General features: G+C 46.7%; 47 protein-coding genes (2 of these 47 cut by a window edge). 14 read left to right on the top strand and 33 right to left on the bottom strand.

Features of this window, described 5'->3' with window-relative positions:
• Positions 1 to 894, bottom strand: partial view of a TonB-dependent receptor gene (locus JT717_RS15205; RefSeq protein WP_205511348.1) — the start only. 1,599 nt of this gene lie to the left of the window's left edge; only the first 894 of its 2,493 coding nucleotides appear in the window; the start codon lies at positions 892 to 894; its stop codon lies beyond the left edge, outside the window.
• Between the two features lie 800 nt (positions 895 to 1,694).
• Complete coding sequence (locus tag JT717_RS15200) at positions 1,695 to 4,154, bottom strand: TonB-dependent receptor domain-containing protein (protein WP_205511347.1); 2,460 nt, start codon at positions 4,152 to 4,154, stop codon at positions 1,695 to 1,697.
• Positions 4,155 to 4,527: 373 nt separating this feature from the next.
• Between JT717_RS15200 and JT717_RS15195 the strand changes: the two genes are divergently transcribed.
• Entirely contained in the window at positions 4,528 to 5,019 is a 492-nt protein-coding gene (locus JT717_RS15195; protein WP_205511346.1) for a hypothetical protein, read from the top strand.
• A gap of 208 nt (positions 5,020 to 5,227) precedes the next feature.
• On the opposite strand, the gene JT717_RS15190 is transcribed toward JT717_RS15195, so the two are convergent.
• Both JT717_RS15190 and JT717_RS15185 read right to left on the bottom strand, forming a co-directional pair.
• Positions 5,228 to 6,538 (bottom strand): prolipoprotein diacylglyceryl transferase, encoded by a 1,311-nt coding sequence (locus JT717_RS15190; RefSeq protein ID WP_205511345.1) that lies wholly within the window; start codon positions 6,536 to 6,538, stop codon positions 5,228 to 5,230.
• Between the two features lie 227 nt (positions 6,539 to 6,765).
• A complete protein-coding gene (locus tag JT717_RS15185) occupies positions 6,766 to 7,179 on the bottom strand; it encodes a BrxA/BrxB family bacilliredoxin (RefSeq protein WP_205511344.1) in 414 nt (137 codons plus the stop codon).
• Between the two features lie 222 nt (positions 7,180 to 7,401).
• On the opposite strand from JT717_RS15185, the gene JT717_RS15180 reads away from it, so the two are divergent.
• The gene (locus JT717_RS15180; RefSeq protein ID WP_205511343.1) at positions 7,402 to 7,833 is read left to right on the top strand and encodes an Hsp20/alpha crystallin family protein; all 432 of its coding nucleotides are present in this window, start codon (positions 7,402 to 7,404) and stop codon (positions 7,831 to 7,833) included.
• A 115-nt stretch (positions 7,834 to 7,948) separates the two neighbouring features.
• Positions 7,949 to 9,259, top strand: coding sequence for a hypothetical protein (locus JT717_RS15175; RefSeq protein WP_205511342.1), 1,311 nt, complete (start codon positions 7,949 to 7,951; stop codon positions 9,257 to 9,259).
• A gap of 189 nt (positions 9,260 to 9,448) precedes the next feature.
• Here JT717_RS15175 and JT717_RS15170 read toward each other — a convergent pair whose 3' ends face one another.
• The 6 genes from JT717_RS15170 to thrS form a co-directional block, all read right to left on the bottom strand.
• Complete coding sequence (locus tag JT717_RS15170; RefSeq protein ID WP_205511341.1) at positions 9,449 to 9,907, bottom strand: nuclear transport factor 2 family protein; 459 nt, start codon at positions 9,905 to 9,907, stop codon at positions 9,449 to 9,451.
• Positions 9,908 to 9,935: 28 nt separating this feature from the next.
• Complete coding sequence (locus JT717_RS15165; protein ID WP_205511340.1) at positions 9,936 to 11,330, bottom strand: type III PLP-dependent enzyme domain-containing protein; 1,395 nt, start codon at positions 11,328 to 11,330, stop codon at positions 9,936 to 9,938.
• Between the two features lie 411 nt (positions 11,331 to 11,741).
• Positions 11,742 to 12,086: a 50S ribosomal protein L20 gene (gene rplT, locus JT717_RS15160; RefSeq protein ID WP_205511339.1), complete on the bottom strand. Its 345-nt coding sequence runs from the start codon at positions 12,084 to 12,086 to the stop codon at positions 11,742 to 11,744.
• A 58-nt stretch (positions 12,087 to 12,144) separates the two neighbouring features.
• A complete protein-coding gene (rpmI, locus tag JT717_RS15155; RefSeq protein WP_014218451.1) occupies positions 12,145 to 12,342 on the bottom strand; it encodes a 50S ribosomal protein L35 in 198 nt (65 codons plus the stop codon).
• A 608-nt stretch (positions 12,343 to 12,950) separates the two neighbouring features.
• Positions 12,951 to 13,538, bottom strand: a complete 588-nt coding sequence (infC, locus tag JT717_RS15150) for a translation initiation factor IF-3 (protein WP_205511338.1) — start codon at positions 13,536 to 13,538, stop codon at positions 12,951 to 12,953.
• Between the two features lie 165 nt (positions 13,539 to 13,703).
• Positions 13,704 to 15,650, bottom strand: a complete 1,947-nt coding sequence (gene thrS, locus JT717_RS15145) for a threonine--tRNA ligase (protein ID WP_205511337.1) — start codon at positions 15,648 to 15,650, stop codon at positions 13,704 to 13,706.
• A 246-nt stretch (positions 15,651 to 15,896) separates the two neighbouring features.
• Here thrS and JT717_RS15140 point away from each other — a divergent pair, with 246 nt between their 5' ends.
• Positions 15,897 to 17,039: a hypothetical protein gene (locus JT717_RS15140; protein ID WP_205511336.1), complete on the top strand. Its 1,143-nt coding sequence runs from the start codon at positions 15,897 to 15,899 to the stop codon at positions 17,037 to 17,039.
• 212 nt (positions 17,040 to 17,251) lie between these two features.
• On the top strand, positions 17,252 to 18,103 hold the full coding sequence (locus JT717_RS15135) for a hypothetical protein (RefSeq protein WP_205511335.1): 852 nt from the start codon (positions 17,252 to 17,254) through the stop codon (positions 18,101 to 18,103).
• A 145-nt stretch (positions 18,104 to 18,248) separates the two neighbouring features.
• Here the strand turns inward: JT717_RS15135 and JT717_RS15130 are convergent, their stop codons facing one another.
• The gene (locus JT717_RS15130) at positions 18,249 to 19,817 is read right to left on the bottom strand and encodes a M20/M25/M40 family metallo-hydrolase (RefSeq protein WP_205511334.1); all 1,569 of its coding nucleotides are present in this window, start codon (positions 19,815 to 19,817) and stop codon (positions 18,249 to 18,251) included.
• Between the two features lie 188 nt (positions 19,818 to 20,005).
• Between JT717_RS15130 and JT717_RS15125 the strand changes: the two genes are divergently transcribed.
• Positions 20,006 to 20,935: a phytanoyl-CoA dioxygenase family protein gene (locus JT717_RS15125; RefSeq protein ID WP_205511333.1), complete on the top strand. Its 930-nt coding sequence runs from the start codon at positions 20,006 to 20,008 to the stop codon at positions 20,933 to 20,935.
• A 30-nt stretch (positions 20,936 to 20,965) separates the two neighbouring features.
• Here the strand turns inward: JT717_RS15125 and JT717_RS15120 are convergent, their stop codons facing one another.
• A complete protein-coding gene (locus JT717_RS15120; protein WP_205511332.1) occupies positions 20,966 to 23,317 on the bottom strand; it encodes a TonB-dependent receptor in 2,352 nt (783 codons plus the stop codon).
• Positions 23,318 to 23,360: 43 nt separating this feature from the next.
• Complete coding sequence (locus tag JT717_RS15115) at positions 23,361 to 23,966, bottom strand: DUF3347 domain-containing protein (protein WP_205511331.1); 606 nt, start codon at positions 23,964 to 23,966, stop codon at positions 23,361 to 23,363.
• A 264-nt stretch (positions 23,967 to 24,230) separates the two neighbouring features.
• On the opposite strand from JT717_RS15115, the gene JT717_RS15110 reads away from it, so the two are divergent.
• The 3 genes from JT717_RS15110 to JT717_RS15100 all read left to right on the top strand — a co-directional run bounded on the left by JT717_RS15110 (position 24,231) and on the right by JT717_RS15100 (position 29,248).
• Entirely contained in the window at positions 24,231 to 26,285 is a 2,055-nt protein-coding gene (locus tag JT717_RS15110) for an ABC-F family ATP-binding cassette domain-containing protein (protein ID WP_205511330.1), read from the top strand.
• Positions 26,286 to 26,417: 132 nt separating this feature from the next.
• Entirely contained in the window at positions 26,418 to 26,861 is a 444-nt protein-coding gene (locus JT717_RS15105) for a GNAT family N-acetyltransferase (RefSeq protein WP_205511329.1), read from the top strand.
• 137 nt (positions 26,862 to 26,998) lie between these two features.
• Positions 26,999 to 29,248 carry a patatin-like phospholipase family protein gene (locus JT717_RS15100; RefSeq protein ID WP_205511328.1) on the top strand — a complete coding sequence of 750 codons (2,250 nt, stop codon included), beginning with the start codon at positions 26,999 to 27,001 and terminating at the stop codon, positions 29,246 to 29,248.
• Positions 29,249 to 29,347: 99 nt separating this feature from the next.
• On the opposite strand, the gene JT717_RS15095 is transcribed toward JT717_RS15100, so the two are convergent.
• The 8 genes from JT717_RS15095 to JT717_RS15060 all read right to left on the bottom strand — a co-directional run bounded on the left by JT717_RS15095 (position 29,348) and on the right by JT717_RS15060 (position 40,995).
• Positions 29,348 to 30,406 carry a formimidoylglutamase gene (locus JT717_RS15095; protein WP_205511327.1) on the bottom strand — a complete coding sequence of 353 codons (1,059 nt, stop codon included), beginning with the start codon at positions 30,404 to 30,406 and terminating at the stop codon, positions 29,348 to 29,350.
• A gap of 73 nt (positions 30,407 to 30,479) precedes the next feature.
• The gene (locus tag JT717_RS15090; RefSeq protein WP_205511326.1) at positions 30,480 to 32,510 is read right to left on the bottom strand and encodes a site-specific recombinase; all 2,031 of its coding nucleotides are present in this window, start codon (positions 32,508 to 32,510) and stop codon (positions 30,480 to 30,482) included.
• Between the two features lie 57 nt (positions 32,511 to 32,567).
• Entirely contained in the window at positions 32,568 to 33,824 is a 1,257-nt protein-coding gene (gene hutI / locus JT717_RS15085; protein WP_205511325.1) for an imidazolonepropionase, read from the bottom strand.
• Positions 33,825 to 33,943: 119 nt separating this feature from the next.
• Positions 33,944 to 36,175: a bifunctional alpha,alpha-trehalose-phosphate synthase (UDP-forming)/trehalose-phosphatase gene (locus JT717_RS15080; RefSeq protein ID WP_205511324.1), complete on the bottom strand. Its 2,232-nt coding sequence runs from the start codon at positions 36,173 to 36,175 to the stop codon at positions 33,944 to 33,946.
• A 331-nt stretch (positions 36,176 to 36,506) separates the two neighbouring features.
• Positions 36,507 to 37,085, bottom strand: a complete 579-nt coding sequence (locus JT717_RS15075) for a hypothetical protein (RefSeq protein ID WP_205511323.1) — start codon at positions 37,083 to 37,085, stop codon at positions 36,507 to 36,509.
• Positions 37,086 to 37,218: 133 nt separating this feature from the next.
• A complete protein-coding gene (gene hutU, locus JT717_RS15070; RefSeq protein WP_205511322.1) occupies positions 37,219 to 38,889 on the bottom strand; it encodes a urocanate hydratase in 1,671 nt (556 codons plus the stop codon).
• Between the two features lie 49 nt (positions 38,890 to 38,938).
• Positions 38,939 to 40,510, bottom strand: a complete 1,572-nt coding sequence (hutH, locus tag JT717_RS15065) for a histidine ammonia-lyase (protein ID WP_240348125.1) — start codon at positions 40,508 to 40,510, stop codon at positions 38,939 to 38,941.
• On the bottom strand, positions 40,507 to 40,995 hold the full coding sequence (locus JT717_RS15060; RefSeq protein ID WP_205511321.1) for a MarR family winged helix-turn-helix transcriptional regulator: 489 nt from the start codon (positions 40,993 to 40,995) through the stop codon (positions 40,507 to 40,509). Before JT717_RS15060 ends, hutH begins: the two co-directional genes overlap by 4 nt.
• A 219-nt stretch (positions 40,996 to 41,214) precedes the next feature.
• Here JT717_RS15060 and JT717_RS15055 point away from each other — a divergent pair, with 219 nt between their 5' ends.
• The 3 genes from JT717_RS15055 (at position 41,215) to JT717_RS15045 (ending at position 44,697) form a co-directional block, all read left to right on the top strand.
• Positions 41,215 to 42,447 carry a nucleoside permease gene (locus JT717_RS15055; RefSeq protein ID WP_205511320.1) on the top strand — a complete coding sequence of 411 codons (1,233 nt, stop codon included), beginning with the start codon at positions 41,215 to 41,217 and terminating at the stop codon, positions 42,445 to 42,447.
• A gap of 428 nt (positions 42,448 to 42,875) precedes the next feature.
• Positions 42,876 to 44,069 carry a Gfo/Idh/MocA family protein gene (locus JT717_RS15050; protein WP_205511319.1) on the top strand — a complete coding sequence of 398 codons (1,194 nt, stop codon included), beginning with the start codon at positions 42,876 to 42,878 and terminating at the stop codon, positions 44,067 to 44,069.
• A gap of 82 nt (positions 44,070 to 44,151) precedes the next feature.
• Positions 44,152 to 44,697, top strand: a complete 546-nt coding sequence (locus JT717_RS15045) for an OmpH/Skp family outer membrane protein (RefSeq protein WP_205511318.1) — start codon at positions 44,152 to 44,154, stop codon at positions 44,695 to 44,697.
• Between the two features lie 164 nt (positions 44,698 to 44,861).
• Here JT717_RS15045 and JT717_RS15040 read toward each other — a convergent pair whose 3' ends face one another.
• Together JT717_RS15040 and JT717_RS15035 are read right to left on the bottom strand one after the other, a co-directional pair.
• A complete protein-coding gene (locus JT717_RS15040) occupies positions 44,862 to 46,595 on the bottom strand; it encodes a phospho-sugar mutase (RefSeq protein WP_205511317.1) in 1,734 nt (577 codons plus the stop codon).
• Between the two features lie 230 nt (positions 46,596 to 46,825).
• Positions 46,826 to 47,323, bottom strand: coding sequence for a phosphoribosyltransferase family protein (locus JT717_RS15035; RefSeq protein ID WP_205511316.1), 498 nt, complete (start codon positions 47,321 to 47,323; stop codon positions 46,826 to 46,828).
• 121 nt (positions 47,324 to 47,444) lie between these two features.
• Between JT717_RS15035 and JT717_RS15030 the strand changes: the two genes are divergently transcribed.
• Both JT717_RS15030 and JT717_RS15025 read left to right on the top strand, forming a co-directional pair.
• Positions 47,445 to 48,449: a bestrophin family protein gene (locus JT717_RS15030; protein ID WP_205511315.1), complete on the top strand. Its 1,005-nt coding sequence runs from the start codon at positions 47,445 to 47,447 to the stop codon at positions 48,447 to 48,449.
• 209 nt (positions 48,450 to 48,658) lie between these two features.
• Entirely contained in the window at positions 48,659 to 49,978 is a 1,320-nt protein-coding gene (locus JT717_RS15025; RefSeq protein ID WP_205511314.1) for a 4Fe-4S dicluster domain-containing protein, read from the top strand.
• 160 nt (positions 49,979 to 50,138) lie between these two features.
• On the opposite strand, the gene JT717_RS15020 is transcribed toward JT717_RS15025, so the two are convergent.
• From JT717_RS15020 to JT717_RS14975, 10 genes are all read right to left on the bottom strand, one after another.
• Entirely contained in the window at positions 50,139 to 50,999 is an 861-nt protein-coding gene (locus tag JT717_RS15020; protein WP_205511313.1) for a hypothetical protein, read from the bottom strand.
• 346 nt (positions 51,000 to 51,345) lie between these two features.
• Positions 51,346 to 51,951, bottom strand: coding sequence for a LysE family translocator (locus JT717_RS15015; protein ID WP_205511312.1), 606 nt, complete (start codon positions 51,949 to 51,951; stop codon positions 51,346 to 51,348).
• A 193-nt stretch (positions 51,952 to 52,144) separates the two neighbouring features.
• A complete protein-coding gene (locus tag JT717_RS15010) occupies positions 52,145 to 53,209 on the bottom strand; it encodes a hypothetical protein (protein WP_205511311.1) in 1,065 nt (354 codons plus the stop codon).
• A complete protein-coding gene (locus JT717_RS15005) occupies positions 53,209 to 53,937 on the bottom strand; it encodes an NRDE family protein (RefSeq protein WP_205511310.1) in 729 nt (242 codons plus the stop codon). The genes JT717_RS15010 and JT717_RS15005 overlap by 1 nt, the downstream gene beginning before the upstream one ends.
• Positions 53,925 to 54,425: a hypothetical protein gene (locus JT717_RS15000; RefSeq protein ID WP_205511309.1), complete on the bottom strand. Its 501-nt coding sequence runs from the start codon at positions 54,423 to 54,425 to the stop codon at positions 53,925 to 53,927. The genes JT717_RS15005 and JT717_RS15000 overlap by 13 nt, the downstream gene beginning before the upstream one ends.
• 61 nt (positions 54,426 to 54,486) lie before the next feature.
• Entirely contained in the window at positions 54,487 to 55,044 is a 558-nt protein-coding gene (locus JT717_RS14995; protein ID WP_205511308.1) for a YceI family protein, read from the bottom strand.
• Positions 55,045 to 55,303: 259 nt separating this feature from the next.
• Positions 55,304 to 55,690: a DoxX family protein gene (locus tag JT717_RS14990; RefSeq protein WP_205511307.1), complete on the bottom strand. Its 387-nt coding sequence runs from the start codon at positions 55,688 to 55,690 to the stop codon at positions 55,304 to 55,306.
• Positions 55,691 to 55,767: 77 nt separating this feature from the next.
• Positions 55,768 to 56,241 (bottom strand): YHS domain-containing (seleno)protein, encoded by a 474-nt coding sequence (locus JT717_RS14985; RefSeq protein WP_205511306.1) that lies wholly within the window; start codon positions 56,239 to 56,241, stop codon positions 55,768 to 55,770.
• Positions 56,242 to 56,312: 71 nt separating this feature from the next.
• On the bottom strand, positions 56,313 to 57,011 hold the full coding sequence (locus tag JT717_RS14980; protein WP_205511305.1) for a Crp/Fnr family transcriptional regulator: 699 nt from the start codon (positions 57,009 to 57,011) through the stop codon (positions 56,313 to 56,315).
• Positions 57,012 to 57,217: 206 nt separating this feature from the next.
• Positions 57,218 to 57,671, bottom strand: the 3' portion of a protein-coding gene (locus JT717_RS14975) for an SBBP repeat-containing protein (protein WP_205511304.1). Its footprint extends 2,501 nt past the window's final position; the window shows 454 of its 2,955 coding nt (coding positions 2,502-2,955); its start codon lies off the right edge, out of view — the gene reads right to left on this strand; it ends in the stop codon at positions 57,218 to 57,220.

Genomic DNA, 57,671 nt, shown 5'->3' with positions numbered 1-57,671 from the left:
GTCCAGTTCCAGCGAACCCCGGCCCTCACGGTAATTGTAATTGTAATTTGCAAAGAGGTTCCATTTGCCTTTCCGGTAATTGAGGTTGATGCTGCTGGTACCGCGTACCGGATACTCCCAGGAATTACTACGGTATTTCCAATTGCTCACGGTGCCACCGATTGAGATACTACCATTCAATCCTTCCGTAAGGCTCTTTTTGGTTTTGATATTGATAATGCCTGAATTGCCGCTGGCGTCATAGCGGGCCGGTGGGTTGGTCATGATCTCGATCTGATCCAGGGCTGATGCCGGCAGGTTCTTTAACAGATTGGCCAGATCGGCCGGCGACAAATAGGTTGGTTTACCATCCAGCATCACCCGCACCCCCTGTTTGCCTTTCAGGCTGATCTCTCCTTCATTGCTTACCGTAACGCCGGGCGATTTTTCCAGCACTTCCAGGGCCGATGCGCCGGCATTGGTTGGTGCGGCCTCTACATTCACTACCATTCGATCGATCTTGTTCTCGATCAGGGGTCTTTTAGCAGAGACGGTAACTTCACCCAGGGTCTTTGCGTCGGCTTTTTGTAATTGAAAGGATGGTATTTTATACGTCGATGCAACCGGAACTGTAAAACGTTTGCTGCTGATCTTTTTGTAACCAACAGCTGTAACGGTGACAAAATAATCTCCCTGTAAAATGTTATCAAACTCAAAAAGTCCGTATTTGTCGGTAACCGCTACCTTAACCAGCGATGAATCTTTTGCCCTTTGCAAGGAAGCGCTGGCCGATTCTACTGGTTGAGCATCTGCATCGGTGATAACGCCACTTACTTTACCCGACCTATTTTGTGCAGTAACAACAATGGAAAGAAAACATAATATGCCCGTTAACCAGGTAGACGTATTTTTCATGTGCTATTATTGAAGGGTTCTAACGGTGGAATCTCTTAGCTAAGTTGCGATGTATTCACGGTATTAAAAAACGATTAATGATAATCAGTATTAATCGCCTACAAGGGGGCCATATTCGGTATCAATACACCAGCGGAAAAAAATAAGGAAGAAAGGTGCCGAAGGGAAATCCCTGTGAACCGTTATAAAATTTGTGGTGGATGATCTACAATTGCGGCCGCAGTTTGCCAGAGAGGATCTGCTGTAAAAAATAAAGGCCCCATAGAAATGGGGCCTCGTTAACCAAAACTAACTGCTTATGAGAAAAACTGTATGACTGCTATTTATGAAGAAAGTTTATTGTCTTAATTATTCGCATTTTACATATAAGAAATTCCACATCCTACCAGGTAAACAAGTGCTATTGCTATAAGTATGATCTTTCTCATTGTCCATGCTGTTTTGTTATTGCCTTTGTATATATAAGACGTTTAAATGGTAAATTGGTTTCATCGTCCACTGTTAAAAAAATCTAAATACTCCGAAATGTTCAACGCTTACCCTTCACGCACGTTTCGCCCACCCTGTTCACTCGTAGCGCATCCCACATTCTTTTCAAACAGCTATCATTACCTATTCAGAAATTGTGCCAGTACCAATTTCATTTTCTTAAAATTCCATCTTCCTCATTTCTTTTCCCAATCTGTTGCCCTGCATTTATTCTGACCGCTGCCGGCGCTGATGGTTTAACGAATTTACTGCTGGAATTTGTTAACTGCCTGTTATCATATACGAGTGAGACCTTTCACCCGGCCACCTCGTTAATTTCCTATATTAACGCGGTTTTGTTCGTCGTTGGCGCCGCCTTTTTTACGCTGGCCGTTGGTGCTCTTAACGGGTTTTCCAAAGCGGTAAGAAAATGTAAGATTAACTACCCGGGTGTCACGGGTATTCCGGAACCAGGCCTCGGTATTCTTGAAGTTGATATCGCCATTCGGTTTCTGGGTATATAAGATGTCACGCACGTTCACCTTCACCGACCCCTGGCCTTTTAACACCTGTTTTGAGATGCCGGCAGCCAGTTGTCCCATGGGCATGAGCAGGATCTGTCCTTCCACGCCTTTGCTTCTGTACCAGCCACTCAGTTCGGCGCCCCAGCCTTTTTTGAAGGTGAACTGGTTGTTCAGGCTAATGAGCAGGTTACCGGCTTCCACTTTCAATTCCTCGCCATATAACTGCCCTGAGTAACGGGTATAGTTATAATTGGTGTATAAAATGCTGGTAAGCCACCTGGTCAGCGGTACGTTCGCGTTCACTGAGATGCCGGCATTTTTACGGCGGCCGATATTGCCCTGCCTTACCACGGTGGCATAACCCAATTGATCGAATGTTTCATTGAACAGATTCTCAGTTACACTGTAATTAAGGGTTGTTGTCAATTTACCCTTATAGATATGGGTTAGCTCAAAATTGTTAGAATACTGGGGTCTTAAATAGGGATTTCCGGCTACATAGGTGTATTTGTCAATGAAGAACATGAACGGGTTCAGGTTTTGATATCCCGGACGGTCGATCCGGCGGCCGTAGTTTATGCCGAACTGGTTATGTTCATTGGCGGCATAACTGATATACACAGTCGGGAACCAGCTGTTATACGTGCGTTTGAATGAGGAATCGCCTTTGGCCGGGTTCCCGAACTGATGCCCTTTGTAGTTCGTATTCTCAAAACGCAGTCCGCTCTGCAGGCCCCATTTTTTCGTGAGCTGTTTGTTAAGGCTTATATAGGCGGCATTGATATTTTCGGTATAATCGAAGTAGTTTGTTTTCTCAAGGTCCGTCATCCATTCGCTGCCATCGTACAGGTAGTAATTGGCCTTGTTCTCCGTTTGCACGTAGCTGCTTTTCCAGCCTGCTTCAATTTTGCCGTTCTTTTTCAAGGGGTGGGTATAATCCATTTTTGCAGAATAGATATTGACGGTCACCGGCAACACACCCTGTAATTGTTCTTCATAGCGTTTTATCCAGTTGGGTTCGTACGTGGTGTTTAAAAACTGCTGGTTGTTCTCGTTGTCATAGACGATATAATCGAGGTCCGCCGTCAATTCGCGACCGGTTGAATCGAACTGGTGACGCAGGTTCAGGTTTACGCTGGCATTTTTCCAGGTGCCTTTAATATGAGAGCCGGCGGTAGCAATCGAATCAAGTACATTGTTGGGATCCTGCAGGTAGCTGGTGTTATTGTTGTTGCTGCTTTCAGGATTGTAAAAGCCGCTTACTACCACGCCCAGGGTTGTTTTTTCGGTGATGGAATAATCCATACCCATTTTCAGGTTATTGTTCATGTTCCGCCGTTTCATGTAAGCCACCTGTTCAAAAATAGCGTTGGTAGATCCATCGTCGTTCTTATACCGGCGGAAGATCTCCAATTGCTGGAAATTGTTATTAAGGTTAAAGCTGTAATTACTGAAAAGGTTCAGCTTGCCGTTGCGGTAGTTCAGGCTCAGACTTTCATTGGTTTTGAAATATACGCCCTGGCTTACACCGGCGCTTACATTTCCGTTAAACCCTTTTACTTTATTCTTTTTTGTTTTGATATTAATGACACCGGCATTACCCGCTGCATCGAACCTGGCCGGTGGATTGGTCATGATCTCAATTTGTTCCAGCTGAGAAGCCTGCATGCCTTTTAACATATTGGCCAGATCGGCGCCGCTGAGATAGGCCGGGCGGCCATCGATAAGCACCACCACGTTCTGTTTTCCTTTCAGACTGATATTCCCGTCCTTATCCACCTGGATGCCGGGCGATTTTTCCAGGGCTTCCAGCGCATTGGCGCCGGTATTACTGATGAACGCGTCCACATTTACGACGGTACGGTCGATCTTTTGTTCAACCAGTGGTTTCCGGGCGCTTACCGTTACGGCTTTCAGGTCTTTCGTGCGTTGCGCAAGCATTACCGGTGGAAATGTTACCTCAGCGCTATCGGCAGATATGTTGAATGGAGCAGAATACTGTTTATCGTAACCAACGGCAGAAACGACTATAAGATACCGGCCCTGGGGCGGCTTAGCGAACGAATACCTGCCCTCCTGGTCTGATACCGATGTCTTTACTGCACTCGAGTCTTTGGCTTTTAAAAGCGTTATGGTGGCGGCTGATACAGCTGTCTGGTTGGTGGCGCCTACTTTGCCGGTAAGCTTTACACTCGTTTTGTTTTGCGCCCTGCTTACAACTGATACTGTTAACAGCATGATCATAAACAGGTTGGGAAGCGTTCTCATGTTTCTTTTATTGGTTGTTGAATACTTTGCTTAATCGATTACAGTTCAAAATTAGGTACTGTGTAATGCAAAGTACATTGTTTTGTGTTCAACTGTGGTTTAACGGGATATCCGGAAAAATGCGGTCGCAGATAGGACGTACAGGCTGCGGGCATGTTACAGGCAGCTGGTGGTTTGGGATAAGTGGCATGGAAGCGGTTTGAGCGGATACCCCTGCCCTGCCGGTGGCAGTTAGGCCGGGTGCCAGGGCAATACCCGGGTACCCAATCACCGGAGAATCCCGGCCAATGGTCGATCGTATGGCGCCAATTAGCTGATACTCTTCGTTGTAAATAAGTATGACCTGTAATTTTGGCCCAGAATTCAGAATCTTATGAAACATCGAATCTTAACTATTTGCCTCGGTGTGCTCGTCACCACTGCGTTCGGGCAAAACATCAATTATGACAAGGAAAAGCAGCTTGTATTGGAACGCAACAAGATCGGTAAGACCTATATTTTTGACCGTTCGAAAAAAGGGCATTATAACCGGAACGAGCTTAAGTATCTCGGAAAGGTAAAAACAGATGATGGCCGCACTTTCAAGGTCATGACCTCCATAATGTTCTGGGGACGGTCGCCGGGAGCTACAGGCCGGGTGCTTTTGTACAATACGAAAAATCAGTACGTAGGTAAGTACTTTGTGGGCGGCATCGATTGTTTGCCTGGCAGAATAGAGAACAATGCGCTGGTTTTTGATAATAAAGAACGGGTTGATTGTGATCCCGAACTGGAGACCAGGATCCCATTCGACAAGGGTATGCCCCAGGAGATCTTTTTACCATGCAGAAATACTAAAGGCGAATCCTATGCTTTCAGCAAGTAAGTGGGAAGTATAACCAGGACCTTACTACACCCAAACCGTAAGACGTAATTAAAAGAGAGCCTCCGCTATCCCGAACGCTGTCGGGGGCAGAGGCTCTCTTCTTTATACTGTCCTAGACTTTTATTTCATTATCACAACTTGTCCCGCTCTGCGGGATCATCACATTATCAAATTATCACTTATCAAATTATCACATTTCATTTGGCCGTTACGCTTTAAGCGGATCGATCTTAGCAGCATACTTTCTTTTCATATACAAATATAAAGCGGCGCCCGCGAGCACCAGGGCCACTGCAATGATCTCGGCCTGTGTAGGATGAAAACCAAAAATGGAATACTTGGTATTCACCCGGATCTGCTCTACAAAAAAGCGTTCAATACCGTTTACTATAAGATATATCCCGAAGAGGGTTCCGGGTACTTTCATTTTTTTGCGCAAAGACCATAAGAACAGGAAGAGGAAAAAGCTGATCACGGTTTCATAAAAAGGCGTTGGGAACACCGGAATGGGCAGATGGTTACAGAATTGCTCTTCTTCACAGCCGGGAATACGTACCCCTTCGTTCACTACATTGTGCGGATAGCTGTAAGCGAACAACCAGTCGGGCAGCCAGCCCGGTGCTTTTACGCTGGCATGCGGTATCTCTGCAACATTGTTGACCTGAAAAGTGCGAACATAAAAACTGCTGTGTGCCTGCAGCGTGCTTTGAAAACGGGCGGTATCGGCCAACTGTACTTTGGAATCGGGACCAGGCTCGGTCACATAGGCGCTGTTCAAAATACCCCAGTCCCCATCACCGGCCACCTGACAGCCAATGCGGCCGATGGAATAAGCCAGAATAAGGGCCGGAGCAATGGCATCGCACAAATGGCGGAAATCAATTTTATGTTTGCGGGTGTAAAAGTAAATGGCTACGGCTGCACAGATCAAACCGCCATAGAAGGTCAATCCGCTGAACGACAATAAGGCCTCGATGGGATTTGTCTTAAAGTCCTGCCAGTTCTCAAGGTTGTGAAAGATCTTTGCGCCCAGGAAACCAAACAAGGCGGCATAGATCACCAGGTCGCCTACCCTGTCGTGCGGCCAGATACGAATGGTACGCTCCTCTGGTTTATCGAGTTTTTGCTTATGCTTTTCCCACCATTTCAATCCGGCAAACAGAACACCGAGTGCCAAACCAATGGGTAAGTTCCCTTCTGATGAAAAGATATATTGTTGCGGATCGGCGGTTGTTTCACTGCCAGACATAAATAAACCGATGATCTTATAGCCTAATAAAAAACCCAGGAAGAAATTCAATAACAATTCCCCGGCACTGGCCTGTTTACCCACGATCATTTTAACATCCTGACCAGTTAACAAACCAGCTCTCTCTTTGCGCTTCAATTCCAGGGTCAAAATATAAGCGGCTGCTAAAAAAGACAGGGCTACAAAAAAACCGAAGGAATTAATAAAACGAAGTCCGTTCCAGTTAACACCAAAAAGATCCTTAAAAGCGTAATATAGGTTTGGATACATGTATCAGGAATAGATTTTTGTAACTACCAATGATTTAATAAAGTTGCAATGATAAGCAAACCAATTGGCAATTTGCAATTGGCAATTGCCAAAAATATGCGTAACGCCCGACAATCGGCATATATTGCCTATTGCTTATTGTCAATTGCTTAATGAATTAAAAAACCCTCCCAGGAATGAGAGGGTTCATCACTATGAACAAAGCTGAATTAATCAGCTAAGAAATTTTAGCAATATTCTTCAAATGCTGCCATCAGGTTATGAGCGATCAGTTGCGCCGGACGCCCTTCAATCATATGTCTTTCGATGAAGTGTACCAGCTGGCCATCTTTGAACAGGGCAATCGCCGGGGAAGATGGCGGATAAGGCAATAAATGCTCACGTAATTTCTTAACAGCATCAATATCATATCCTGCAAAACTGGTAGTCAAATGATCTGGCTTTTTTGCTGCATTGGTTACAGCCATTAATACGCCGGGACGGGCAGAACCTGCAGAGCATCCACAAACCGAATTGATCATCACCAGTGTTGTTCCTTTTGCTTTTAGTTGATTATCAACATCTTCAGGGGTTAACAGCTCCTGGAAGCCATTGTCTGTCAACTCCTCTTTCATTGGTAGTACTATTTCTGTTGGATACATTCTACTATTTTTTAATTGAAACGCAAAACTACGTAAAAAGTTTATTTCTACCCGAAATCGGTATTTATGTCAGCATTAATAACATTGATCTGTCTTAATGTCCGTTTGTTTTCCTGGTTTTCTGTCAATTCATCCCTGTAATCCCTGCTTTTTGGCAATGGTACACTGTTTGAAAAAATGTAAGCGTACTCAACATTTAAAAAACAATAAAAATAATAAGTTATGACAGTCAGACTGCACCATCCCGCCCGTAAATCATTCGATTCTGTAGTTGATGATTTCTTCAATTCTATTCCTGGTTTATGGAATGACGGTTACAGCGGCATTAACCTGGCACCGGTAAACATTTATGAAGCAGCCGGTGGCTTTCACCTCGAAGTAAGCGTACCCGGTATCAATAAAGAAGACATCAAAGTGAATGTTGACAAAGGGTTGCTCACCATCAGCTACGAGAAGAAAGAAGAGGGCAGATCGGAAGACATTAAAACCGTTCGCCGCGAATTCAGCCAGCGCAGCTTCAAGCGCAGCTTTACAGTAGCTGACCAGATCGATGCTGATGCTATCCAGGCGAAATACGAGAACGGTATTTTGAAACTGTTCCTGCCTAAGAAAGAAGTGGTTAAAGACACACCCAAACAGGTTGTTGTACAGTAATATAGCAAAAGAAATATTAAATTTTTAGTTTCATAAGCAGTTGGTTTTGGTTTAGATGACCATCCGCCGTTCGGCGGATGGTTTTTTTTAATGTTTTGTCCTAACTTCGGCCCCCATGAGAGAACTTACCTTCTGTATCCGAAAGACGTTGGGATTGATCGTACTTTGTATGCTATCAGGCGTATGGTCTATTGCTCAGGATCGGCAGCCGGTAGATAGTGCATTTCACGGTCGCAAACATATCGACACTTTGCCTTTCATTGTTGACTCGGCGGAGGTTGCCCTGCGCATCAAGAATCTCAATCCTTATTTTACCCTGCATGTGGATTCTTCCCTGGCCTACAAACTGGAGATCAACAAGGATCAATCCAGGTATTACTGGTTCCTGCGCAACCCGCCCATTGGCCTGCGCATTAATAAAGACAATGGCTTACTGACCTTCAAAGCGGAAAAATCCTATTTCCTGTCGGGCAAGCTCAAGTACGATTATCAATACCGGGTAAGCGTGGGCGTACAGAACCTGGAAACGCCCAGCGACCATGTGGATACCTCTTTTTATATCACCTTTTATAACACTGATATTATTCAATCCCGGGTTAAACCAACCGTTGGCGGAACCCTTACCGTGGATGAAGGCGATACCGTAGCCTTTAAGGTGCAATGCGAGAACGGTAGTTTTCCCATCGAGACCATCACTTATTTTGCCAATATGCCGCTGAAAGGCGCTACCCTGGTAAAAAAATGCGATGATGATTTTATCTGGTCGCCGGGATTCGATTTTGTGAAAGAGGCTGACCCCGGTAAGGAAAGGACCGTGGTGGTAAGTTTTGTAGGCGCCAACCGGTTTATGGTTCGCGACACTGCGCAGGTTAGAATTGTAGTAAAGGATGCCCTGAACTATCCTTTAACGCTCGAGGACTATAAACTCACCGTAAACGTCATCAACGGTTATATTCTGCGGTTGAAATATACCTTCCTGCAGTTGGATAAGGGGGTGAAAAGAACCAAGTCGACCCGCACCACTTTTGATATCACCGGTTCTGCCACTGCATTGACCGGAAGCATTATGTCTTCGTCAACGAGCGAAAGTTCGCAAAAAGTAGGTAAGGTAATGCCGAGTGTGGGCGTTTCGCTGGTGCCTGTTAAAGAAGCCATTTCCCCGCAAAAAGTAACGGAGCAGAACCAGGCCTCCGGGATCCGCACCGCTATTAAACGGTTGGAATATATGATCAGCGACAATGCCCTGGTGGGTGAGCGCGATCCGGATATTGCCCGGAAAACCGGCAAACTGAAAGAAGAATTAAAGCAGATCCAGGTGCAGCTGGTTGATATTCCCATCGAGATCACCAGCAATATGAGTGAAAAGGAACTGAACCAGTATTTTAATAGTCCCAAAGTGAACAAGAAATATCGCACGAAGAGATGATGAGCTGATTTGCTGATGTGCTGATTTGCTGATGTGCTGATTTGCTGATACTTCCCGGGCGTTCTCACTGTAAATAAAAAACCCGCGCTGTTCAACCTTTGTTTTAAATGGTTCAATAGCGCGGGTTTTTTTCATTAGCTCATAGCTCATTAGCACAACTTGTCCCGCTCTGCGGGATCAGCAAATCAGCTAATTATTGCTGCAATCTTTCCGCCTGGTATCTATCAGGTACTGGATCTTCCAGCCGTCTTCAAGGCGAACCAGTTGAAAAGAATTGACGCCGCAATGCCTGAATTTGCCTTTGTAGTAGAACTGATAGGGCGTCCAGGCCATGGCGAGCGGACCGTCAATGCGAATGGTCTCGAATTCTATCCGCTCATCGGCCTCCCCTACTTTCTGCTGACCGATAAATTTTACGAAGTCCTTATACTTGTCGCTTTTGATGTGAACCTGCTTCTTTTTGTTGGTAGCAATGGTTTGCAATATGGGATCATCTGTAAAGGCCGATTTCAAAAGGTTGGTATCGGCGTTTTTCATGCCTTCGAACATCCGGTTGATGGTGGCTTTCACCGAATCTTCGGTTGTTTGCCCCTGTACAGAACAGGTTATGGCTAAAACTACGGTTAAAAAGATCGCAAATCGTTTCATGTGGTAAATTGTCAGATAGATCGCTAATCTAATATCCTAATATCTTCAACATGCTTTGGGCGGTCTGCTCCTTGGCATACACCCAGTCTACCAGTTTACCATTTTTATCGTGCCCTACGATCACGTGTTTGGGTGACGGTATCAGGCAGTGTTTAATGCCGCCGTAGCCGCTGATCTGGTCCTGGTAGGCGCCTGTATGGAAAAAGCCTACATACAGGGGTTCGCCATTATTGATCTTGGGGAGGAACACTTCATTGATATGTTCTTCAGAGTCGTAATAGTCGTGACTGTCGCAGGTTATGCCGCCCAGCACTACACGCTGGTATTCCTGGTCCCACTTATTCACCGGCAGCATCAGGAATTTTTCACCAATGCCCCAGGTATCGGGTAAAGTGGTAATGAAGGAAGAATCGATCATGTACCAGATCTCCCGGTCATTCTGTACTTTTTGGCCGATCACGCTGTAGATATGCGCCATGCTCTCCCCTACGGTATAACTGCCGAATTCGGTGAAAATATGGGGCATGGGCACATTATTCTTTTTGCAGGCTTTCTTGATATTGCCTACAATTTCATTGATCATGAACTGGTAGTCGTATTCGAAGCCCAGTGAGTGTTTGATGGGAAAGCCGCCGCCGATATTGATTGAATCCAGTTCGGGGCAGATCTTCTTCAACTGGCAGTACAGGTTGATCACCTTGTTCAGCTCACTCCAGTAATAAATATCGTCTTTAATACCTTTATTCAGGAAGATGTGGAGCATCTTCAACTGGAAGCGGTCTTCATTCCCTTCGATCTTATCTACATAGAACTCCAGTACATCCCTGGCCCTGAAACCCAGGCGGGAGGTATAAAAGGGGAAGGTGGGTTCTTCTTCCGCTGCTACCCGGATGCCGAGTTTGAAGGGTACTTTTACTGATTTTTTATAATGTTGTAATTCTTCCCTGTTGTCCAGGATGGGTACCACGTTTTTGAAACCGGTATTCAGCAAATTGGCAATACGGCTGGTATAGGTCTTTTGCTTGTACCCGTTGCAAATAATGAAGGTCTCCTTGTTGATCTTTTTTCGCTGATATAACTTTTTAATGATCTCGATATCGTAGGCATAGGATGTTTCCAGGTGAATATCATGTTTCAATGCCTCTTCCACAACAAACGAAAAGTGAGAGCTCTTGGTGCAGTAGCAATAGTTATACTCGCCTTCATACCGGTGCTTTTTAATGGCATTGGCGAACATCTTCTTGGCTTTTTTGATCTGCATCCCGATCTTCGGCAGGTAGGTAAGTTTCATGGGAGTGCCATACTTGGCAATAAGCGCTTTCAGATCCAGCCCGTTAAAATGCAGGTAACTGTCTTTTACATCGAACCCTTCCTGGGGAAAGTTAAAGGTTTGGTTCACCAGGTCGGTGTACGAGTTGTTCATGTACTGGTTCAGGTTGCTGATGGTCGTGAATTTTAATGGTCAAAAAAAAATTACCCAAACTGAAAAAAAAATTACTGCAAAAGTAATAGTTTGAACAATTCTTCAAATAAAAAAACATGCCTGGATCAAAATAGTTGGCAGGTACCGGGCATTGGTTACAAAAGTTTCAGGTTACTGGTTTCAGGGTACGGGCTGGTAAGTTGAGCGTTCTCTGGATATCGTAATCAGTTGCCAGTTGCCGGTTACCAGTCGCCGGGAAATGCAAGCTGCATGTTGCAGGTTTCAGTTGACAAGTTTTAGATTACAGGGTGCAACTGTGGAGGCAGCCTGACTTTAAGCGAATGTTGCGAAAAAAGAAAACCGGATGTTCTGATGAACACCCGGTTTCGATATATTCTTTGCTCTGCCAGATTACTTTACAGAAGCGATCAGTTGTTTGAAAGTCTCAGGCTCATTCATGGCCAGGTCAGCCAGGATCTTACGATCCAGACCAATACCTTTCAGATTCAGTTTATGGATGAACTCAGAGTAAGTTAAACCTTCAGCACGTACTGCTGCGTTGATACGCGCAATCCACAGCGCACGGTATTCTCTCTTCTTCAGTTTGCGGCCTACATATTTGTATTGCAGACCTTTTTCCATTACGTTCTTCGCAACGGTATATACATTTTTACGTTTGCCATAATAGCCTTTGGCAGCTTTCAGGATCCTCTTGCGGCGTGCCCGGGATGCTACGGCGTTTACTGAACGTGGCATATCTTATTAATTTGAATCCCTCGAAAAGGGAATAAGTTTTAAAATTGGTTAGAAAAGTTTACTTCAATCTCAGCAATCGCTTTACAAAGTCAACGTTCGACTTGTGTACAACACCGTCTTTGTTGAGGTTCCGTTTGCGGCGATTAGACTTTTTAGTAAGAATGTGACGTTTGAAGGACTTTTGGTGTGTGATCTTGCCCGTGCCGGTTACTTTAAATCTTTTTTTGGCACTGGAGTTCGTTTTAACCTTTGGCATAGTTAAATACCTTTTGCTGTGATACCCTGCTGGCGCTCCCGAACTGACGGGAAACTTTTTGGGCCATGTGGGCAATGGTTGTTTTAAGGCTTATGACCATAAAACGTAAAATGGAGCGCAAAGGTAGGGAAATTGTGACAATAAGTCAAAAGACTTTCGTAGAATTTGGTTTTCCTATAAGGTGCTTGTTTAGAGGGTGTTAAGAGTTGCCGGGTACCAGTTGCCGGGTACCAGTTACCGGTTGCCGGTTACCGGGTACCAGTTGCCGGTTACCGGGTACCAGTTACCGGGTACCAGTTACCAGGTACCAGTTACCGGGTACCAGTTACCGGTTACCGGTTACCGGTTACCGGTCGCCGGTCGACGGTTATGAGTTCCGGTTACTGCGACCTACAAACCTGCAACATGCAACTTGAAACCTGCAACGTGTGGACCCAGCAACTGTATTCCCCTGCAACATGCACCTCGCAACCTGCAACCTGAAACCTGTAACCTGAAACCTATACCCTGCAACCTGTAACTTGGAACTTGCAACGTGTACCCAGCAACCAACAAAAAAAGCACCCCTCTTTTCAGAAGAATGCTTTAAAGCTCAATCTATATCTTCCCTAGGCCCCTTCTTTCTTCTTTTTCTGGCTTTTGGGCGAAATGATCATCAACATGCGTTTGCCTTCCAGTTTCGGTAAGCCTTCCGGCTGCCCTACTTCGGCCAGGCGCTCTGCAAATTTCAATAATACCAGCTCACCACGTTCTTTAAACATGATGGCGCGGCCTTTAAACTGCACGTATGCCTTTACTTTATTGCCTTCCTTCAAAAAGCTTTCGGCATGACGGGCTTTAAAATCAAAATCATGATCGTCTGTACCAGGTGTAAAACGGATCTCTTTTACTTCGGCCGTTTTACTTTTAGCCTTCATCTCCTTTTCCTTCTTCTTCTTCTCGTACAGGAATTTATTATAATCGATGATCTTACAAACGGGCGGGTCAGCCTGCGGTGAAATTTCAACCAGGTCGAGTTGTTGCTCCTGCGCCATTTTCAGCGCTTCCTGGATAGAATATACTCCTACTTCTACATTATCGCCCACCAGGCGTACCTGCGGCACGCGTATCATATTATTGGTGCGATGTTCCTGTTGTTGTTCTTTTCTGAATCGGGGATTGAAATTACCTCTCGGTTGTCGCGGTGGAAATGCCATTTAAATCTTTTAATTAAACAATTTTTTTTGTGTTGGTAACCAGGCTACTACTGAATTACCGGTTTTGAATGTTGATTTTGTTTTCGAATTATGTTACGGATGACTGATGATAACAAAGTTCTTCATTCTAAGTTATGAAAACTAAATGAACTCACAACTACAAACTTATTCGCCTCGCCGTTCCCTGATCTCTGCCCTGGCTTCATTGATGAACTCATCCAGGCCTTTGGTTATATTGCCTGCATCACCCTTACCCTGCCGGCGTACGGCCACCTTGCCCTCATTCATTTCTTTTTCACCAACGATCAGCATGTAAGGCACTTTCATCAATTCGGTATCGCGGATCTTTTTGCCTATTTTTTCATTCCGGTCGTCCACTTCTCCACGAATATCTGCATTTTTCAGCGATTCCAAAACACTATTTGCATATGGCAGGAACTTGTCACTGATAGGCAGGATCTTTACCTGAACCGGTGCCAGCCACAAGGGGAACTTGCCTGCATAATGTTCCAGCAAAAAGCCAATGAACCGCTCATGGGTACCCAGCGGTGCCCGGTGAATGATCAAGGGGGTTTCTGCTGCATTCTCTTTGTTGGTGAATTCCAGTTTAAAGCGGCGGCCCTGCGCAAAATCAACCTGGTTGGTCGCCAGCGTGAACTCGCGGCCGATCACACTCCAGATCTGCACATCGATCTTCGGACCATAGAAAGCACCCTCATCGGGGATCTCTACATAAGGGATATTCGATTCTATCAATACCTGGCGAACCATTTCCTCGGTTTCCTTCCACAATTCCGGTTCATTAATATATTTCTGGCCCAGTTTCGACGGCTCATGCAATGAGAGCCGCATCACATATTTGTCGATACCGAAGATCTTAAAATACTTCAGGTACATTTCGTTCACCGCCCTGAACTCGTTGGCAAACTGCTCCCGGGTGCAATAGATATGCGCATCGTTCATATGTAAACAACGTACACGCATAAGTCCGAACAACTCCCCACTCTGCTCGTAACGGTAACAGGTACCATACTCTGCCAGCCGCAGGGGCAGGTCTCGGTAACTCCTGGGTTCTGCCCCGAATATTTTGTGGTGGTGCGGACAGTTCATCGCCTTCAGGTAGTACTTCTGCCCTTCCAGTTCCATCGGCGGATACATACTGTCCTGGTAATACGGCAGGTGACCGCTGGTGAGGTACATGCTTTCTTTCGCAATATGCGGTGTTACTACCCTTTTATAACCTGCTGCCTGCTCGGTTTCCTTGGCCAGTTTTTCCAGCTCTTCAATAATGATGGTCCCGTTCGGCATCCATAAAGGCAGGCCGGGACCAACATCATCGTCCATGGTAAAAATACCCAGTTCCTTACCCAGCTTGCGATGGTCGCGTTTCTTTGCTTCTTCCAGCAATTGCAGGTATTCATCCAGTTCTTTCTGGGAGGGAAAGGTTACGCCGTATACGCGGGTAAGCTGCCTGTTATTGGAATCGTTCTTCCAGTAAGCACCGGCAATATTGGTAAGTTTGATGGCTTTGATGGGTGCTGTTGACGGAATATGCGGTCCACGGCAGAGATCGGTAAAATTGCCCTGGGTATAAAAAGTGATCTCGCCATCTGCCAGGTTGCCCAGCAGATCGAGTTTATATTCGTCGCCTTTTTCAGTGAAATATTTAACAGCCTCGGCCTTGGGCATTTCTTTACGAACATAGCTGTTGTTCTGTTTGGCCAGTTCATTCATCTTCTTTTCCAGCTTGCCCAGATCTTCTTCCGTCAGCTTGCGGTCGCCCAGATCCATATCATAGTAAAAGCCGGCCTGGCTTTCCAGGGCCGGACCTACCCAGAATTTTACACCGGGGAACAGGCTTTCTACCGCTTCGGCCATGAGGTGAGCAGAAGAATGCCAGAAGGTCAATTTTCCTTCCTTATCGTCCCACGTTAACAAATTGAGGGTAGCATCGGTGTAAATGGGGCGCGTGGCGTCCCATACTTCGCCATTTACTTTTGCGGCCAATACTTTTCTGGCCAATCCTTCGCTGATTGACTTCGCTATTTCCAAACCAGTGGTTCCTTCATTGTACTCCCGTACATTTCCATCCGGGAAAGTAATTTTAATCATTTTGTCACTACCTTTTTTGGTGACCGGTTATGCTTAAAAGCTGTGCCATCCGTTTGTTAACGATGCATTAAGTAAGTGTGGCAGCCCTATAGCATATTCCGGAAGAACGGCAAATTTAACGAACAATTTGCAGACCACCATTTACGATATGTGTCGTAAGAAACTAATTATTAAGTAATTTGCCGGGTGATGTAACAGAAAACGACTGCAAAAAGTGATAAAACCAGGAAAAATCAGCAATTACAGATGAAATCAGTTCTACTTTTTGTGCTATTGGGTTTGGGCTTTTGCGTACAGGCGCAGGACCTCACGGGCATCTGGCGGGGAAATTTCAAAAGAACGCCCGTTGGCTCCCAGGGACGGATGATGGAATTATTGGGTGGTGATGAGCGTTATAAATTTGAAGTACAGATAGATCAAAAGGATAAAAATTTTAAAGGTGTTACCTATTCGTATCTCACCACCGTATTTTATGGGAAGGCCACCTGCCAGGGAGCTGTGAATGCCGCCACCAAGCTGGTGCGGCTGGAAGAATTGAAGATCGTAGAAGTGCGGATGGCCGGCGGCAGCGATGCCTGTGTAATGACCCTGAATTTGAAATATTCGAAAGAAGGCGATGAAGAATTCCTGGAAGGCACTTACACCAGTTTTAATACAAGGGATTCTACAAATTGCGGCCGAGGTACTGTTTTTCTGCGCAAGGTAACCACCTCCGATTTTTACGAAGAACCTTTCCTGGTAAAACGCCAGAAAGAAAAGGAGAAAGCGGCAGAAACGAAGATCACGCCCAAAAAACCGGATACCACTTCCAGAACGGCGATCGTGAAAACAACGCCTAAAACGACGCCTAAGGCTACCCCGAAAACCACGCCACCGGCCACTACTAAAAAACCGGTGACAACGACCACCCCAAAACCGGATAATAAGGCTGTGACCAAGGCGCCTGAAACAAAGCCCAATGTGAAGATCGTACCTGTAGATTCGGCGAAAAAGGCAGATGTAAAAGTGCCGGCGCTGGCAAATATTCCAACCCCCAAAGTGCTGGCCAGCCGCGAAAACGAACTGGTTAAGACCATCACTACCAATTCGAATGAAGTGGAAGTGAATATTTACGACAACGGTACGGTTGATAACGACACCATCTCTGTGTACGTTGATAAAAAGCTGGTATTATCAAAGAAACGCCTTACCGAAAAAGCATTGACCCTCAAGGTAAACCTCGACGACGATGCAAACTATCACGAGCTGGTGATGGTGGCCGAGAACCTGGGTGAAATTCCACCCAATACATCGCTGATGGTGGTAAAAGCCGGAAAGCAACAATACGAAGTGCGCATCACCTCTACGGAACAGAAGAATGCGGTAATTGTATTCAAGTATCAGCCCTGAATTGCCGATGTGCTGATTTGCTGATGTGCTGATTAAATACAGGCAGGCATTGGGATCAGGAACTGCTCGCATATAGCCATTAGCAAATTAGCACATTAGCAAATTAGCACCTTAGCACATTAGCTAATTATCACATTGCGTTTTTGCTACCGCTTACATAAATTATTCTTATCATTTGCCTATTGCATGGTAATTTCCATTAAAAGAAAAGCATGCGTTTTTTGCTGTTGCCCCTGCTGCTGGGATGGTCTGTTCTTACCCATGCGCAATTATTGACGGGGGTATGGGGAGGCATCAGAACCCAGAATGCGGGTGGCTGTTTTCCCACCTATTCCACCGAACTGCATATCATTTATATGCAAAACAATTCCTTCATGGGCAATGTGTATAGCTTTGATAACGATAAGTATACCAAGATAAATTTCACCGGTAAATACAATCCGCTCACCAACCGTATTGTGATCATTGAAAATGCCGTGCTTCAATATAATGTGCCCGACAGCTGTGTGCCCTGTATAAAAACCTATGAGCTTATTTTATCCAGGAACGGACAGGCCGAATCGCTGCAGGGCGAATGGCATGGCCATGAAATGGGCAATAACCATGATTGCCAGCCCGGCAAAATTTCGCTGTCGCGCCTGGGCAAATCGAATTTTCCCGTAGATGTTTATCAGAACGATACACTGGCCCGCATGCAGAAGGAACTGAAATTGCAGAACCGGCAAAAGGAAGTGGTGCAATCGATCCCCATCGATACCGCCTTCATAAAAATTGAATTGTACGATAATGCCGAGATCGATGATGATACAGTCTCTGTTTTCCTCAACAACACCCTGCTCTTATACAGGAAACGGTTGACCGGCAAACCGCTTGTGCTCGATGTGAATGTTTTTCCCAATACAGATTATGAGCTGATGATGTATGCCGAGAACCTTGGCCGTATTCCGCCCAATACCTCGCTTATGGTCATTACTGCCGGCCGTAAACGATATCAATTGCATCTTTCGTCGACTGAGCAAAAGAGTGCGGTGGTGAAGTTTAAGTACGAGCGGGGAAATAAGTGAGTAGGCCATTGTGAATGTGAAAACCGCTCTTTACAAGGAACTGTTACAGGTTGCAGGTTACAAGTTTCATGGGTACTCGTAAAAAATCGACCAACAGACCGGAAGATCCCTGTAACCTGAAACATGAAACCTGTAACGGCCGGAGCTACTTCCTCGGTATCCTCTCATTCCGTTGTGCCGCCTGGTACACCAATGAAGCAATCACGACCGCCGCCTGCTTCAGATCGGCGGCCTGTAAATGATCGTACGAATCCATATTGCTGTGATGCGTTCGTGACACGTATTCAATATCGTCCTGGATGAACTGAAAGCCCGGCAATCCAATAGCATCAAATGATAAATGATCGGTACCACCGGTTCTTTGCAGGGTAATGGTGGATGCACCCAGGTCTTTGAACGGCGCCAGCCATTGGCTGAAAATGGGCAAGGCGGCTTTGTTTTCCTGCAGGTATATTCCTCTTATTTTACCCGTGCCGTTGTCGAGATTGAAATAAACCGAAACCCTGTCACCCATCTTATTGTAGCGTTGCGTCAGCGTATCGGTAAAATGCCGGCGGACATAATTCTTCGAACCGATCAGTCCCTGCTCTTCCCCACCCCATAAGGCTAAACGGATGGTTCGCCGGGGATGAACATTCAATGTTTTAAGAATGCGGATCACTTCCATCATGACGGCGCATCCCGCCGCATTATCTGTAGCGCCCACCGATGCATGCCATGAATCGAGATGCGCCCCGATCATGACCAGCTCCTCTTTCAATACAGGATCGGTGCCATTTATCTCTGCGATCACATTATATCCCTGCAGGTCGTTGGTATGGAACTGCGTTTTCACGTCCATTTCCAGCTTAACTGCAATATGGTGTAGGGCCAGGCGCTGTAACATCATATAATCTTCATAGGCCAGCGTAAGGTCAGGAAAGTTCTCCGCCGCACCGGCTGCCCAGGGGCCCCCGCCCTGCACAAAGAGGGTGCCATCCCTGCCGTTGGGATGGGCGCTCAGGATCGCCAATGCCCCTTCCTGCCGCGCAAATTGTTTGAGCTGCTTATAGCTTAAGCCGCCCCGTTCGCCGGTTTCCGCTTTGCCGTGGTGGCCGGCTACAGGCGTATAGCCCTTGCCGGGTGTATTGGCCGAAAAACCGGTGTTGGTTTGCTTTTCGCTTTTCCAGTTAGCCAGTTCTTTCAATTCCTCATCGCTGTAGCGGGTCGCATCGGCTACGTATGCCGGTTCCAGTGAGTCGCGGCGCTGCAGCAGGATCACCTTGCCCTGCAGCTGCCCTTTATACAGGTCCAGGTCCCCGGCATTGCTGAGCGACAGTAACACGATCTCCGTTGTTTGCAGGCCATTGGTGCCAGCCGTCCAGCTTTTGGGAAAAGCAATAAGCGGTTTATAATAGGGCGCCGACATGGCCACATAACAACGCTTCAACTCCCAGCCCTTGCCCCATTCGCCCCAGGGTTCCAGCCGGGCATTACTTAATCCCCATTCACTCAGTTTGTTCCTGGTATAATGGGCAGCCCTGCGAAACCCGGGTGAATTATTCAGCCGGGGTCCGCTTACTTCCGTAAGAAAAAAAGCAAGATCCATTACCTGGGAGTGGTTGAAACCTTCCTGCCTGATCTTTTTGATCATGGCGAGGTCTGGTTCATCGTTTTGGGCAGCTACGTTCAGCAATGGTAAACAGGCCAGTGAGACAAGGACGAGTTTTTTCATAGTCGAACAATTTCAAGGGACCGGACGGCTGGTAATACCATTTTCGTGCCGGTCGGTCCACGGAACGTGCAGGTACAGTCGACATTGGCTTCCATCACTTTGACCTGAAAGGGTTTATCAAATACGCATTGTTTATAAATAGCTATCTTTAAGACCAAATTCGGCATAACGCTAATATTCTGTCATAAATGAGTTTAAAGCATTTTAAACCCGCACACTGGTTATATAACCTCCTTCATTATAAACAACTACTGCATAATAAAAAAGCATATAAGAAATACAAGCTGCATAAATCCCTGATCGCTTCGGTTTCCAGCAAAGATTTTCCCGATAAGGAATCCCGTGCCTGGCTCGATGTGGGCGATTCGGCCATCCTGGCCCCGGCCAAAGAAGGCTTTCATCAGTTTTCCCCGGCCGTTCAACAAAAGATCCTGCAATGGAGCAGCAAGGGATACATGGTTTTGGAAAATCATTTTTCACCAGCCGCCTGCGATGCCATTAATGCCGAAATAGATAAACTGCTGAAAAAAGGCAGGCTGCAATTCAAGTGGGGCAATAAGCTGATGTTTGCGAATAAAAGGTCTGCGCTCATCAAACAAGTAACACAGGATACCCTGATCGGCAAACTGCTCAACTTCTTACTCGATAAGGAAATGGTGCCATTTCAAACCATCAACTTCATCAGCGGCAGCGGACAGCGTGCGCATTCCGACAGTGTGCATATGACCACCTACCCACTGGGATACCTGGCCGCCATCTGGATCGCCCTGGAAGATGTTCATCCCGACAGCGGGCCCCTGTTCTACTATCCGGGCAGCCATAAACTGCCATACCTGCTCAATAACGACTGGAACGCGGGCAGTTCCTTCCTGACACTCGGAAAACATGAGTATCCCGACTACGAAGACATGGTAGAGGAACTGATCGGAAAGCACCGGTTCCAGCGGGAAGAACTGATCGCAAAAAAAGGCGATGTATTGATCTGGCACGCCAACCTGGTGCATGGCGGTGCGCCTATACGTAACCCGGCGCTTACCCGTAAAAGTATGGTGGTGCATTATTATGCCAGCGACGTGATCAAATACCACGAAATAACCGAACGGCCCTCATTAATGTAAGGCAAATGCAAGTGTAGCACACTAAGATACTTAAAACTTGAAGTTCCAGGTAACAGAGGGTATGATGGGGAACAGGGACACCTGCCGCGTATTCATCGTCAATGAACCGTCGTATGGACTACCATCCTGGCTGAAGTAAATGAAATACGGATTCAACCGGCTATATACATTGTAAATGCTGAAGACCCAGCTCTGCTGCCATTTCTGACCCGGTTTCGAACGGGGTGTCAGCGTAGCGGAAAGATCCATCCGGTGATAAGGCGCCAGCCGGTATTGATTGATCTGGCTGTATTCCTGGGTAAGCACCCGGCCAACCACATAGAACCGCTCAGGCAATGAAACGGCATTCCCGCTTCCATAAACAAACAACCCGGAGAGCTTCCATTTTTTGTTCAACTGGTAGGTGGCCACTACCGACAGGTCGTGCCGCCGGTCATATTTGGAAGGATATTTAATACCATCGTTCAGCGTATCGAACTGACGCCAGGTCCACGAAAGCGTATAACCGATCCAGCCGGTGAGCTTTCCCCGGGTTTTATTTATAAACAGCTCCGTACCGTAGCTCCAGCCCTTGCCGAACACAAAATCCTCCTCGGGGTCTTTCAGCGATGGCGTGTATCCTTCGCGGTATTCTATCTGGTTGTCCATTCTCTTGTAATACACTTCCAGCGAGGTTTCAAGCATATTATTGTTGAAGTTTCTGAACAGGCCTGCGGCATACTGCCAGCTGATCTGCGGTTTCACGCGGTAGGTGCTGGGAACCCAAAGGTCAGTAGGCAGGGTTGAACCTGCATTGCTAACGAGGTGGATGTATTGAAGGTTCCTGGTGACGGCCGCTTTTACAGACGTTTGTTCATCGATGGCATAGCGGGCCGTTAAGCGCGGTTCAAACCCGTCATAGGTTTTTACCGGTTTGTTCCTGCCATATGAAATACTGTCTGTTTTATCGCCATTGATCGTTTTTGAAAAGATCTTGTAGGGGCCCAGCTGTACAAAACGGCTGTAACGGATCCCCGCATTCAGTTTGATCCTTTTGCTGATCTCCCAGTCATCCTGCAGATAAATGCCCGTTTCCCCGGCATATTTTTTCATCTCATTATCGGGGTAGAACTGGTTATCACCCTGGTTGCCGCTGAGGATATTCGGCGTAAATGTATGATAGGTATAGGCTGCCCCAAAGCGAAGCTTGTGACTGGGCGAAGCATAGAAATCGAAATCGGTTTTGGCGCTCCAGTCGTGAATGCCGGATGATAATTTGATATTGAAATCATTCTGGGTGGCGCCGAATGAGAATGCATAATCATTGTACACCACCGTGGTATTGGCGAAAAGTTTCCGGTTGAACACATGGTTCCAGCGCAGGGTGGCGGTGGAATTGCCCCAGGGAATATCTGCCTTGAAGGCCCGGCGGGCATTGCGGTAAGTGAATACATCCCTTCCAAAATAACCACTGAGGTAGAGGCGGTCTTTTTCAGAAAAGATATAGTTCACCTTGGCGTTAAAGTCGTAGAAATAATATCCTGATCCGTAAAAATCACTTTTCTCTGAGATAAATGGCTTCACCAGCAGGTCTACATAGGTGCGCCGGCCGGAGACGATAAAAGAGGATTTATTCTTTTTGATAGGTCCCTGTACCGATACCCGCGAAGCGATCGCCCCGATGCCACCTTCTACTTCAAATTTGTTCAGGTTACCTTCTTTCATCGCCACATCCAGCACCGAAGACAGGCGGCCGCCGTATTGTGCCGACATGCCTCCTTTTACCAGCGAGATGTTCTTGATGGCGTCAGAGTTGAAAATGGAGAAAAATCCAAAGAGGTGACCGGTATTGTACACGATGGCGTCATCGAGCAATATCAGGTTTTGATCGGGACCACCACCCCGCACATATAAGCCGGTATTCCCTTCCCCGGCATTACGCACGCCGGGCAGCAGCTGCAGCGTTTTCAGGATGTCGGTCTCTCCCAGTAATACCGGCACCGCTTTAACCTGGTTCATGGTAAGATCGATCTTGCCCATTTGGGCATTGGTCACATTCCCATCTCGCTTGCGGGCCGATACAATTACTTCCTGTAAAACCGGTTTGGTAGATAAGTAGAAATTCTGTTGAATATTGTGATCGAGCGAAATTACGAGTTGCTGCCCTTCATAACCGGCGAATGAAACGATCACGGAATAAATACCGCTTGGAAGCGTAATGGAATAGAAGCCGAACTGGTTGCTTACGATGCCCTTGCCCTGGCCGTTCACCGCCACCGTGGCGCCTATAAGCGTTTCGCCCGACAGGGAATCCCGCACAAATCCACTTAACGTAAATTTCTCCTGCGCGGTTGCGCACAGAACACTAAACACCCCAAATACTATCGCAACCAGTTTGGTCATTTGCCGTTATCTTTTTGAACCGGTCATCCGGCAGATAGCGTAATTACTTCGAATAGTCGAGCGAGTCTTCCACACTGCCGCAGTTCAGCATTTCACTACCGAAGTAAGGGTTTTTGATTTCTCGCTCATAACTCATCCAGTAGGCGCCTTTATTGTCAAAAGCCATCGGGCAATACTGCCAGTATAACTTTTGCCCTGTATACCGCACGGTGCGGGTAAGGCTCCACATGGCGTCGGCTATCATCTCAAATTCCTTACGCTTGTTTTTTAAATCCCTTTCTGCTACCAAAGCCTGTGCCGAACCGGAGATGGTGCCGCTGAAGGCCTGGGCAGTTTCTTTTATTACAGCTGAAGTATCACCCTTTATTTCGTTTACTTTAAGGCTGTCGGCTGCCGCTTTTAATGCCAGCCCTGCAGCGGATGCTTTTCCGGTATCACTGGCCACGAGGGCGTCTTTTAAACTATTGTAAGCATTAAGTAACTGGGTAAACGATTGATTGAATGCATCGGTATTGGCTGAGATCGATATGGGCTGTTGTTTGACGTCTTCTGCTGCCTGATCGTCTTTTTTGTCACTGTTGCAAAAAAAGGGCCGGGCAACTAAAATAATAACGGCAAGCACAATTACTACGATTAACGTTTTTTTCATCCTGTGATAATTTTAAAATTCGTTTCAGATCGGGGGTATTGGGTCTCTTTACCGAAATAATCCTGCCGGTTTTCCGGCTGCAGCTGGTTACTGACGTAATTACCGGCCAAAGATAAAAGAATAACCTTACATTAAAGGCTCATATACAGGTGTTTTGGTATTTATGAACCCCCTGTAAAATTCTGGCAGTCAAGTTTTCCGGATAACTTTCGAAACGCCCCGATTTATTATATTTTTGCAGATCATTTTGATGTAAATACTATTATGCTGGCAGGATTAACGAACGTAACTTTTGAATTTGGAGCCCGGGCAATTGTAGAAGATGCAACCTGGCATATTCAACCCAATGAACGCATTGGATTAATTGGCTATAACGGAACCGGAAAATCAACCCTCTTAAAACTTTTGGTGGGTCAATACCAGGCTTCGGCCGGTACGGTGGAAAGAAGCCGTGGAACTACCATTGGCTATTTGCACCAGGACCTGCTCAGTTTTGATACCTCAGATTCCATTTTACAGGTGGCATTGGGCGCTTTCGAGCGGGTGATGCAACTGGAGAAGGAGATCGAAGAGCTGGGCAAACAGCTGGAGAATTCACCAACCAGCGGCATCTCTGAGGCCGAAACGGAAGTGCTGTTGCACAAATATTCCGATAAACTGCATGAACTGGAAACCCTGGGTGGGTACAATATCCATCACAAAACGGAAGAAGTGCTGCAGGGGCTTGGTTTTTCGAATGCCGATCTGCAACGTCCTTACCGCGAATTCAGCGGAGGCTGGCGCATGCGGGTGCTGCTGGCCAAAATGATCCTCCAGGCGCCTGATCTGCTGTTGCTCGACGAGCCTACCAACCACCTTGACCTGCCCTCTATCGAATGGCTGGAGAAATACCTCATCCATTACCAGGGCTCTGTGGTGATCGTGAGCCACGATAAATATTTCCTCGACCGTATGGTGACGAAGATCGTAGAATTATACCAGCGGCAACTGCATATCTATAATGGCAATTATTCCTATTACGAAGAAGAAAAAGTGCAGCGCATAGAACTGCAGCAACGGGCCTTCGAAAATCAGCAGGACTATATTCGCCAGCAGGAGCGCTTTATTGAACGGTTCAAAGCCAAAGCATCGAAAGCAGCAGCGGCCCAGAGTGCCATGAAACGACTCGAAAAGCTTGACCGGATCGAAGATGTAGCCATTGAAAGACCCAACATCCGCATCAACTTCCAGGTAGATAAAGTACCCGGTAAAGTCTTATGCGAATTGAAACATATCACAAAGAAATTTGGTGATAATATCATTGTTGAAGACACGCATGCAGAGATCAACCGCGGCGATAAGATCGCGTTGATCGGCGCCAACGGAAAGGGTAAATCCACCCTCCTGCGCATCATTGCGGGGACTGAATCGTTCAGCGGTGAACGCAAATGGGGACATAATGTCGAAGAAAGCTTTTATGCCCAGCACCAGCTCGAAGCGCTGGATGTGAACAATACCCTGCTCGAGGAAATGAAAGCGGCAGGCAGCCAGAAAACCGAACAGGAACTGCGCAACCTGCTGGGATGTTTCTTATTCGGGGGCGATGACATCGATAAAAAGATCAAGGTATTAAGCGGTGGTGAAAAAGCGCGGGTGGCCCTGGCCAAGACCATCATCAGCAAAGCCAATTTCCTGATGCTCGACGAGCCTACCAACCACCTGGATATTCATTCCGTAGAACTCCTGATCGAGGCGTTGAGCAAATATGAAGGCAGCCTCATCCTGGTTAGCCACGACCGCTATTTTGTATCGAAGGTGGCCAATACGATCTGGGAGATCGACGATCACAAGATCAAAACCTTTGCCGGCGGTTACGAAGAATGGGGCGAGTGGAAAGAAAGACAAAAACAGCGGTTGGAAGCCGGGGGTCAGAAGTCAGAATCCAGAGCGCAGAAGCCGGACAACAGAAACCAGAAGCAAGAAGGCGGAAGTCAGAAAGCTGAGATCAGGAACCAGAAACCGGAGAGCGAATTGCAGGCCCCGGAGCTCAGGCCTCAGCCTGCAGACCTTAAACCCCAGGGGCCTATCAATAAAGAATTGAAGAAGGAATTGCAGAAACAGCAGAAGGCCTTTCAACAACTGGAAGAAAAGATCGCCCAGCTGAATCAGCAAAAAGCAAAGCTGGAAGTACAGTTGACAGCGCCGGACACCTATGCCGACAGGAACAAATTTGTGCAAACAGAAACTGATTATAAGAAAGTGAGTGACGAATTGCAGCGCATGAACAAGCAGTACGAAGAAGTGTTTGAAAAAATAATGGAGCTGGAAGCGAAACAGTAAACCAGTCAAATCAGTCAATTCAGTCATATCAGTCACATCAGTCAATTAGTCATATAGGTCATATAAGTTCATCCGTTTCGACTTTTTGTCCCATTTGACACCTTTGACCGATATGACTCTTAAAACTATCCCATGAATATCACGATCCGTAAAGGAACAGAGGCTGATTACCCGGCCATTATCGACCTGATGCATCAATTCGCGCTTTATCAAAAAACACCGGAAAGGGTAACAAATACCGTGGAACAGATGAAAGCCGACAACAATTTGTTCCAGTGTTTTGTTGCTGTAGATGAACATAATAAGATCGTTGGTTATGCTGCCTGGTTCTTCGCTTATTTTTGCTGGACGGGCAAAACGATGTATCTCGATGATCTCTATTTGGTAGAATCGGCCCGGGGGCATTCAGTAGGAACAAGGCTGTTGCAGACCGTAATCGATCATGCGAGAGCAACGAACTGCGTAAAACTACGCTGGCAGGTGTCTAACTGGAATAAACCGGCCATTGCCTTTTACCGGAAAATGGGCGCATTCATAGACGATGTGGATATGAACTGCCATTTAGAAATACATTGAGCACCAGCTAGAGGATCCAATTTGTGATTTGTTTAGGACTTTACGATCAGTATTCACAATCCAATCACCTATTTTGACCAGGCCATTTTTAACGACTTATAATACGTACATCCCGAAAATAATCGTGGGACTAACAGATGGTTATATTCAAAAGCTACAAACCACTACTGGTTGGGCTGATCTTTCTGGTTCAATCTGCCTTGGCACAAGTGCCTGCCCAGCGCCCTAAAATAGGGGTCACGCTGAGCGGTGGCGGTGCCAAAGGACTGGCGCATATTGGTATTTTAAAAGCTATTGATAGTGCCGGCCTGAACGTTGATTATATAACCGGAACCAGTATGGGCAGTATCATCGGCAGTTTGTATGCCATCGGTTACACCGCTGATAGTATTGAGAAAATTGCCCGGTCCATCGATTGGGACCTGCTGCTGAGCAACCAGTCCTCGCTGCGCAGCATCTTCATGGAAGAAAAGAACGAATACTCAAAATATGTAGTGGAACTTCCCTGGCAGAATCACCGCTTCCGCCTTCCAAGCGGGCTGTTGCAGGGACAGGAACTCTGGCTTAAATTTTCCGAATTATATTTTCCGGTGCACCAGGAAAAAGATTTTTCCCGCTTCAGCATTCCCTTTCGTTGCATCGGCACCGATGTAGGTAATGGAGAAGCTATTGTCATGAAGGAAGGCGAGATCATTTCGGCCATCCGCTCCAGTATGGCCATTCCCTCTGTATTTACAGCGGTTGATTACAATGGCAAACGAATGGTAGATGGTGGTATCGTACGCAATTTCCCGGTGCGCGATGTAAAGGAAATGGGCGCCAATATTGTCATTGGCAGTAATGTGGCCAGCGGCTTGCTGCCATCCGAAAAAGTACGCAACGCCTTGCAGATCCTGTTACAGATCGCTTTTTTCCGCGAGGCAGAAGATGCCAGGACCGAAGTGCCGCAATGCGATATTTATATTCCATTTAAAATGGAAAAGTATAATATGGGCAGCTTCAGTGACGGCAATGATATCCTGAACCTGGGCATTGAAGAAGGCCGGAAATTGTACCCCAAGTTCAAACGGCTGGCCGATTCCCTCAATGCGATCTATGGCCCGGTTGCATTCAGAAAGAACCGTTTGCCCAAAGTGCAGGCGGTGACCATCTCGTCTTTTGAAGTACATGGCGTGGAAAAAACCTCCAGCGAATTCTTTGCACACACCATGGACCTCCAGTTGAACAGGTCATATACTGCGCACAAACTGTCGAACATGGTGCGCCAGGCTTATGGCACCCGTTATTACAGCCGCATCATCTACTCGCTGCAACCGCAGTCCGATGGAACCTGTAAGATCATTTTCGATGTAACGGAGAATCCACTCACATTTGCCAAACTGGGCATACATTATAATCGTTTCACCGGTGTGGGTATTATTGCCAATATCACGGCCAGGAATTTTTTCATTACCAATTCCCGCAGCCTGGTTACCATTAATATCGGAGAAAGCTTTCGCATCAGGGGGGAGCACCTGCAATACCTTGGCCGGTTAAAGAACTTCGCCCTGATCGCAGAAACCCAGTTCGACCGGTTCGATGTGAATACCTATGAGCAGTACAAGCAGGATGGTTTATACAAGCAGAACTTTTTCAAAATAGGGGAACGTTTTCAGTTCTCCCCTACCCGTAATTTTTCCCTGGGCGCTGGTCACCGGTTCGAATGGGTGCATTACTCACCCAAGATCGCCAAGGGGCTTGAGTTGAAAGGAACCAACAACTATAATACCCTGTACGGCTATGTTTCACATAATTCGCTTGACCGCAGCATCTATGCGCGCCGGGGCGTAAAACTATATGCGGAGGCCGGACGGGTCTTTGAACAACATCCCAATCTGAACTTTTTGTCGAACGGCGTGCCCCTGGAAGACCCTGATTCCATCCAGATCAGTGCTTATCCCTATTTGCGTACAACCCTCGATGTGGAAAGTTATATTCCGTTGGGCGGCCGCACGACTTTGTTGCTGAACGGACAGGGTGGCATCAACTTCAACTATACGCGGAATGTATTGAATGAATTTGCCATTGGGGGATTGACGAAGGTATTCCGTAACCAGATCACCTTTGCCGGTTTGCACGAAGGCACTTTATATACTCCTTCTGTGGCTATGTTACAGGGCGGACTGCGGGTGCAACTCTTCAACAATAACTATGTCACCGGCAAGGCCAATGTCCTGTTCACCAATTTTATCAGCCGCAGCGAATTCTTCCAGAACCCCGACCTACTCTCGGGTTACTCACTCACCTACTCGTATAACTTTGCCCTGGGGCCGCTTGAGATCAGCACGATGTACAGCGATCAAACCAGGAAACTGCAATGGTATATCAATTTAGGGATCCCGTTTTAGAAAACCAGTTATTCAGTTCCTGAATTATTCAGTTCATAGGTTATTAAGTTAAATACAGTCGGGAGTATGAATAACTGAATCACTGTAGGGCGTTTGGTTTTATTCACCCGTATCTTCATGCGCTTTAACGAAATCGCTTACCAGGTAACTGATAAGTTTGCCGGTGGTCTCATTCGTACGGCCATCGCTTAAGCGGGTGGCGCCTTCACAAATGTGTAAATAGGCAACCTGGCTTTCCCGCGCCGTAAGCACCATATATTGCCGGGCATGTAAGGGCGAAATACCCGAAGGGGTCATGGCGCTGGATAAAGTGTTTTCAATACAATCGAGGTCCAGCTCGATACCGGTATAATTCTCTTCGGTAAAACTGGTGGCATGAGCAATGGCCTGAATGAAATTCCTTTTTTCCAGGATGAAGATGTCTTCGTAGGTAATGAAATCAAGGAAGGGATTATTCACAATATCGAGCCATACATTTTGCGGCAGGTAGTTCTCATGCAGTCCCACCACACAGTATTTCTGTAAATAGCCGTCTTCTTCAGCATACCGGAAACCATTGCCACTATGCCTTCCCTCCGATGGGCGAAAATCGGCATGTGCGTCGAGATTGATGCAATTGATCTGGGCAAGCGGTAAAATGCCGGCTTTATGCAACCCTTTGGCAGCGCCTTTGATCAGGGGATAAGCGTTGTTATGTCCACCCCCGATCGCAATGGGTATTTTGTTGTATGAGGTTATGATCTTGGTGAGCTCTTCTACCTCTTCATCGATGGTCATAACGGCGTGGCGGTAAGCATCGATCTTCTCTTCATAGCCGTAAGCATTCTGTTCTATGAGTTCACTGGCATCGCTAAAATTGAAATGCCCCAGCACGATGAGCTCTTCTCCATTTAAAAAGTCATTGCTTTGCAGGTTTAAAAAAGCCGACAAAAACGACGACCAGGCCGAATCGGCGCCCCCGGTGCCATGATTGGCCCTTATGCCAATATCTTCCGGTATTCCAAATACTACATACCTGGCAGGTGACTGCTGCAGGGCAGTTTCCCAGGCGTTTTTATCGGGCAGGATGTGTACACTTTCACCCAGCTTGGTCTCGAAGCGGCGGATCCTGGTAAGGTTCAGTACATCGTGCTTATGGTAGAATTTGAAATGTTTCATACAGCTGATTTAATTGATCGTTGATGAATGATTATACGGCCAGGTGTGGCACAATGTCAAACGGTGCCACACCTTAAATAGTTGTTTCTTTTTCTGATCGCCGCTTCCGGGGCCTGATGAAATCAAGCGGATGGCTGCGGAAATATTTCCAGAGTATCTTTAAAAAACCCGGGTAATCCTTCAGGCGGATACCTCTTGAACGCACCGCTACAAAAAAAGCCAGGGAAAAGCTCACCAGGAAGTTCAGAAAGCCGATACCCAATACACCGGCCACTACATTCGCCAGGTACCGGTAATTAATATGCTCCCACCCTACTCCGTATGCGCCTATGGAGGTGTTGGCCGCTGAAATGGTAATATGCCTGATATCAAAGGGGATTCCAAAGATCTTACCCACAATGCCGGCCATACCCAGGAAAAATCCCAAAGCGATATTGCCCGCCAGGCTGCCTCCATGTTCATTGAGGTAGGTAGCTATTTTTTGCAGCCGGTTGGCCGGGAGCGATAATCGCAATACCGGATGTTCGGTAAGCCGTTTATCTATACGCCCGTAATTGATCTTGTTTTGCACATAACCGGCAATGATGCCGCTTAAAAAAAGAAAGAAACCGGTATTGCAGGCATATAATAAAGAAAGGCTTTGCCAGGGATGCTGGTCCTGCAATAAATGAACTGCTTTTTCACCCTGCACCAGGGGATGGCCGGTTGCCCAATCGTATAACCACACCAGCAGGTAGGTGACCGGGAACACCACGATCAGGTTCCCGATAAAGGAGGCGATCTGACTGCGGCTTACTTTCGATACCGTTACTGCCAGGTTGTATAAATTAGGACGATCGTCTGATTTACGGGCATCTAACGAACTGGCTACAGCGCTGGCAGTAAAGGCCGGTTGTTTGGTGGCCAGCGTCGACTTTGTTTCCTCTATGGCCACAAAACCCAGGCTGTAATTGATGCTGTATACAAAGCCATGCCAGAAAGGCGCCATCTGCAGCAGGCCCAACAGATTCTTAAAGATGGCTACAAAGCAAATGATCAATCCACCCCACATCGCGCTGCCGATCATTTGAAAATATTCCAATGGTGAAGAGGTAATGTATTTGCTTCCTTTTTTTCCCTTATGTTCTGCGATCTGGTAAGCCAGGTAATTGGTAGTTTGTGATAAGAATTCCCTGATACTGTTCTTCCGGTTCTCATTGCGAACGACGGTCATGAACAGGTTGGCAAAACGGGCCAGGTTGAGCTTTTCATCGGCATCGGCGATGTCGAGCAACAGAACCATCCGGTTCAGCTTCTGTTCGATCTGGTACAGGATAAAGGTCTGTGACAGGCTGGTGCCTTTTTCGGCGGTTTCGTTGCGGATATGCTGTACCAGCGTAAAACATTCCGTCAATACCGCGTTTAATGCTTTGGCCAGCGACTGCACGGTTTCCTGGCCCTGGTTAAACCGCACTACCTGCTCTTTGATCTGGTACACCAGGTATTGTTGTATGGCAAAGGGATTGTTCGGCGGCTGCCAATGTGCGGGCGTGTTACGGGTGATCTCATTTTCCCAGCCCAGCTGGGCCACCCTTGCGCTGAGGATCTGTAATGATACGATCACCTGTTTTATAATGACCGGGTTATTTTCCGAAAAATGCAGGCCTATCAGTTCGAACAGATGGATCCATTTTTCCTGCCCGATCTTTTCTACCCATTCATAATCATTATGCCTGAAAAAGATGCGGTTCAGCAGGTACAGAAAATCGTTCGGGTCCTGCGCCGGGGGTAAAAGTTTATGTTTTAAGCGGGCATATAATTCGCGGCCCGCGCCCCGTGAAACGGTAATGCCGCTTTCCGTAAGCAAAGGCACCAGGTTGCTGTTGATCAGCTGCGCCATAATAGCTACCCGCAGGTTGTTCACAACGCTGTCATGCTGGTGTAAGTACTGCAGGGTCTCTGCAAACTTTTTATTGGCGCTTTCAAATTCCGATAAACGCGGACGGATCATTGCTACGAAAGCCACCAGGTAGTTCAATGCCTCTTCCCGGTCCTTGATGGAAACAGCGCGTCCCTTTTCAAGGAATTCTTTTACCAGGTTAACTTTTTTCTTTTTCCTAATCATCTTAATCGTCAATGGTGAATGCCCGCCCGGCTGAACGCCGTTCGGGCGGGTCTATGGTCAATGGTTACTGCCTGTCCGCTCTCCGCCGATAAAAACCATGTCTATCAGGTTCGACCCAAATGAATAAGGTATATAGGCCAGCGACGGTACCGGTTTGGTAAGAATGAGGTTGGCTTTTTTGCCAATGGAAATGCTGCCCAGGGTGCCGGCACATTCCATGGCCCAGGCGCCGTTGAGCGTAGCCGCGTTGATCGCTTCTTCAGGCAACATTTTCATTTGAATGCAGCTGATATTTACCACCAGGTTCATATTCCCACTGGGCGAAGAGCCGGGGTTGAAGTCTGAGGCCAGTGCAATGGCGCAGCCTGCATCTATTAATGCGCGCGCCGGTTGAAAGGGCATTCTTAAAAAGAAAGCGGCGGTAGGTAATAGCGTTCCTATAGTTTGCGAACCGGCCAGAGACCGGATCGCATGCTCATCCATGGTCTCGAGGTGATCGACGCTGATAGCGCCTAATGCGACACCGGTTTGCACCCCACCCGACAAATTGAGCTGGTTGGCATGGATCTTTGGTTTTAATCCATACTGTTTACCTGCTTTGCAGATCGTGGCTGTTTCTTCCGGCGAAAAGAACCCTGTTTCGCAGAAAACATCAATATAATCGGCCAGCGCTTCCTGCGCAATTACCGGCAACATCTCCCCGATGATCTGATCGATATAGGCCTGGTGATCGTTTTTATATTCGAGCGGATAAGTATGTGCGCCCAGGAAGGTGGCTTTAATGGTAAGTTTCGAACGTTGCTTCAATTTTTTAATGACCCGCAGCATTTTCAATTCGCCGGATACAGTTAATCCATAGCCGCTTTTAATTTCAATAGCACCGGTACCCAGTCGAGCCAGTTCTTCCAACCGTTTCCACGCCAGGTTGAACAGTTCATCCTCCGATGCTTCATTCAGCTTACGGGCCGAATGCAGGATGCCCCCGCCCCTGGCGGCTATTTCAGCATAGCTGAGCCCTTTTAATTTATCAATGAATTCATTTTCCCGGCTGGCGGCAAATACCAGGTGTGTATGACTGTCGCACCAGGCCGGCAATAGCAGTCTGCCGCTTGCGTCAATGACCTCAGCGGGCATCAACCGCGTGGCGGAAGACAGTTCCTCCATCTTGCCATAGGCAGCGATGGTATCGTCTTCAATAAGTAAATATGCGTTGCTTATACATGGGAGTTCTGCCAACTCTTTTCCCCGCAGCACTGGCCATTCTTCCCGCACATTAACGAGTTGTTTGATATTGGTAATTAGTGTGGCCGCCATAGGGTGAAGATAGTGTAATTTGAAAAGCCGCAGATGATGAACATAAATAAAAGTCCGGAAGAAAGTGCACCGCTGGTGTACATCTTCCGGACTTTCCCGTCGGAAATTCAGTAATTATTTTATGTTCCTGCGTATTGTTTGTTCACGATCGGTAACATGAGTCTTTTCAGTAATTGCAATACTTTTTGTTGCGAGAAGACCGTGTACTGGGCGGCCGTGGGGCCATTGCTTACCTTAATGCTGTATGCACGTTCTCCCAGCGCTTTGAACATATCCTCATCAGTGGTATCATCACCCATACATAATACAAAATCGGGTTGCAGGTCATTCACGATCTTCAGGGCCATGATGCCTTTATCAAAACCCGACATGCGCACTTCCACTACTTTGTTGCCATCCACTACCTGCAGCATCGTGTTCTGCAACAACTGTGTAAGGTTATTGATCAGTTCCCTCGACCGGGTAAAGCCCAGGTCGGGGTGCGTATTGCGGTAATGCCAGGCCAGTGTATTTGTTTTTTCTTCTATAAATGAACCCACGCAATGCGTTACGAATAATTGCATAATGGGCCTGATCTCGTTCTTCCACTGATCAGGGATTGAAACGGTCTGCTGCCACTGCTCGCCTTTCGGTTTAAAGCTGGCGCCATGTTCCGCTACCAGCATTAACGGAAGATCACCCAGCCAGTTCTCCAGCGTTTCAGCTTCCCGCCCGCTGATGATCACTACCAGGTTCCTGGGATCGTTAGACAGATCGGTCAGTAAAGTGCGCAGGTCCTCATTAGGCCTGGCGTCTTTAGGCTGCTTGGCATAAGGCACCAGGGTGCCATCATAGTCAAGTAAGAGGCAACGGGTTTTAGCGATCTGGTAATGCAAATGGATCTGCGAACTGGTGCGGTCGTCGAGATGTTTTACCTGTTGCTTTTGCTGTTCCTGTTTAACATTCGACAACTGATCGAGGAAATCACTTACCCATTTGATCACATCATAATCCGACAAGCGTTGTTGCATCAGGATCATCCGTTGCTGTTGTTCATCTACAGGCATGGTCAATGCCCGGTTGATCGCATTCGATACTTCAATAACGTCGGTAGGATTTACCAGTAATGCTTCATTCAGTTCATTGGCGGCGCCGGCCAGTTCACTCAGGATCAAAACACCTTTACGCGCCGAACAGCTGGCCACATATTCTTTGGCCACCAGGTTCATGCCATCGCGCAACGGCGTTATCAATGCTACATCGGCCGCTTTGTACAGGGCCGCCAGCTCATTGAATGGTAAATGCGTATATCTGTAAATGATCGGCTGCCAGGTGATGGTAGATACTTTACCATTGATGGTTCCGATCTTTTGTTCTATTTGTTGCTTCCGCTCCGTATAGGCCTGAATGTCGTCACGGGATGGCACGATATTCAGGATAAATACTACTTTTTCCCGCCAGTCAGGATACTGATCCAGGAAATAATCAAAAGCACTGAGGCGGTCCATTAAGCCCTTGGTGTAATCGAGCCTGTCTACAGAGAAAATGATCTTCTTGCCTTCAAAGTTGTTTTTGATCTCATTGTAATATTGTTTGGTCTCCGGATCATCGCAGGCTTTATTGAATTTTTTGTAGTCGATACTGATGGGAAACAGATCCGCTTTGATCATGCGGTCCTGGTACTGGATGGTGTGAAAATAACTGTCAACACCCAGGATCATTTTTACCGACTGTAAGAAGTGCTGCGCATAATCGTGGGTGTGAAAGCCTACCAGGTCACTGCCCAGTATACCCCGTAGTAAACCTGTTTTCCACTCAGCCGGTAAGGTCCTGAACAGTTCATACGACGGGAACGGGATATGCAGGAAGAAGCCGATGGTAGCCTCCGGTTTTTCCGCGCGGATCATTTCCGGCAACAGCATCAGCTGATAATCGTGGATCCATATGGTATCGTCGGGCTGGATGAGCGGAATTAATTTATCAGCAAATGCCCGGTTCACTTTTACATACGCATCGTAGTAGTGTGCCTGGTAGTCGACCAGGCTGGGAAAATAATGGAACAAGGGCCATAATACAGAATTGGAAAAACCGTTATAATAGTCCTTGTAAAGTATTTTATTTAAGAATAAAGGATTGATCTGAAAGTCAACACTTGTTAACTGTTCGGAGACCACGCTCCATTCATTTTGGGGAAAATCTGCCACACCTACCCACAACTTATCCGTAAACGCACGGTTTTTAGAACTTTCGCTTTCAATATAACTTTTAATAGCCGAAACAAGTCCCCCGGAGCTTTGCCGAAGCGAAAGCTGATCTCCTTCATGGTCAATAGAAAAAGGTAGCCTGTTAGATATAATAATCAATCGTCCCATAGAATAAACAGTAAACCAATGAATAATAACAGGGCTTGCCAGTTTTTAAACTTTCAGGCCCGGTTCCGTTGGTGGATTATTAAAGAAATTATAATGCCAATGAGGGAGAAAAGTTGAGCGAACCGATTGATTTTAAGAGATTGTAATGTGCTTTTAATGTTGCTCTTAAGAGGGAAGACTGTGAAGTTGGAACTAAGACCCGGGAAGCGCGTGTATTTCGTATTTCCTGCTTTGTACTTCGGGCACCTGATCTCAGCATGGCATATTGAAAAAAGAAAAGGAGATAAAGAGCGACGCTCTATCTCCCTTTAATGTTGTATGTTCCTTTGCCTTATTTGAAATTCAGTTTCATTTTCTGACGGTATAACTCTCTAACCACGCCGCGTTGGTTATAAGGGTTGGTAACCAGGAAAAATAAATACAGGGGTTCGGTGAGCTCAGCAATTTTCAATGTTTTTTCTTTCACAGGAAAATAAACCTGTTCAATGGTTCTGGTAGCTGTTACCGTATTGGCATCTACCGTTTTGATATCTCTGTCGAACCGGTATTCGTTGGTAGCTTTATTGTAATACCAGAATGACCAGTTGTCAGCCGCAACAGCAATTTGTTTGTTGGTGTTGAAGTTTTCTTCCTTTACAACTTTGTAGGGAATGTCTTGCAGGTCGGGTAAAGAGGCTTTGTCGGCTGTTTTGTAAACTGCGTCGGTAAAATCGGCATTTACGAACAGGCCATCGTAGGCATTAACATCAAAAGTGAATTCAACGGCAAAGGGGGCTTTCTTTAATTCATATTCTCCGTTAACTGGGGTTACGGCAGCTCCATTCTGAATGATCTTCAGGCCTACTTTGGCCTGGGAAAACGCTGTGCTGGCTACTAGGGCAAAAAGGAGCAAGGAAATGGTTGTTTTCATAATTCGGATTTTTCATACAAAGTTTATCTCATACCTGCTACAACGTACAGATCACTGAGATATTTTGTCATCGTATAAATACCATTTTTTCCGGTTGGGTCGGTGGTATCCGCAACAAAATAGAAAAATTATTTTATCTGTGAAACCGTTTTTTTAAATCGAGACCAAATTTTATGGAAGTTTCTTTTGCAAGGTCGTATCCCGCGTCTGCATGTCGTATAACACCCATACCCGGATCGTTGCGCAAAACACGTCCCAAACGTAAAGCTGCGTCATCTGTTCCGTCAGCAACGATCACCATACCTGCATGAATACTATAGCCCATGCCCACACCACCGCCATGATGTAAACTTACCCAGCTGGCGCCTCCTGCCGTATTCACCAATGCATTCAGGATCGGCCAGTCTGCTACTGCATCACTGCCATCGGGCATAGCTTCCGTTTCGCGGTTGGGTGATGCTACAGAACCGGTATCCAGATGGTCACGGCCAATGACAATGGGCGCCTTCACCTTTCCTGTTTTTACGAGCTCATTAAAGGCAAGGCCGGCTTTTTCTCTTTCGCCCTGCCCCAGCCAGCAGATGCGCGCGGGCAATCCCTGGAATGCAATTTTTTCTTTGGCCAGTTTCAGCCAGCGGTGCAATGATCGGTTTTCGGGGAACATCTTACCAATAACTTCATCTGTTATGGCTATATCGTTCGGATCGCCGCTTAATGCCGCCCAGCGGAAAGGGCCTTTGCCTTCGCAGAACAGGGGACGTATATAAGCCGGAACAAAGCCCGGGAAGTCGAATGCGTTTGCCAATCCTTTTTCCCTGGCCCGGGCCCGAATATTATTGCCATAATCGAAAGTGACGGCGCCTTTTTCCTGTAATTCGAGCATCAGCTGCACGTGACGGTACATGGAGTTGTACGCATAACTAATATATTGATCGGGGTTTTGCGTTCGTAGGATCTTCGCCTGTTCATAGGAGATTTCATGCGGCCAGTACCCGATCAGCGGATCATGCGCAGAGGTTTGATCTGTAAGTGTATCCGGAACAATATTTCTTTCCACGAGGCGTTCTAAGAGATGTACTGCATTACATAACACACCTATTGAAAGTGTTTCTCCTTTTTGTTTTGCTTCCAGCGCCCGGTCAATAGCCGCATCGATACCAGTAATTTTTACATCGAGGTATTTTGTTTCAATCCGTTTGTCAATCCGCCATTCTTCCACTTCCGCGATAAGCGCTACGCCTTCGTTCATGGTTATGGCCAAGGGTTGTGCGCCTCCCATTCCGCCCAAACCGGCTGTTACATTCAATCTGCCTTTCAGGGTGCCGTTAAAATGTTTATTGGCTGCTGCCGCATAGGTTTCATACGTGCCCTGTACAATGCCCTGGCTGCCGATGTAGATCCATGACCCGGCGGTCATTTGGCCGTACATCATCAGGCCTTTTTTTTCCAGTTCATCAAAATGCTGCCAGTTGGCCCAGTTGGGAACGAGTTGCGAGTTCGAGATCAATACCCGCGGTGCATTGCGATGCGTGGGCAAAATACCTACTGGTTTACCACTCTGGATCAACAGGGTTTCATCATCATTCAGGTCTTTTAATGATTGAATGATCATATCCAGCGCTTCAAAATTGCGTGCTGCTTTTCCCCGCCCGCCATATACGATCAGTTCATCAGGCCTTTCTGCCACTGCAGGGGCGAGGTTATTTAACAGCATGCGTAATGCCGCTTCCTGGATCCAGCCTTTACAGGTCAATTGCGAACCGGTAGGTGTTTTGTATTTGGTTGCGTCGTATGTTATAACCATCGGTGATAAGATTTGAATCGCTTTTTTAAATTTACCACTTTCTTTTCTATCATAGCCCAAACGCCTCAAAGCCTTCATTTAAATTGATCTTCTTCAATTTCGCCAGTTCATTACAATGTTCCACAAACGAAAAATCGCTGATGAGCCGTTTTATCTTGTCAATATCTTCAGCAAAAATTCTGTCCTCTTCTGCAAAACTTACAAACTGACGCACATAGTCATGTGCCGATTCCAGGATCTCACTGCTTTTCAGGGGCCGCCTGAACTCAATGGCCTGGCATGCGCTTAACAGTTCGATCGCCAAGATATATTCCAGGTTGTCGAGCACCTGGTTCAGTTTGCGGCCACTGATGCTGCCCATGCTCACATGATCTTCCTGTCCCAATGAGGTAGGAATGCTGTCGGCACTGGCCGGAAAACACAGGGTCTTATTTTCTGTTACCAGGGCGGCTGTGGTGTATTGCGGTATCATAAAGCCACTGTTCAAACCTACATTTCTCATCAGCAACATGGGTAATCCCCATTTTCCTTCCAGTAACAGGTAACAGCGGCGGTCTGAGATATTCCCCGCCTCGGCCGCTGCTATACAGGCATAATCGAGCGGCAACGCCAATGGTTGTCCGTGAAAATTGCCACCGCTGATGGTATCATCGGCGCTTAAGATGATCGGATTATCGGTTACCGAGTTCAATTCAATTTCGGTGAGTTGTTTCAAATGTAACCAGGCATTGCGGCTGGCGCCATGTACCTGGGGCATGCAGCGCAAACTGTAAGGGTCCTGCACCCGGCCGCAATCAACATGGCTTTGCATGATATCGCTTTGGTGTAATAACAATCGCAGGCGCTGGGCAACCAGTTCATTGCCGGCAAATGGCCGCAGGCGGTGCAGGCGTTCGTCAAAAGGCGCCTTGGTGCCGGTAAGGGCTTCCAGGCTCATGGCCCCAATGATATCTGCTGCTTCCAAACAATAATGCAAACGCTGTACGGCCTTTACCGCAAATGACAGAATGAATTGCGTGCCGTTTATAAGCGCCAGGCCTTCCTTGGGGCCCAGTTGTATAGGGGCCAGCCCGAATTGCTGTAATATATCCAGCGAGCGGTGCCGCTTGCCCTGGTAAAATACCTCGCCAAGTCCTATCAGGGGCAGGAACAAATGCGCCAAAGGCGCCAGATCACCCGAGGCGCCTACACTGCCCTTTTCGGGTACTACCGGAATAACGTCCTGTTCAATATGCCATATAATCCGTTGCAGGGTCAAGAGCTGAGCGCCTGAATATCCCTGCGCCAGTGCATGCACTTTGGTAATGAGCATGAGCCTGGCAATTTCCGTTTTAATGGGCTCCCCAACGCCTACGCTATGGCTCTGTAAGATCTTATGTTGTAAAATGCGGGTATCTTCTTCCGATACCGGTGTATTGGCCAGCACACCAAAACCGGTATTGACGCCGTAAACCGTTTTATTGTTGTTTACAATGTCCTGTACATCCTGCTGGCTTTTCCGGATCTTTTTTATAGTGGCGGTATTCAATACGCCTTTCAGGGAGCCGGCTGCAATGGCCAGCGCCTTGCCAATCGTTAACTGGTCGGTACCATAATTAAACTCCTGTTGCATACAATTCATTGATGATGCAAAATGTTTTGCACCCGGTTAAAGACTGATTCGTTTTGCAGGCCCTGTTCAATTTCTCCAATGGCCGATAAGATGGTCTTGCTGTGCCTGCCTTCCTGCACCAGCGCTTCCATAGCCTGCTGCAGCGCATCCCATACCGGCTGCACCTGTTGTTGCAGTTTTTTGCCTTTGCTGGTAAAGGCCACTACTTTTTTACGGGCATCATCGTCTGCAGTAGTGGTTTTGATGAGCCCTTTCTGTTGCAGGCTGCTTACAAGCTGGCTTACGGCCGAATGCGAAATGCCCAGTTCATCTGAGATATCCCTGATGGAGACCGTTTCCTGCCGCGATAAAATATAAAAGACCGGAAACCATGCGGCATCGAACGACAGCTCATGCGATGCATAGATCTTGTTCACATCGGCCAGAAAGGCTTCGCTTAACCGGCGCAACCTGCTGCCAAATACCAAAAATCCCAATGACTGGTAAAAACTCATAAATGTATAAGTACTTATACAAATGTACAAATACTGTTCATAAATCAAAATATAAATCAACCGCTGTTGAACCAGAGCCTGCTAATACATTTTTGTTGTAATTTTCGAGCTTCATCAGTTTACTGGTATTTATCAATCTTAAATGTGTTTGAAAAGATCAGAAACAATATCTTTAAACCGAAATCCAAGCGATTCCTGAAAAAAATATAACCTGCAAATATGAAAGCTGCACTGCGCGCTCAACTTTCTGTAATGATGTTCCTGGAATTCTTTATCTGGGGCTCCTGGTATACGACCATTGGTGTTTATATGAGTAATCATGATATGGCTAATTTGACCCACTGGCCATATACGGTAAATCCCATTGCTGCTATTGTTGCCCCCTTCTTCGTAGGATTGATCGCCGATCGTTTTTTTGCCACCCAAAAAGTGTTAGGCACCCTGCATATCTTAGGAGCAGTGTTCATGTTCCTTACGCCTTCGGCAACCGGTAGTCCGGTTTTATTCATTTTGTTATTGCTGGCCTATAATCTATGTTACATGCCAACCATGAGTTTGGCCAATACGATCTGCTTTCATAAAATGAGCGACCAGGAGAAAGAATTTCCCTTGATCCGCGTGTTTGGTACGGTTGGCTGGATCGTAGCCGGTTTGATCATCAGTTTTGTGCTGGGCAATTTCGTTGCCGGAAATATAAAGCCTGAGCAAACCGCCATGCCTTTGTATATGACCGCAACGGCAAGTCTTTTGCTGGGCATCTTCAGTTTCTTTTTACCCAATACCCCACCGCCTGCCGCGGGCCGGAAAGTGTCGGCCAGCAGCATTATCGGTGTGGATGCATTTAAGCAGCTGGCCAGTCCCTCCTTCTTTATTTTCCTGATCAGTTCCTTCCTGATCTGTATTCCGCTGGCGGCTTACTATAACTTCACCCAATTGTTCCTCGAAGGGGTTCAGTTCAAAAATATTGCGGCAACGCAAACGGTTGGACAGGTCTCTGAAACGCTGTTCATGCTCCTGATGCCTTTCTTTTTCGTGCGCCTGGGGGTTAAATGGATGCTGGCCGCCGGGATGTTGGCCTGGGTGCTGCGTTATGCCTTGTTTGCATTGGGCGCTCCCGACCAGGTAAGCTGGATGATCCTGACCGGTATCGCCCTGCATGGGATCTGTTATGATTTCTTCTTTGTGACCGGACAGATCTACGTTGACAAAAAAGCGAATGCGCTCATCAGGGCACAGGCGCAGGGGCTTATTGTATTTGTAACCTACGGTGTAGGGATGCTGGTAGGCGCTCAAATAGCAGGTATCGTTTTCAATAGCTTTCTGGGCACATCCAAAGCCCTTGGTTTGCAGCAATGGCAAAACTTCTGGTGGCTGCCCTGTGTTTTCGCCGCGGCGGTATTGCTGTTCTTTATAGTTACATTTAAAGAAAGGAAGACGCAGATCGGCAAATAACGTTACAGGTTACAGGTTACAAGTTATAGGTTACAGGTTACAGGTTACAGGTTACAGGTTACAAGTTACAGGCAAACCTTGCACCCTGGAACATAAACCATAACAATATAACTGGTTTTCGCTGAACGGAAATTCGAAATTGCTTTTGAGGCCGAACAGAAGACAACGATAAACCAAAAACAATAAACAATAAACTGGTTTTAGGTGGCGGAAATTCGAAATTGCTTTTGAGGCCGAACAGAAGACAACCACAAACCACAGACCACAAACCACAAACCGGTTTTCGTAAAGTTGAAATTGCTTTTGAGGCCGAACAGAAGACAACGATAAACCAAAAACAATAAACAATAAACTGGTTTCTGAATTGCTTTTAATGCCGAACAGAAGAAAACAACAAACCACAAACAACAAACAACAAACCAACACATATGGCTAGGATTGCAATGCTAGGTTCAGGCTTCATTGGCCGCTTTTATGCCGACTCCCTGCAGGGATACAGAAGCCGCGACAAGATCGTAAGTATCTATTCCCGCCGCACTGAAAGCGCCAGGAAATTTGCCGAAGATTACAACGTAGCGCATTATACGACCGATATGGAGGAAGCCATAGCGCATCCTGATGTTGATATCGTTTGTATTTCCCTGCCGAATAACCTGCACGAAGCGGCTGTACTACTTTGCTGCAAACACCGCAAGGCAGTAATGACCACCAAACCCCTGGGCCGCAATGGTGAAGAAGCCAAACGTATGCTGCAGGCCGTTGAACAGGCCGGTATTTTCAACGGATACCTCGAAGACCTCGTATATACGCCCAAGTTCATCAAGGCCATGGAGAGTGTGAAAAACGGGGCGCTGGGCCGGATCTTATGGGCCAAATCAAGAGAAACCCATCCTGGTCCGCACAGCGACTGGTTTTGGGATATGGAACAGGCCGGCGGTGGTTGCATTCTTGACCTCGGTTGCCATTGCGTGGAGATCACCCGCAGCTATATTGGTAAAGACATTAAACCGGTAGAAGTGATGTGCTGGGCCGATACCCAGGTAAAACCCATCGATGCGGAAGATCATGCGATCGGACTGGTAAAATACGAGAACGGCGCCATTGGTCAGTTTGAAGTAAGCTGGACCTTCCGTGGCGGGCTCGACCTGCGCGATGAAGTGATGGGCTCTGAGGGCACCATCTGGATCAACAGCTTCCTGCGCACCGGCTTCGATATGTTCACTACTGGAAAGGGCGCCGATTATGTGGCCGAAAAAGCCGAAAGCAATACCGGTTGGTTATTTCCGGTAGGCGATGAATTGAATGAACTGGGTTATAACCATATGTTCATGGATATGTTCAATGCCCTGGAAGGCGGCCGGGACCCAAAAGAGACTTTTTATGACGGCTATGTGGTGAACTGTATCCTCGATGCCGCCTACCGCTCGGCCAAAAGCAAACAGTGGGAACCTGTACAGCTCGAGATCTGGCGGGGCAGAACCGGCGTTACCAAAGACAGCCACCTTACCGAGTACGATGCCGATCATTACCTGGTAAAGGAAGAAGTGACCCATTACGGCGCTAAAAAAGTGATCCTGAAGAATAAACAAACGGGTAAGATCAGCGAAAAAGTATTGTCATAACGCAATAATTAAATCAGCCTGTTTTTTTCCGGAAAGCAGCGATTCGCCTATTTTTGCGGCTCTATAACTTAAACCCACGTATATGAAAAGGCAATTTGTAGCGATTGTGTTAATTTTTACTATTGGCCTGCTGGCCAATGCATTCCAGGGAAATGCACAACATAAGATAGGTTATATCAGCCTGCAGGAACTGGTCAGCGCCATGCCAGAATACAAAAAGGCCCAGACAGATATGCAGGATTACCAGAAAGCGCTGGTTCAACAGGGTAATGATTACCAACAGGCGTTTATGGATAAGCAAAAAAGCTACGCAGCTGATTCTGCAAAATGGACCCCTGCCATGAAAGAAGTAAAGAAGAAAGAGTTAAACGAGTTATATATTAAGTGGACCAATTTCGTTAACCAGGAAGCCCAACAGATGATGAATCAGCACGAGCAGGAACTGCTGGCCCCTATCCAGGAGAAAGCCGTCACCACTTCACAGGCTGTAGCCAAAGAGAACGGGTATGCTTATATTCTGCCCAAAGAACAATTGATCTCTTTTCCTGCCGCCGATGATATTTTACCGCTTGTTTACAAGAAACTGGGTATTACGCCACCCGCTAAAGACGCCGGGGCGAAGAAGTAGAAGAAGGAGGCCTGAAGTCCTGAGCCTGAGGATTGAAATCAAAGACAAGGATCTTATATAAAGAAAAAGGAACAAAGTCGATATTGAATCTGCTTTGTTCCTTTTTTTATTTTGTATTTCAGACTGCCTCTATTCCTTTATGCCTCTATACCTTTATTTATGCCTTACTTCAACCCCATATCAGCGATTATTCCCTGTATGCGCTTATCGAGCTCGCCGTGCACCTGGATAGACTCGAAATCAGCAGCGCTTTTTATGGTGGTATTCACACTGAAATAGAATTTGATCTTGGGCTCGGTACCACTCGGGCGGGCTGAGATCTTGCCGCCATCGGCCAGAATGAATTGCAGTACATTGGAAACGGGCAGGGTGAGATCCCATTCCTCGCCGGTCTGCAGGTTCTTCCCCTTGCGCAGCTCATAATCGAGCAATTGCACCACCGGTGAACCGTTGATGGTCATCGGCGGATTATTGCGATAACCATCCATCATGTCGGCAATCTCTTTTTGTCCGTTCATGCCTTTCTTCGTGATGGAGATCAAATGCTCTTTATAATAGCCGTATTGAACATAAAGGTCGATCAGTTTTTCATACAGGGTTCTGCCCTTGTCTTTTTCGTAAGCAGCCATTTCGCAAAGCAAGGCTACCGCAGACACTGCATCTTTGTCGCGCAGCTGGCTGCCGATCATTAAGCCATAACTTTCCTCCCCACCCACTATATAATTTTCGCTGGCTTCTTTTTCCTTGATCAACTCGGCGATCCATTTGAAGCCGGTGAGCACATTGTAACATTTTACATTGTTATCAGCGGCAATGCGGTCGATCATATCCGTTGTAACAATGGTCTTGCACACAAAATCATTTTTCTGGGCAATTCCTTTCGCTTTCCGGGCCTCGATGATATAGTTGAAAGCCAGTACGGCGGTCTGGTTGCCATTCATCAGCACCCAGTTACCCTGTTTGTCTTTAATGGCAATACCAACGCGGTCCGCATCGGGATCGGTTCCCAGTAAAATATCGGCATCCAGCTCTTTGGCTTTTTTCAAACCAATGCTCATGGCTTCGCTTTCTTCTGGGTTGGGATAGATCACCGTAGGGAAATTACCATCGGGTTTGGCCTGTTCTTCTACAATATGCACATTGGCAAAACCAAAACGTTGCAATACTTCAGGCACCAGCATTATACCGGTACCATGTATGGGCGTATAAACGATCTTCAGGTCGCGCTGGCGGGTGATCACTTCCGGATACACGCTCAGGCTTTTCACCATCCCGATATAGGCATTATCCAGTTCTTTCCCAACAATGGTAATATTGGCTTCGCCCCCACTCCATTTCACTTCATCAACCGAACCGATCTTTTCAACTTCCTTGATAACGTTTTTGTCGTGTGGCGGCACTAACTGCCCGCCATCGTTCCAGTATGCTTTATAACCGTTATATTCTTTCGGATTATGCGAAGCGGTACAAACCACGCCGCCCTGGCAGCCCAGATGCCGGATGGCATAGCTTAATTCAGGGGTGGGACGCAATGCTTCAAACAGGAAAACCTTAATGCCGTTGGCTGCCATCACGTTCGCAGTAATCTCTGCAAACTGGCGGCTGTTGTTGCGGCTATCGTGCGCAATGGCAATGCGAACAACACCTCCCGGGTAGGTTTGTAACAGGTAGTTGGCAAAGCCCTGGGTGGCCATTCCCACCGTATATTTATTGATGCGGTTGGTGCCTATGCCCATAATTCCGCGTAAGCCACCTGTACCGAATTCCAGGTTCCGGTAAAAAGCATCGGCCAGCTCGTTGGGATTTTCCCGTTCAAGCCTGGCAATTTCCTGTTTGGCGGCATCATCGTAATTTCCGTCTTTCCAAACTTGTACGCGCTGCTTAATTGCATCATCCATAGTGCTCAATTTGATGTTAGTGTTGAAGGTTTGAAGTTATAGAATTTTATGATCTGACGGTTCGTTAAATGCATAAACCGTGCCTTCCAAAGTATTATAGAAATTCAGGATGGATATCCCGGCGAATGAGCATTCCGTCAGGGTATTAAGGCCATGAAACCGCTGGCCTTTAAACAGCGAACTTAGAACTGTGAACCTAAAAGTTAGAACTTAGAACTATGAACTGTGAACTACTCCAGGTAAGCCCCGGTAATTACATCGCCCTCCACTTCAACGAAAATATGCTCCTGCAAAGTGGTTGCTACCGATAATCCAACGTAATCTGTTTTTACAGGATAGGCTTTATGCGTGCGTTCTACCAGCGCCAGTGTCTGGATCTTTTTAGGCAGGTAGGCCAAAAATGGTTTTATGGCATACAGCATGGTTCTGCCGCTGTTGGCGACATCGTCAATTACGATGATCACTTTATCGGTAAAATCGGTTTCACCGCTCAGCCTGATATCGTGCGGCGATTTTTTGTCGAGGGAAATATCGATATTCCAAATGGCGATATTACTATTGATCGATCGTAACAGTTTTTCAATAGTACGGGCGATGGCGCTTCCATTGTCCCGGATGCCGGCAAGAATGATCTGCTGTTCCTCCAGGTTATTTTCTACGATCTCATAGGCTATCCGTTGTAATTTCCGGGCTACTGCTTCCTTGTCGAGTATATAATTACGCGCCATGAATTTTTGCGTCAAATCTAAATGAAAATTTTCTCCCTGATCAATTTTTAGTGCAAATTTGTCGGGTGCGATCGAGATCTGCTTACCATGCATTTATTTTAAAACCACCAAACTGCTGATTATGCACTCTGGGAGAAATTACACCCTTCAGGAATTTATATACTGGACCCGCCGGAAAATTTATGTATTGATCATACTGGCCGTTGTACCTACGGTGGTATTTGCGATCACCGGTACAAAATGGATCCTCATTCCCTGGCCGCCGATCTTATTGATAGGTACGGCATCGGCGCTGATCGCAGGTTTTCGCAATAATGCCACCTATGGCCGTTCCTGGGAAGCCCGCCAGATCTGGGGCCGGATCGTAAACTCAAGCCGTACGTTTGGAATTATGACCCTGGATTTTATCCGTCATCCGCAGGAAGGTCTGCTGAAAGAGATCCACCAGCGGATCCTGTTCCGCCATTTGGCCTGGATCACCGCTTTGCGTCATCAGCTCAGGGAAAAAAGACAATGGGAAAATGCGCGGATTTGTCCGCAATACATCGAGTATGCAAAATTTTATTCAGTGCCCGAATGGAAGTCGACCCTGGCAGAAGATATTAAAGAGTTTTTGACCGAAGAAGAATGGCAATCGGTAAAAAACAGGAAGAATATTGCCACGCATATCCTCACCCTGCAATCGGCCGATCTTCGCCAACTGCATGAACAGGGCCGGATCACCGAATTGAAATACCTCGAACTGCAACAACAGCTCAAGGACTTTTACGATCACCAGGGCGGCAGTGAGCGCATCAAGAACTTTCCCTATCCGCGCCAGTATTCCACCCTCAGCCGTTTCTTTTTTAGCATTCTGACCGTATTGATCCCGCTGGGGATGCTCAACGAGTTCTCTAAGCTGGGCCCGAATTTTATCTGGTTGAACATTCCTTTCAGCATTATCGTCAGCTGGATCTTCCTGACCCTGGAGGATATCGGCGAGAGTACTGAAAACCCCTTTGAAGGCGCGGCCAACGATGTGCCCATCAGTACCATCAGCCGCACCATAGAAATAGACCTGAAGGAAATGCTTGGCCTCGAAAAAATACCCCCGGCCCGCGTTCCCGATCACTATATTCAGATGTAAGACGCGGTTGCCGGGTACCAGTTACCGGTTGCCGGTTACCGGGTACCAGTTGCCGGTTGCCGGTTACCCAGCATGGATTGCCTTTCGTTTTTTGCGTTTGATTAGCACATTAGCTAATCAGCTAATCAGCAAATTGCTTCCATTAGCACATCAGCAAATCAGCAAATCAGCTAATTAGCAAATTAGCCAATTAGTTTTATCTTAGTGGTATGTCATATATACCGCAGATCCTGTTTATCATTATTTCGGCGGCAGCCATCTGGTTCTTTACAAAAAAGATCATGACGATCCGCCGTAATATCCTGTTAGGAAAAGACGCAGATTATTCAGACCGGCCCGGTGAACGGTGGAAGAATGTATTGCTGCTTGCGTTCGGACAAAAAAAGATGTTCCGCAATCCGCTGGTGGCTGTCTTGCATTTTTTCATTTATGCGGGCTTCATCATTATCAATATTGAAGTGCTGGAGATCATCATCGATGGCATCCTGGGCACCCATCGTATTTTTTCACAGTTCGGCGGCGGCTTTTATACGTTCCTGATCAATGCCTTCGAGTTTCTGGCCATTACCGTTTTGCTGGGCTGTGTTATTTTTCTGCTGAGAAGAAATGTCGTAAAAGTAAAACGCCTGGTGCATCCCGACCTGAATGGATGGCCGCGCAGCGACGCCAATTATATTCTCATTACCGAGATCGTGCTGATGACGCTTTTCCTCACCATGAATGCGGCTGATACCCTGTTGCAGGAGCGCGGGTACGGACATTATGCCGAGCATCCCACCGGTAATTTTGCTTTTTCGGCTTTGTTGCATCCCTTACTGAATGGACTAAGCGATAACGCCCTTGTGGCTGTTGAAAGAACTTGCTGGTGGCTGCATATCCTGGGCATTTTTGCTTTTTTGAACTATCTCCCCTACTCCAAACACCTGCATATAATACTGGCTTTTCCCAACGCTTATTATTCGCGCCTGAAGCCCATGGGCAAAATGAACAATATGCCTGCCATTCAGAACGAAGTGCTGTATGCCATGCAGCCTGAGCTGGCGCCGGCCAATGCCACGCCGCCCGATAAATTTGGCGCCAAGGAAGCAACTGACCTTAGCTGGCGGAATTTGCTCGATGCCTATGCCTGTACGGAATGTGGCCGCTGCAGTGCTGCTTGTCCGGCTACCATAACCGGAAAGAAACTTTCACCGCGCAGGATCATGATGGCTACCCGCGACCGCATCGAAGACATGGGTAAGAACATCGATCAGAACGGCGAGTTTAAAGACGATGGTAAAACCCTGCTGCACGATTATATTTCGGTGGAAGAATTACGCGCCTGCACCACCTGTAATGGTTGTGTACAGGAATGCCCGGTGAGTATTAGTCCGCTGGAGATCATCCTCGAACTGCGCCGTTCGCTGATCATGGAAGAAAGCAATGCCCCCCAGGAATGGAACGCGATGTTCAGTAATGTAGAAAATAATTTCGCCCCCTGGAAGTTCAGTCCCGATGACAGGGATAAATGGGTAAGTGAATTAATGTGATAATTCGATAATTTGATAATGAACAGCCACAGGCTGATCTGAATTTTTTTAATAGCTAATTAGCACAGTTTGTATTTGTTTTCATTATCAGATTACACATTAGCTAATTGCGTATTTGTTTTCAATTATCACATTATCCAATTATCACATTATCACATTATTAAGGTAGCACAATATTAAACGTTACTCCGCCTATTGAGAAAGTAGCGTTGGCATCGCATCCGGAATTACCGTAATCCAGGGTACGTGTGGCCAAACCTGCCGGTGTTAATTCAATTTTGCCACTTTCAAACCAGTTACAGGTCATTTTACGAACCAGGGCCTGGGTGATATTGATAGTATAAGCATGACCGGAGGCAACGGTGCCATTGGCCGACCCGGTGATTGAGTAAGTATCATCGAGGATATTCAGCGGCGTGCCGGCGCCGGCCACCCATTCGCGTTGACGGGTAGATACCCAGGTAATTTCCCCCCCATTATCTGCTTTTATGATAACGCCGTTCACCTCGATCTTATATACGAGGTTGCCCGCATTGTTCAAACCCAGGTTGGTGGTCTTGTGGGTGCCTTTGATCTGGTTATCGTTCACAAAGTAATTATCGTATGTAATGTTCACTACGGTGCCTGCATCGCGGTATTTACCGGTCCAGTTGGCCAGGATGCGGCCCCTGCGTTTTCTGCCATCAGCACACAAACAGTTGGTGGTGCCAAAATTAATGATCAGGGAACGGTTGCTGCTTACAGTATCTAAAGTTACCGTTACACAATTCCCAAATACGCTTTCCACGCGGGCTGTTGGTTCATTGGCAGCCACACGGAAAGAAAAGTTAGCGCCAAAAGTTACAGATGCGTCTACCATAGTGGTGGCATCGGTATAAGATGATTCGGCCATAGCATTGTCCTGTGCTGCGGCGGTATCGGTATCTGCTGATGGTTTTGAATCTTTTTTACAGGCGGTGAAGGAAAGTGAAATGAAGAAACAGGCCATAATGCCCGGGAAAATGGATTGTTTTTTTAGCATGGGGTATGATTTATGATCCGGCTTCAGACTGGCAGCCGGGCGCCTGGTTTAAAACGAATTATAATTTTTTTTGGTACGTGGCGGGAAAGGAAATTGTTCCATCTATATAACGTGCTGAGTAATAATGAAAAAAGAATTTCTGATGGCGGGATTTCGGGATTTTGAGATTTGCTCCAGATCAACCACCCCATAGATCTTATAATCCCAAAATCTCTAAATCTCTAAATCTCGAAATCCCGAAATCTCGAAATCCCGAAATCTCTAAATCTCTAAATCCCGAAATCTCGAAATCTCGAAATCTCGAAATCCCGAAATCTCAAAATCCCAAAATCCAGAAATCCCGAAATCAAACTATGTTCTTCTTCCTAAGCAGGCGCCATGCCATGATAATGGCCGTGATCGCAAAAACGCCTCCAATGATCCAGCTGATGAGGCCCTGGTTCGCATTTAAACGCGTAACGATGAGTTGTCCGCCAAAAATGAACACTGCATTGCCCAGGAAAGTGCCCAGGCCAATACCGGCGATATAAACGTTATAGTGATCGTTGCGTGGCTGCAACACTTTTTTAGTGAATAATGCGGTGCTCCAGCCAAACCAGAAAGGGATCTGGGCCGGGTTCACGGCACTCATGGCCAGGCCTAAATAAAACTTCGGGATGGTATGGGAAAGAATGACATTCTTTTGCGTCTCCGGACTGGCGGCGGCAATAAAGTTCGTTATGGCCAGGGCGGTTATGATCAGGATGGTAACCCATTCGAGCCAGCGGAATAATTTCTTATGTTGCGTCACCCAGTCCATGGCCACCAGGGAAATGCGCACATAGAAGATCTCCACCAGCAGTGCGCCCAGTGAAAAGTAGAGGGCCGGACGAATGCCGTCACTAACGGAGATCTGCATGGCCGCAATATTCAGCGTTCCCAGTGGCAGGGTACCCAGGAAACTTATGAACATGCCGGTTATAAAGATTCTTATATACAAATTTCCAACGTTGTGAATGGTAATAGCCAATGTGCTGATTTGCTAATGTGCTGATGTGCTAATGAATACAGGACTGAATCCTGTTGTACCCATGACCTTCGATTTTTACGACCGCACGGCCTTGAAGCATTAGCAAATTAGCACATTAGCAGATTAGCTAATTTGTTTACTCCGTCATCGCCGCCAGTTTCCTCGACCATTCCCGGTCTTCGCGGAACATAGCGATGCCTTCGCGCCAGCTAAGGTAACGATGTCCTTTCTTATGGTTCATGCGACTGATGCGGTAGAGTATGATCCAGTGCCGTACGATCTCTTTCCAGGCAAAGAATATGGAGTGTGCCGGGTCATAAATATGGGTTGGTTCTGCCCCTGCCCCATTCACTTCTATGATCGAAAAGTTTTTGCCCTGCTTCATGGCTTCCCAGGTATCGTAGCGGATATCGAGCCGGCCAAAATAAAATTCAGGGATCATCTTACAAATGGAATCCATGACATTGGTCAGGGCTTCATCGGCCAGGTGGCTTTCATCGAGGAATTTAGAACCCCGGGCATGATTACCAAAGGGAGAAACGATCATTTTTTCGCCGGGCGGTAATACCAGGTTCATCCGTTCACCGTGGATCTTTTGCAGGCTCGGCAGGTACATAAGCGCCCGTTTGTCTTTTTGCAGTAACTGCAGCAGCGTATGTTTTCCATCGCCGGTCACCGATAAAAATTGTTTACCTACAATGCCGGTGATCCTGCCTTTTTCTTCACCGGGATAACGCACGTAAAAAATGCCGGCTTCATTCTTCCACGGAACGAACTCCTGGATGTGAAAGTCGAGATAGGCCGTACGCGCATAGTTTCTTACATCGGCTTCATCACGTAATACTTTTACCCCGCGGCCGCGGCCGCCGATATTGGGCTTGCCAATAAGGGGAAACTGCAGGCCTGCCCTTTTCAGGTCGCGTACTACCATATCGCCATTGGCCGGTATGGAAAAGAAAGCGGTGGGTGGATGGTATTGCGGTGGAATGATGGCAATAATGTCTTTTTTGCTTTCGCATAAAAAGCCGCCATTTTTAATGGAGGGATTGGAAGCGGCAAAGAAAAAGAAGGACCGGGCACGGAGGCACAGTAATATCCATACCGGGTAGATCAGCAGATATACACTATTAAAACTCCAGTATTCCCAGTTCAGTAACTTAATAAAAAACGGTCGGTGCAGGATGCGTTGTAAACTGTTCATTATCGGCCTGCCATTGTTTTTTCAACTATTAATTGTTCGGTGAAAGCGTTGTTGTTTTTGAGATCAAGGTAATGCATCCGGGTTATTTCATCGGTCAGCGCCAGTTGCGTAACGCTAACAGTAAATACCTGTCCGTTCCGGTTCATGCGCAGGTCGTTGTGGGCGTCGCCATCACCGGTGAACTGGTGAAAATGCAGAATATCGTCAGGCGTGGGCGCCGGATGTTTTTGCAGCCATTTATTGAACCAGCTTTTTCTTTTTTTGACCACTTTCTCATCGTAGAGGGTTGCCGATGACCAGATATGCGGCGCAGTGGCCGCCAAAGGGGTCATATGTTTTTTTTCACCATCCCAACGGCATTCAAACAACCGGCCCATCCACACAACGGCGGTGAACGGTTCTATCCCGTCCAGCGATATCTCTTTGAAACGCTGCACCGGATCGGTGGCATCATCCAGCAGGTCGAGCAGGATAAGCCCCCGGCTTTTGCGATACGGTGGTTGCGGCGTATGACGAACGAATGCCCCGTTCAGAAATACGATCGCATGACCGTTCTCATGGGCGGCGATCCAGGTACCTCCGGCATCTCCGTCTTTCGGGAATAAGAGGTTGCCTGACTGACCGGCATGTATGCCTGGCGGTAATGCATTGGAACGCCAATGCTTTTCATCGCGGTTGGATGTAATATATATATTATCCCTTACCGGAATAAAGGTTACTGTGCACATTGTTTACGATACTTAACGGTAGAAGAAGCTACCCCGAAATCATCTGGTAATTGAATGTTCGAAATTTCAGTAATGCCTACCCGTATCAGGGCCATGTGATGGATCGTATGTTCGAGGTTATAGGCCACCTCGCGGAAATAATTTGTTTCAATGGCAATGGAGTCGGTTACATGATCATCATAACAGGCTTCCAGGGTAAGGGTTTTGTTCGGTTTGCCCAAACCCCGGTGAATTTCCAGCAACAAGCGACCCGCCAGCTCCTTGTCCGATTCAATCAATGTGTCGCGCTTACGTTTTTCATAATTAACGATACCTGTCTCATATCCGTTCTCAAGGCATTGAAACAGCTCAATAATATGCCGCACATGCTGACCAATCGTATTATTGAAAAGTGTTTTACACGATTGGCTGTACTGCGCTTGCGACAACTGGCTGAGCGAGTCAGATAATTGTACAAAAATTGTATTTACAGCTTGTTGTAATTGCATTGGTCGGTTTTGTTCCTAAAAATAATATTATTTTTCAATTAAGAATTTCCGTTCCTGATTTTTACTGTTTAACTGTCGTTGCTTCCGCTCTGGCGACCACCTTTAACATAACCGTTAGACGATCACTTATTGTACTTCCTGCGCCTATGTTAAAATCCCGCCGGTTCATCGTGAATTCCCCTGTAAATAAGTATCCGTTCTCAATAGGCTGCGCCGTAAAAGGAAATGCTATATCCTTTGTTATTCCTTTTATGGTCAGCTTACCGGAAACAAATAATGTTCCGTTCTTTTTGGTAGTATTTATTTTTTCAGATACGAACCTGATCTGCGGGTGATTTTTGACATCAAAGAAATCGGCTCGGCGAAGGTGCTCATCGCGTTTGTCAACCCCGGTGTTTACTGAACTGGCATCTATATGTACATCAAAATTACAGCCAGCCATACTATCGGGCAGAAAGGTTATAGTGCCCGCCAGGCCGCTAAAAGAGCCGGTTGTATTGAATCCAAGGTTCTTTATTTTGAAAGAAACTTCAGAAGAACTATCGACAGGTACATAGTGTTGAGAATACAAATCACAGCATGCCAATAATGTGATCATAAGACCTGTGAAGCACTTCATATAAAAATCCTTTTAATGTAAAATACCCCTTGTTATTCAATTCGTTTGTTAATTTTTTTAACACAAGGTGGGGAAAAAATTCCCTAAAAAGGTGCCGGGTTACCAGGTGCCGGTTACCAGGAGGTGCCGGTTACCAGTTAACAGTTACCAGTTGCCGGTTACCAGTTGACGGTTGCCGGTTACCAGTTACCGGTTGCCAGTTGACGGTTGCCGGTTACCAGTTGCCGGTTACCAACTGCCAACTGCGAACTTTGAACTGCTACTGTTTCCCTACCACCCGTAACAGCTGATTACGGTACCTGATGAACAGAATCACACAGCATACGAAAGTGATAAGTGCATAGATGAACAATACTGCATCTCCATCGACTATAATACCTAAGATGGTTAAATGGAAAAATAAAGCACCGCTCATCAGCCCCAATCCCAACGCAGCTCCCCACCCTGTTGTTCGCGGATACAATATCAATACAGCGGCGATCAATTCCAGGATGCCGATACCGATGCGGCCCCAGGGTTCCATGCCCAGCTGCGTAAATAAAGCCACCGACTGTTCATGTGCGGTGAATTTGAAATACAGGGTCTGCAGCATTATTAGTGCTGCCACTACACGAAGTGCCCAGTAGAAGATAGTAGTACCTTTCATGGTCTGGTTGTTTTAAATTGAAGTGTGTAACCGTGGCACGGTTCAAACCGTGTCACGGTTTCCTGGAGACTATTCAGCTAGCTTTTAATGATCTTTGTCCAGTTGAGATCCGCATTCTTTTTCAAGCCTGCCTCGTCTTTATTCCATTTGGGAAGCGTATTATTCAGGAGTTTGTTATAGAACAGGTATAGCTTGCCATTGACGATCTTGAAAGTTTCCGGATCGATGGGAACCTTTTCGCCTTTATTGCCCATGGCATATGCACACCAGCCGCCGTATTGCGGTTCATATTTCAGCGGGTCTTTTTTAAAGGCGGCTTTATTGGCATCAGAGGAGAAATAATAAACCGCGCCCTGGTGAAATACAGCCAGCTCTTTACTGCCCTTAACCGGCTTATTCTGGTTGAAATAGGCGACCGGATCATACCCCTGTATGGCCAGCTTGTTTTCGAGGTTATAATGTTTTGTAAGCGGGTCTTTATCCTGGGCATGGGAATAACTGATACCGGCTTTCAGCGCTAAAAAGAAGATGGCAGTGATCAAATGCTTCATGACTTTTTGATTAAAGTGAGACAATTAATGACTGCACAAAACTAAATGGGCGGCTACGCGGGTTTGGTCGGCTACACGACAGTTCCCTGGTTTTGAAGTTTTTTAACATCCGGAAAACAGATCTCCGAACGGTTGAATTGAAGAAGCCCTTCTGCTGTCAATTCATTGATAAGGGTGGTAACGGTTTGCCGGCTCGATCCTATCAGGTTGGCAATGTCTTCGTGGGTAAGATAATTGGGTATACAAACCGAATTGGTGATGGTATCGCTGTTCTTTTGCAGCAGCTGCCACAAGAAATGGACCAGGCGTGTTTTCACATCTTTGTTCAGCAGGTTGAGCAGCCGGTTCTCGATGGTTCTTAGCTTAGTCCCTACCTGTTTACTGTATTGTAAAGCCAGGGAAGGTTTTTTCCGCAGTAATTGCTGAAAATCGTCGATCGAAAAAGCGCAAAGACATACGGCGCTTTTATAGGCCTGGGCAAATTCGCCGTTCAGGTTATTTTTTTCCAGGGTCACCTGGCCAAAGAATTCCCCTTGCTGAACGATCTCCCTGATCACTTCGCGGCCGCTTTCATCAATGTATCCAATGCGGATATAGCCTTCTTTTACAAAATAGATCTTGTTGTGATGAAAAGCCTCAAAGTAAATATAATCGCCTTTAGGCACTTCAATAAAATGGTTCACTACATGAAGCTCGAGATATTCTTCATCCGTCAAATGCGACCATAGATCGTAATTGCGTATTAACAGCCATTTTTGATCTGCTGACATGAATGCAAAATTAGCTAAATAGCTAATGTGATAATTCGATAATTTGATAATGTGATAATGCCTGGGCTGCCGTCCGATCGTTTTTAACATACCTGAGGTGCAGCAGCGAGCTTGGCATTCTGCCAGCTGTTCCGAAATCAGGGAACCCAATTATCAAATTATCACATTATCAAATTATCACATTGTCAAATTATCACATTGCCAAATTACTTCTTGATCAGCTTTATCACCAGCTTTTCAGCCCCCTGCACTATTTCGGCAAAGTAAATCCCCGGCGAAAAATGATAACCCGTTCTCAAATTGCCACCGGAAGCAAGACCGGTCCTTTTTTCAACCAGTTTGCCCAGCATATCCGTGATCGTAATTGTTACCGGCTTATCACTGCCGCTCCATTGCAGATTGATGTATTCTGTAAATGCATTGGGAAAAGCTTTTACATTCAGTTTGGCAGATACCTGCTCTGCAGGTTGCAAAGCGGATCTCGTTAATACCGGCGTTTGTTCGTATTTGATGGTGGTATAATCGAGTAAGGTTCCTTCGCCTACTGTATATCCTGTTACGTATACATGGCCGTTACCGTCTACGGCAATGTCGTTGGCAACATCAGTGAAGTTCGAATGATAATTACCACCTGTATATGGCCCATTATACCTGGCTACC

Source organism: Longitalea arenae (assembly GCF_016924755.1).
GTDB classification, from domain to species: Bacteria; Bacteroidota; Bacteroidia; order Chitinophagales; family Chitinophagaceae; genus Niastella; species Niastella arenae.
This window is presented reverse-complemented; position numbering and strand designations above follow the sequence as displayed.

What these genes read in the sequence shown, in the direction of transcription:
- JT717_RS15200 (WP_205511347.1), bottom strand. Translation starts at nt 4,154, where the DNA reads ATGAGAACGCTTCCCAACCTGTTTATGATCATGCTGTTAACAGTATCA.
- JT717_RS15195 (WP_205511346.1), top strand. Translation starts at nt 4,528, where the DNA reads ATGAAACATCGAATCTTAACTATTTGCCTCGGTGTGCTCGTCACCACT.
- JT717_RS15190 (WP_205511345.1), bottom strand. Translation starts at nt 6,538, where the DNA reads ATGTATCCAAACCTATATTACGCTTTTAAGGATCTTTTTGGTGTTAAC.
- JT717_RS15185 (WP_205511344.1), bottom strand. Translation starts at nt 7,179, where the DNA reads ATGTATCCAACAGAAATAGTACTACCAATGAAAGAGGAGTTGACAGAC.
- JT717_RS15180 (WP_205511343.1), top strand. Translation starts at nt 7,402, where the DNA reads ATGACAGTCAGACTGCACCATCCCGCCCGTAAATCATTCGATTCTGTA.
- JT717_RS15175 (WP_205511342.1), top strand. Translation starts at nt 7,949, where the DNA reads ATGAGAGAACTTACCTTCTGTATCCGAAAGACGTTGGGATTGATCGTA.
- JT717_RS15170 (WP_205511341.1), bottom strand. Translation starts at nt 9,907, where the DNA reads ATGAAACGATTTGCGATCTTTTTAACCGTAGTTTTAGCCATAACCTGT.
- JT717_RS15165 (WP_205511340.1), bottom strand. Translation starts at nt 11,330, where the DNA reads ATGAACAACTCGTACACCGACCTGGTGAACCAAACCTTTAACTTTCCC.
- rplT (WP_205511339.1), bottom strand. Translation starts at nt 12,086, where the DNA reads ATGCCACGTTCAGTAAACGCCGTAGCATCCCGGGCACGCCGCAAGAGG.
- rpmI (WP_014218451.1), bottom strand. Translation starts at nt 12,342, where the DNA reads ATGCCAAAGGTTAAAACGAACTCCAGTGCCAAAAAAAGATTTAAAGTA.
- infC (WP_205511338.1), bottom strand. Translation starts at nt 13,538, where the DNA reads ATGGCATTTCCACCGCGACAACCGAGAGGTAATTTCAATCCCCGATTC.
- thrS (WP_205511337.1), bottom strand. Translation starts at nt 15,650, where the DNA reads ATGATTAAAATTACTTTCCCGGATGGAAATGTACGGGAGTACAATGAA.
- JT717_RS15140 (WP_205511336.1), top strand. Translation starts at nt 15,897, where the DNA reads ATGAAATCAGTTCTACTTTTTGTGCTATTGGGTTTGGGCTTTTGCGTA.
- JT717_RS15135 (WP_205511335.1), top strand. Translation starts at nt 17,252, where the DNA reads ATGCGTTTTTTGCTGTTGCCCCTGCTGCTGGGATGGTCTGTTCTTACC.
- JT717_RS15130 (WP_205511334.1), bottom strand. Translation starts at nt 19,817, where the DNA reads ATGAAAAAACTCGTCCTTGTCTCACTGGCCTGTTTACCATTGCTGAAC.
- JT717_RS15125 (WP_205511333.1), top strand. Translation starts at nt 20,006, where the DNA reads ATGAGTTTAAAGCATTTTAAACCCGCACACTGGTTATATAACCTCCTT.
- JT717_RS15120 (WP_205511332.1), bottom strand. Translation starts at nt 23,317, where the DNA reads ATGACCAAACTGGTTGCGATAGTATTTGGGGTGTTTAGTGTTCTGTGC.
- JT717_RS15115 (WP_205511331.1), bottom strand. Translation starts at nt 23,966, where the DNA reads ATGAAAAAAACGTTAATCGTAGTAATTGTGCTTGCCGTTATTATTTTA.
- JT717_RS15110 (WP_205511330.1), top strand. Translation starts at nt 24,231, where the DNA reads ATGCTGGCAGGATTAACGAACGTAACTTTTGAATTTGGAGCCCGGGCA.
- JT717_RS15105 (WP_205511329.1), top strand. Translation starts at nt 26,418, where the DNA reads ATGAATATCACGATCCGTAAAGGAACAGAGGCTGATTACCCGGCCATT.
- JT717_RS15100 (WP_205511328.1), top strand. Translation starts at nt 26,999, where the DNA reads ATGGTTATATTCAAAAGCTACAAACCACTACTGGTTGGGCTGATCTTT.
- JT717_RS15095 (WP_205511327.1), bottom strand. Translation starts at nt 30,406, where the DNA reads ATGAAACATTTCAAATTCTACCATAAGCACGATGTACTGAACCTTACC.
- JT717_RS15090 (WP_205511326.1), bottom strand. Translation starts at nt 32,510, where the DNA reads ATGATTAGGAAAAAGAAAAAAGTTAACCTGGTAAAAGAATTCCTTGAA.
- hutI (WP_205511325.1), bottom strand. Translation starts at nt 33,824, where the DNA reads ATGGCGGCCACACTAATTACCAATATCAAACAACTCGTTAATGTGCGG.
- JT717_RS15080 (WP_205511324.1), bottom strand. Translation starts at nt 36,175, where the DNA reads ATGGGACGATTGATTATTATATCTAACAGGCTACCTTTTTCTATTGAC.
- JT717_RS15075 (WP_205511323.1), bottom strand. Translation starts at nt 37,085, where the DNA reads ATGAAAACAACCATTTCCTTGCTCCTTTTTGCCCTAGTAGCCAGCACA.
- hutU (WP_205511322.1), bottom strand. Translation starts at nt 38,889, where the DNA reads ATGGTTATAACATACGACGCAACCAAATACAAAACACCTACCGGTTCG.
- hutH (WP_240348125.1), bottom strand. Translation starts at nt 40,510, where the DNA reads ATGAATTGTATGCAACAGGAGTTTAATTATGGTACCGACCAGTTAACG.
- JT717_RS15060 (WP_205511321.1), bottom strand. Translation starts at nt 40,995, where the DNA reads ATGAGTTTTTACCAGTCATTGGGATTTTTGGTATTTGGCAGCAGGTTG.
- JT717_RS15055 (WP_205511320.1), top strand. Translation starts at nt 41,215, where the DNA reads ATGAAAGCTGCACTGCGCGCTCAACTTTCTGTAATGATGTTCCTGGAA.
- JT717_RS15050 (WP_205511319.1), top strand. Translation starts at nt 42,876, where the DNA reads ATGGCTAGGATTGCAATGCTAGGTTCAGGCTTCATTGGCCGCTTTTAT.
- JT717_RS15045 (WP_205511318.1), top strand. Translation starts at nt 44,152, where the DNA reads ATGAAAAGGCAATTTGTAGCGATTGTGTTAATTTTTACTATTGGCCTG.
- JT717_RS15040 (WP_205511317.1), bottom strand. Translation starts at nt 46,595, where the DNA reads ATGGATGATGCAATTAAGCAGCGCGTACAAGTTTGGAAAGACGGAAAT.
- JT717_RS15035 (WP_205511316.1), bottom strand. Translation starts at nt 47,323, where the DNA reads ATGGCGCGTAATTATATACTCGACAAGGAAGCAGTAGCCCGGAAATTA.
- JT717_RS15030 (WP_205511315.1), top strand. Translation starts at nt 47,445, where the DNA reads ATGCACTCTGGGAGAAATTACACCCTTCAGGAATTTATATACTGGACC.
- JT717_RS15025 (WP_205511314.1), top strand. Translation starts at nt 48,659, where the DNA reads ATGTCATATATACCGCAGATCCTGTTTATCATTATTTCGGCGGCAGCC.
- JT717_RS15020 (WP_205511313.1), bottom strand. Translation starts at nt 50,999, where the DNA reads ATGCTAAAAAAACAATCCATTTTCCCGGGCATTATGGCCTGTTTCTTC.
- JT717_RS15015 (WP_205511312.1), bottom strand. Translation starts at nt 51,951, where the DNA reads ATGTTCATAAGTTTCCTGGGTACCCTGCCACTGGGAACGCTGAATATT.
- JT717_RS15010 (WP_205511311.1), bottom strand. Translation starts at nt 53,209, where the DNA reads ATGAACAGTTTACAACGCATCCTGCACCGACCGTTTTTTATTAAGTTA.
- JT717_RS15005 (WP_205511310.1), bottom strand. Translation starts at nt 53,937, where the DNA reads ATGTGCACAGTAACCTTTATTCCGGTAAGGGATAATATATATATTACA.
- JT717_RS15000 (WP_205511309.1), bottom strand. Translation starts at nt 54,425, where the DNA reads ATGCAATTACAACAAGCTGTAAATACAATTTTTGTACAATTATCTGAC.
- JT717_RS14995 (WP_205511308.1), bottom strand. Translation starts at nt 55,044, where the DNA reads ATGAAGTGCTTCACAGGTCTTATGATCACATTATTGGCATGCTGTGAT.
- JT717_RS14990 (WP_205511307.1), bottom strand. Translation starts at nt 55,690, where the DNA reads ATGAAAGGTACTACTATCTTCTACTGGGCACTTCGTGTAGTGGCAGCA.
- JT717_RS14985 (WP_205511306.1), bottom strand. Translation starts at nt 56,241, where the DNA reads ATGAAGCATTTGATCACTGCCATCTTCTTTTTAGCGCTGAAAGCCGGT.
- JT717_RS14980 (WP_205511305.1), bottom strand. Translation starts at nt 57,011, where the DNA reads ATGTCAGCAGATCAAAAATGGCTGTTAATACGCAATTACGATCTATGG.